40 protein-coding genes and 1 pseudogene are annotated in these 45534 nt (G+C 68.1%); 22 read left to right on the top strand and 19 right to left on the bottom strand.

The genetic code is table 11. The annotated features are described in order from the left end of the window. Positions 1 to 107 precede the first annotated feature (107 nt). Complete coding sequence (locus tag ACZ6DT_RS09555; protein WP_465591239.1) at positions 108 to 1094, bottom strand: PQQ-dependent sugar dehydrogenase; 987 nt, start codon at positions 1092 to 1094, stop codon at positions 108 to 110. Positions 1095 to 1409: 315 nt separating this feature from the next. Here ACZ6DT_RS09555 and pqqA point away from each other — a divergent pair, with 315 nt between their 5' ends. The 7 genes from pqqA (at position 1410) to ACZ6DT_RS09520 (ending at position 6483) form a co-directional block, all read left to right on the top strand. Then, positions 1410 to 1505 (top strand): pyrroloquinoline quinone precursor peptide PqqA, encoded by a 96-nt coding sequence (gene pqqA, locus ACZ6DT_RS09550; protein WP_007033797.1) that lies wholly within the window; start codon positions 1410 to 1412, stop codon positions 1503 to 1505. 85 nt (positions 1506 to 1590) lie between these two features. Next, positions 1591 to 2271, top strand: coding sequence for a pyrroloquinoline-quinone synthase PqqC (pqqC, locus tag ACZ6DT_RS09545; RefSeq protein ID WP_465591237.1), 681 nt, complete (start codon positions 1591 to 1593; stop codon positions 2269 to 2271). Between the two features lie 2 nt (positions 2272 to 2273). Beyond that, entirely contained in the window at positions 2274 to 2546 is a 273-nt protein-coding gene (gene pqqD / locus ACZ6DT_RS09540) for a pyrroloquinoline quinone biosynthesis peptide chaperone PqqD (protein WP_465591235.1), read from the top strand. Next, on the top strand, positions 2537 to 3619 hold the full coding sequence (gene pqqE, locus ACZ6DT_RS09535; RefSeq protein WP_465591233.1) for a pyrroloquinoline quinone biosynthesis protein PqqE: 1083 nt from the start codon (positions 2537 to 2539) through the stop codon (positions 3617 to 3619). Before pqqD ends, pqqE begins: the two co-directional genes overlap by 10 nt. Then, on the top strand, positions 3616 to 4479 hold the full coding sequence (pqqB, locus tag ACZ6DT_RS09530) for a pyrroloquinoline quinone biosynthesis protein PqqB (protein ID WP_465591231.1): 864 nt from the start codon (positions 3616 to 3618) through the stop codon (positions 4477 to 4479). Before pqqE ends, pqqB begins: the two co-directional genes overlap by 4 nt. A gap of 268 nt (positions 4480 to 4747) precedes the next feature. Next, positions 4748 to 5266 (top strand): helix-turn-helix domain-containing protein, encoded by a 519-nt coding sequence (locus ACZ6DT_RS09525; protein ID WP_465591229.1) that lies wholly within the window; start codon positions 4748 to 4750, stop codon positions 5264 to 5266. Then, complete coding sequence (locus ACZ6DT_RS09520; RefSeq protein ID WP_465591227.1) at positions 5263 to 6483, top strand: MFS transporter; 1221 nt, start codon at positions 5263 to 5265, stop codon at positions 6481 to 6483. Before ACZ6DT_RS09525 ends, ACZ6DT_RS09520 begins: the two co-directional genes overlap by 4 nt. Positions 6484 to 6536: 53 nt before the next feature. Here ACZ6DT_RS09520 and ACZ6DT_RS09515 read toward each other — a convergent pair whose 3' ends face one another. Then, a complete protein-coding gene (locus tag ACZ6DT_RS09515) occupies positions 6537 to 7913 on the bottom strand; it encodes an amidase (RefSeq protein ID WP_465591224.1) in 1377 nt (458 codons plus the stop codon). 7 nt (positions 7914 to 7920) lie between these two features. Beyond that, entirely contained in the window at positions 7921 to 8910 is a 990-nt protein-coding gene (locus tag ACZ6DT_RS09510; protein WP_465591221.1) for a D-2-hydroxyacid dehydrogenase, read from the bottom strand. A gap of 98 nt (positions 8911 to 9008) precedes the next feature. Here ACZ6DT_RS09510 and ACZ6DT_RS09505 point away from each other — a divergent pair, with 98 nt between their 5' ends. The 3 genes from ACZ6DT_RS09505 to ACZ6DT_RS09495 are packed head-to-tail and all read left to right on the top strand — an operon-like array spanning position 9009 to position 11260. Beyond that, on the top strand, positions 9009 to 9749 hold the full coding sequence (locus tag ACZ6DT_RS09505) for a maleate cis-trans isomerase family protein (RefSeq protein WP_465591218.1): 741 nt from the start codon (positions 9009 to 9011) through the stop codon (positions 9747 to 9749). Between the two features lie 44 nt (positions 9750 to 9793). Next, the gene (locus ACZ6DT_RS09500) at positions 9794 to 10564 is read left to right on the top strand and encodes a maleate cis-trans isomerase family protein (protein WP_465591215.1); all 771 of its coding nucleotides are present in this window, start codon (positions 9794 to 9796) and stop codon (positions 10562 to 10564) included. Positions 10565 to 10567: 3 nt separating this feature from the next. After that, a complete protein-coding gene (locus ACZ6DT_RS09495) occupies positions 10568 to 11260 on the top strand; it encodes a GntR family transcriptional regulator (protein ID WP_465591212.1) in 693 nt (230 codons plus the stop codon). A gap of 4 nt (positions 11261 to 11264) precedes the next feature. Here ACZ6DT_RS09495 and ACZ6DT_RS09490 read toward each other — a convergent pair whose 3' ends face one another. From ACZ6DT_RS09490 to ACZ6DT_RS09480, 3 genes are all read right to left on the bottom strand, one after another. Continuing rightward, entirely contained in the window at positions 11265 to 11741 is a 477-nt protein-coding gene (locus ACZ6DT_RS09490) for a DUF4262 domain-containing protein (RefSeq protein WP_465591209.1), read from the bottom strand. A 635-nt stretch (positions 11742 to 12376) separates the two neighbouring features. Next, positions 12377 to 13438, bottom strand: a complete 1062-nt coding sequence (locus ACZ6DT_RS09485; RefSeq protein ID WP_465591206.1) for a tartrate dehydrogenase — start codon at positions 13436 to 13438, stop codon at positions 12377 to 12379. Then, positions 13435 to 14898 (bottom strand): NAD-dependent succinate-semialdehyde dehydrogenase, encoded by a 1464-nt coding sequence (locus ACZ6DT_RS09480; protein ID WP_465591203.1) that lies wholly within the window; start codon positions 14896 to 14898, stop codon positions 13435 to 13437. The genes ACZ6DT_RS09485 and ACZ6DT_RS09480 overlap by 4 nt, the downstream gene beginning before the upstream one ends. Positions 14899 to 14986: 88 nt before the next feature. Between ACZ6DT_RS09480 and ACZ6DT_RS09475 the strand changes: the two genes are divergently transcribed. Together ACZ6DT_RS09475 and ACZ6DT_RS09470 are read left to right on the top strand one after the other, a co-directional pair. After that, the gene (locus tag ACZ6DT_RS09475) at positions 14987 to 16237 is read left to right on the top strand and encodes an aspartate aminotransferase family protein (RefSeq protein ID WP_465591200.1); all 1251 of its coding nucleotides are present in this window, start codon (positions 14987 to 14989) and stop codon (positions 16235 to 16237) included. Continuing rightward, positions 16237 to 16734, top strand: coding sequence for a DUF3830 family protein (locus tag ACZ6DT_RS09470; RefSeq protein ID WP_465591197.1), 498 nt, complete (start codon positions 16237 to 16239; stop codon positions 16732 to 16734). The genes ACZ6DT_RS09475 and ACZ6DT_RS09470 overlap by 1 nt, the downstream gene beginning before the upstream one ends. A gap of 60 nt (positions 16735 to 16794) precedes the next feature. Here the strand turns inward: ACZ6DT_RS09470 and ACZ6DT_RS09465 are convergent, their stop codons facing one another. After that, positions 16795 to 17781 carry a hypothetical protein gene (locus ACZ6DT_RS09465; RefSeq protein WP_465591194.1) on the bottom strand — a complete coding sequence of 329 codons (987 nt, stop codon included), beginning with the start codon at positions 17779 to 17781 and terminating at the stop codon, positions 16795 to 16797. A 149-nt stretch (positions 17782 to 17930) separates the two neighbouring features. On the opposite strand from ACZ6DT_RS09465, the gene ACZ6DT_RS09460 reads away from it, so the two are divergent. After that, entirely contained in the window at positions 17931 to 20918 is a 2988-nt protein-coding gene (locus ACZ6DT_RS09460) for an AfsR/SARP family transcriptional regulator (RefSeq protein WP_465591191.1), read from the top strand. Here ACZ6DT_RS09460 and ACZ6DT_RS09455 read toward each other — a convergent pair. After that, the gene (locus ACZ6DT_RS09455) at positions 20902 to 21693 is read right to left on the bottom strand and encodes a Calx-beta domain-containing protein (protein WP_465591188.1); all 792 of its coding nucleotides are present in this window, start codon (positions 21691 to 21693) and stop codon (positions 20902 to 20904) included. The two genes, ACZ6DT_RS09460 and ACZ6DT_RS09455, sit on opposite strands and share 17 nt — an antisense overlap. Positions 21694 to 21882: 189 nt before the next feature. Between ACZ6DT_RS09455 and ACZ6DT_RS09450 the strand changes: the two genes are divergently transcribed. Together ACZ6DT_RS09450 and ACZ6DT_RS09445 are read left to right on the top strand one after the other, a co-directional pair. Further along, entirely contained in the window at positions 21883 to 23265 is a 1383-nt protein-coding gene (locus tag ACZ6DT_RS09450; RefSeq protein WP_465591185.1) for an FAD-binding oxidoreductase, read from the top strand. Positions 23266 to 23276: 11 nt separating this feature from the next. Then, the gene (locus ACZ6DT_RS09445; RefSeq protein ID WP_465591841.1) at positions 23277 to 24830 is read left to right on the top strand and encodes an acetolactate synthase large subunit; all 1554 of its coding nucleotides are present in this window, start codon (positions 23277 to 23279) and stop codon (positions 24828 to 24830) included. Positions 24831 to 24876: 46 nt separating this feature from the next. Here the strand turns inward: ACZ6DT_RS09445 and ACZ6DT_RS09440 are convergent, their stop codons facing one another. After that, complete coding sequence (locus tag ACZ6DT_RS09440) at positions 24877 to 26304, bottom strand: MFS transporter (protein WP_465591182.1); 1428 nt, start codon at positions 26302 to 26304, stop codon at positions 24877 to 24879. A gap of 57 nt (positions 26305 to 26361) precedes the next feature. After that, the gene (locus tag ACZ6DT_RS09435) at positions 26362 to 26445 is read right to left on the bottom strand and encodes a DUF3761 domain-containing protein (protein WP_465591839.1); all 84 of its coding nucleotides are present in this window, start codon (positions 26443 to 26445) and stop codon (positions 26362 to 26364) included. Between the two features lie 16 nt (positions 26446 to 26461). Between ACZ6DT_RS09435 and ACZ6DT_RS09430 the strand changes: the two are divergent. Continuing rightward, positions 26462 to 26875: pseudogene (locus ACZ6DT_RS09430) on the top strand (MMPL family transporter); the annotation flags it as partial. Positions 26876 to 26965: 90 nt separating this feature from the next. On the opposite strand, the gene ACZ6DT_RS09425 reads toward ACZ6DT_RS09430, so the two are convergent. Together ACZ6DT_RS09425 and ACZ6DT_RS09420 are read right to left on the bottom strand one after the other, a co-directional pair. Then, the gene (locus ACZ6DT_RS09425; RefSeq protein ID WP_465591179.1) at positions 26966 to 29137 is read right to left on the bottom strand and encodes a 3-hydroxyacyl-CoA dehydrogenase NAD-binding domain-containing protein; all 2172 of its coding nucleotides are present in this window, start codon (positions 29135 to 29137) and stop codon (positions 26966 to 26968) included. Positions 29138 to 29147: 10 nt separating this feature from the next. Further along, a complete protein-coding gene (locus ACZ6DT_RS09420; protein WP_465591176.1) occupies positions 29148 to 30359 on the bottom strand; it encodes an acetyl-CoA C-acetyltransferase in 1212 nt (403 codons plus the stop codon). Between the two features lie 156 nt (positions 30360 to 30515). On the opposite strand from ACZ6DT_RS09420, the gene ACZ6DT_RS09415 reads away from it, so the two are divergent. From ACZ6DT_RS09415 to ACZ6DT_RS09400, 4 genes are all read left to right on the top strand, one after another. Next, the gene (locus ACZ6DT_RS09415) at positions 30516 to 31700 is read left to right on the top strand and encodes a TetR/AcrR family transcriptional regulator (protein WP_465591173.1); all 1185 of its coding nucleotides are present in this window, start codon (positions 30516 to 30518) and stop codon (positions 31698 to 31700) included. A gap of 393 nt (positions 31701 to 32093) precedes the next feature. Next, positions 32094 to 33389: an acyl-CoA dehydrogenase family protein gene (locus ACZ6DT_RS09410; RefSeq protein ID WP_465591171.1), complete on the top strand. Its 1296-nt coding sequence runs from the start codon at positions 32094 to 32096 to the stop codon at positions 33387 to 33389. A gap of 18 nt (positions 33390 to 33407) precedes the next feature. Next, a complete protein-coding gene (locus tag ACZ6DT_RS09405) occupies positions 33408 to 34616 on the top strand; it encodes an acyl-CoA dehydrogenase family protein (RefSeq protein ID WP_465591168.1) in 1209 nt (402 codons plus the stop codon). Between the two features lie 150 nt (positions 34617 to 34766). Next, positions 34767 to 35747: an MASE1 domain-containing protein gene (locus ACZ6DT_RS09400; protein WP_465591165.1), complete on the top strand. Its 981-nt coding sequence runs from the start codon at positions 34767 to 34769 to the stop codon at positions 35745 to 35747. Between the two features lie 3 nt (positions 35748 to 35750). Here ACZ6DT_RS09400 and ACZ6DT_RS09395 read toward each other — a convergent pair whose 3' ends face one another. The 7 genes from ACZ6DT_RS09395 to ACZ6DT_RS09365 all read right to left on the bottom strand — a co-directional run bounded on the left by ACZ6DT_RS09395 (position 35751) and on the right by ACZ6DT_RS09365 (position 44152). Beyond that, positions 35751 to 36806, bottom strand: coding sequence for an alpha/beta fold hydrolase (locus ACZ6DT_RS09395; protein WP_465591162.1), 1056 nt, complete (start codon positions 36804 to 36806; stop codon positions 35751 to 35753). A gap of 117 nt (positions 36807 to 36923) precedes the next feature. Next, a complete protein-coding gene (locus ACZ6DT_RS09390; protein ID WP_465591159.1) occupies positions 36924 to 37787 on the bottom strand; it encodes an SDR family oxidoreductase in 864 nt (287 codons plus the stop codon). A 101-nt stretch (positions 37788 to 37888) separates the two neighbouring features. After that, a complete protein-coding gene (locus ACZ6DT_RS09385; RefSeq protein WP_465591157.1) occupies positions 37889 to 38395 on the bottom strand; it encodes a GNAT family N-acetyltransferase in 507 nt (168 codons plus the stop codon). 45 nt (positions 38396 to 38440) lie between these two features. Continuing rightward, positions 38441 to 39595 (bottom strand): acyl-CoA dehydrogenase family protein, encoded by a 1155-nt coding sequence (locus tag ACZ6DT_RS09380; RefSeq protein WP_465591154.1) that lies wholly within the window; start codon positions 39593 to 39595, stop codon positions 38441 to 38443. Beyond that, complete coding sequence (locus ACZ6DT_RS09375; protein WP_465591151.1) at positions 39592 to 41577, bottom strand: acetyl/propionyl/methylcrotonyl-CoA carboxylase subunit alpha; 1986 nt, start codon at positions 41575 to 41577, stop codon at positions 39592 to 39594. The genes ACZ6DT_RS09380 and ACZ6DT_RS09375 overlap by 4 nt, the downstream gene beginning before the upstream one ends. 2 nt (positions 41578 to 41579) lie before the next feature. Continuing rightward, complete coding sequence (locus ACZ6DT_RS09370) at positions 41580 to 43193, bottom strand: carboxyl transferase domain-containing protein (protein WP_465591148.1); 1614 nt, start codon at positions 43191 to 43193, stop codon at positions 41580 to 41582. Positions 43194 to 43342: 149 nt separating this feature from the next. After that, on the bottom strand, positions 43343 to 44152 hold the full coding sequence (locus ACZ6DT_RS09365) for an SGNH/GDSL hydrolase family protein (protein WP_465591145.1): 810 nt from the start codon (positions 44150 to 44152) through the stop codon (positions 43343 to 43345). Between the two features lie 151 nt (positions 44153 to 44303). Here ACZ6DT_RS09365 and ACZ6DT_RS09360 point away from each other — a divergent pair, with 151 nt between their 5' ends. Further along, positions 44304 to 44894, top strand: coding sequence for an SACE_7040 family transcriptional regulator (locus ACZ6DT_RS09360; protein ID WP_465591142.1), 591 nt, complete (start codon positions 44304 to 44306; stop codon positions 44892 to 44894). 57 nt (positions 44895 to 44951) lie between these two features. Then, complete coding sequence (locus ACZ6DT_RS09355) at positions 44952 to 45449, top strand: hypothetical protein (protein ID WP_340687231.1); 498 nt, start codon at positions 44952 to 44954, stop codon at positions 45447 to 45449. The last annotated feature ends 85 nt before the right edge of the window (positions 45450 to 45534 follow it).

Below are 45534 nucleotides of genomic sequence, written 5' to 3'. Positions count from 1 at the left end.
GGCCCCCCTCCCCTTTTTTTCTCCCCCCCCCCCCTCTTTTTTCCTCTGGGGGGGGGGTGTGTCAACACCAAACCCACAGCGGCAGGAGAAAAAACCGCGTCAAGGGGTCAGCTGCCGTCGGAGACGTAGAGAGCACCCGGGGTGATCGTGTACAGCTGGCCGTCCGGACCGGCGACCGCGTCACGCGTACGGCCGAGGTTGGTCCAGAGCTTGCCGCCGTTGCCGTTCAGGTCGAGCTTGTACGTGCCGCCCTTGAGCGAAGCCATGTACAGCGAGCCCTTGTAGGCCGCGAGCCCGCTCGGCGTCGCCGAAGACGTCGGCCAGGCCTTCACCGGGTTGGTCATCCCCGCCGTGTTGCAGGGGCCTTCGCAGGTCGGCCAGCCGTAGTTCTTGCCGGACTCGATCTTGTTCAGCTCGTCGAGCCTGTTGGCGCCGATGTCGGAGACGTACAGCTGACCGTTCGCCCAGGTCAGCCCCTGGACATTGCGGTGGCCGTAGGAGTAGACGCGGGTGTTGAACGGATTGCCGGGCGCGGCCGCGCCGTCGGTGGTGACGCGCAGGACCTTGCCGCCGAGGGAGTTCTTGTTCTGCGCGTTGGCGCCGTTCTGGCCGTCACCGGTGCCCGCGTAGAGGTAGCCGTCCGGACCGAACCTGATCCGCCCGCCGTGGTGGTACTGCGAACCACGCGGGATGCCGGTGACGATCGGCGTCGGCGCCTGGCCCAGCTTCAGTTTGGCGATCCGGTTGTCGGAACTGGTCGTGTAGTAGACGAAGACCGTCTGATCGGTGGTGTAGTTCGGCGAGACGGCGATGCCGAGCAGGCCCGCCTCCGCGGTGACGCTCACCCCGGGGATGGTCTGGACCGTGGTGACCTTGCCCGCCTTGTCGATCTTGCTGATCGTCCTGGCGTCCTTCTGGGTGAAGAGCCCGGTGCCGTCGGGCAGGAAGTCGATCGACCAGGCCTGGTTGAGGCCGCTCGCGAGTTGTCTGATCGCCTGGACGGACGGCGCTTCGGCGGCGGCCGCCGGAACGGCCGCGATCGACACGGCCGTCGCGGCGGCGAACGTGGCGGCGAGAGTACGACGTAAGGACATGGGACGCCTCCTTCAGCTACACCCCTGGAGCTCGGATGGCGGCGGTAGGCGGGTGGTCGGGGTGCACCCGTCAAGTTGGATACAAACACACCATAGGATGAAACGGACACCACTGGACGGGCTATCGGAGGCACCCGCCGTTAACCGTTGTGTGCGCCGAGCGTGACGATCGGGGTGGCTCGATCGGCCATAGGTAGGAAACTTTACAAAACAGCTCCGGTAGTCGGTTCTTACGTCTGGTCAGAATCGGCGGCCCGCTTCTAGGGTGACGGTGGCTCGGCCCTGTTCGATCCCATGTGGACGTTAGGAGCGGATATGATCGAAACCATCGAGGTATGGACCACCCCCGACTTCGTCGAGTACGAAACCCCCATGGAGGTCACGGCTTACGCGGCCCGCATGGAGGACTGAATCCGCGTCCGGTGGTGGGGGCCGTCCCCCACCACCGGGCCGCCGTTTCGATCAGCGAGCCGTTGGAGGCAGCACGGTGTCCCTCATGTCGTCGTCGGACTTCATCGCGGCCTTGCACGGGCTTTCGCACCGCTACTGGGGCACCCACCCGTTCCACGAGCGGATGCACCGCGGCGACCTGTCCGAGTATGAACTGAAGATCTGGGCCGCCAACCGCTGGTACTACCAATGCGTGCTTCCGCAGAAGGACGCGGCGATCATCAGCAACTGCCCGTTGCCGGAAATCCGCCGGGAATGGCTCGACCGCATCGTCTACCACGACGGGACCAAGGCCGGAGACGGCGGAATCGAGCGGTGGCTCCGTTTGTGCACCGCGGTCGGGCTCGACCGCGAAGAGGTTCTCGATCAGCGGCACGTCGTCCCCGGCGTACGGTTCGCCGTCGACGCCTACGTGACTTTCGCCCGCACGAAACCTTGGCTCGAAGCGGTCGCTTCGGGGCTGACCGAAATGTTCGCCGGCCATCTCATGCAGCGGCGGGTCGCCGACATGCTGGCGAACTATTCGTGGATCGCGCCGGAGGACCTCGCCTATTTCACCGATCGCATCGACAAGGTCTCCGGTGAGGGGAAGGGGACGCTGGACATCGTCGTGCGGTACGCCGTCACCCGTGAGCAGCAGGAGAAGGCGATCGCGGCGCTGTCGTTCAAGACCGACGTGCTCTGGTTCGTGCTCGACGCCATCGAGCGCGCCGCGGCCAAGGAGTAGCGATGAGCACCCTCGAGATGGGCTCGGTGCCGCGGCTGCGGCGCGGGGTCCGGCTGAGTTATGACCAGACCAGGGAAACGCACGTACTCCTGTTCCCCGAAGGCGTACTCGTCCCGAATCCGACCGCCGCCGCCGTGCTCAAGCTCTGCGACGGCGTCGAAGACGTCGCGGGGATCGCTTCGGCGTTGCGGAAGCGCTACACCGGTGTGCGTGCGGAAGAAATCCTGGACGTCCTGGCCCGGCTGGGAGAACGGCGGATCGTCGAATGGACCTGAAAACCGCGGCACCGCCACTGGGCATGCTGGCCGAACTGACCCACCGCTGCCCGTTGCACTGTCCGTACTGTTCGAATCCGGTCGAGCTGATCGCCCGTGACGGTGAACTGTCCACAGAGGAATGGCTTTCCGTGCTCTCACAGGCACGCGAACTCGGCGTGCTCCAGGTGCACATGTCCGGCGGCGAACCACTCGCCAGGCCGGATCTGCCCATCCTGGTCGAACACGCCACGAAACTGGGTTGCTACGTGAACCTGGTGACGTCCGGGCTCGGTCTGACGGAGTCCAGATTGGACGATCTCGTCGAACGCGGCATCGCGCACATCCAGCTGTCCGTCCAGGGCGCGACCCCCGGACGCGCGGACCGGCTCGCCGGCGCACGGGCGCACGACCGGAAGCTGGTCGCCGCCGAACTGATCAAGAAGGCCGGGCTGCCGCTTTCGGTGAACGTCGTCCTGCACCGGCAGAATCACGATCAACTCGCCGGGATCATCGAGCTCGCCGAGGAAATGGGCGCGGACCGGCTCGAACTGGCCAACACGCAGTACTACGGCTGGGCTCTGCGCAACCGCGACGCCCTGATGCCGACCCGGCGGCAACTCGACGAGGCCGAGCCGATCGTGCGCGCCGCCACCGAACGGCTGCGCGATCGCATGGAGGTCATCTACGTCGTCGCGGACTACTACGAGCAGTACCCGAAGCCCTGCATGTACGGCTGGGGCGCGCGGCAATTGACCGTGGCCCCCGATGGGAACGTGTTGCCCTGTCCCGCGTCGACGGCGATCGAGACGCTGGAATTCGACAACGTGCGGGACAAGCCGCTGGCGTGGATCTGGTACGAATCCGGTTCCTTCAACGCCTACCGCGGTGAGGACTGGATGCCGGACACCTGCGGCACCTGCGAACGGCGCGCGATCGACTTCGGCGGCTGCCGATGCCAGGCGTTCCAGCTCACCGGTGACGCCGCGGCCACCGATCCGGTGTGCTCACGTTCACCGCGGCGTGACGTCGTCGATCTCATCCTCGCCACGCCCCCGGAAACGGACGAACTCGTGATGAGGGCGCCACGATGAGGGTGATTCTGCTCGGCACCGCGGCGGGCGGTGGCTTCCCGCAATGGAACTGCGCCTGCGCGCTGTGCGTTTCGGACGCGCCGCCGCGGACGCAAGACTGTGTCGCGGTGAGCGCGGACGGCGAGGGCTGGTACCTGCTCAACGCGTCACCGGACATCCGCGCGCAGATCCTCGCCACACCGCCACTGCGTGCCGGGCCAGGGCCGAGGGAGATCCCGTTGCGCGGGGTGCTGCTCACCGACGCCGAGCTCGATCATTCCCTCGGGCTGCTTCTGCTGCGCGAAGCGGGCGGACTTCCGGTGTGGGCGCCGGACGCCGTCCTGCACGCCCTGTCCGAACGATTCCCCGCGCGGTCGATCATCGACGGCTACGGCGGCTGGGACTGGCTGCCGTCGTCGGAGGCCACCATCGACGGTCTGCGGGTGAGCGTGCTTCCCGTGAGCGACAAACGGCCGAAGTACGCGCGTTCGTCCACCGAGGATGGTCCGTGGGTGGTGGCGTACCGGATCGAAGACGTCCAGACCGGTGGCGTCCTCGTGTACGCGCCTTGCCTGAAGAGCTGGCCGGACGGCTTCGACGAGTTCACTCGCGACGCCGGTCTGGTGTTGCTGGACGGAACCTTCTTCGCGCCGGACGAGATGTCGGGCGCCACCGCGGCCGAGGTCGGCGACGGCGCCCAGCTGGCGATGGGGCATCTGCCGATCACCGGAAGCCTCACGAAGCTCCGGCCCGGCCCTCGCTGGGCGTACACGCATCTGAACAACACGAACCCGGTGATCGATCCGGCCTCACCGGAGCACGCCGCCGTACTGGACGGTGGCGCCTCGCTTCCGTTGGACGGGACCGAGTTCAAGCTCTAGGCCACACCTTCCGGGCTCGCGCCCGAGACGGGAACGGCGTCGGCGCGACCACGGCGATGGCCGCGTCCTCGTCGAACGAACCCAGTCTCCGCCGAGCTGCCAGGTGCCGAAAGCGATCCTCGACACCTCGAGACCGCTCCTGCCCAATGTCGTCGTACGCATACCTCCAGCAGAGCACAGACGGCGGATCACCACACCGGATCTCCCGGCCGACGAGACCCCCAAATAACTGTTTGACGGTCAAGGCCCGGCAGCCGATACTCGTTTCATGTCCGAGTCCCCCAGCCTCGACGGGCTGCGCGTCCTCGCCCATCCCGTACGGCTGCGCATTCTGTCGCTTTTGACCGGTGTCGCGATGAGTGCGGCCGAGGCCGCGCGCGAACTCGGTGAGACACAAGCGAATGTCAGCTACCACCTGCGACGGTTGCACGACGCAGGCCTGCTCGACGTCGCCGAGGAGGTCCGGATCCGAGGCGGGCTGGCGAAGCGCTATCGGCACGATCCGGAGTCCGGAGCGCGGTTCACGTCGACGAATCCGCGGGAGGAACAGCTCCTCCTCGCGACGATGGCCCAAGAGCTCAAGCGCCGCAGCGAGTTCCGCGTCCTCGACAAACGCGCGTCGATGACCGACGCGGAGATGTGGGTCGACCGCAAGACCTGGGAGAAGGCACTCGAACACGCTCACGAACTGAGCAGGCTGCTGCACTCGGCCGCGCGGCCACCCCGCACGCGGGGCACGATCCCGGTCAGCGCGACGGTGTCGCTGTTCGAGATGAGGCGATCGTGACGTCGCTGCGCGAACCCCTGCGCCACCGCAACTTCCGCTGGCTGATCGGCGGCCGCACGTTCGGGGAATTCGGCAACGCCGTCGCCCCGCTCGCGCTGGCGTTCGCGGTGATCGACCTGACCGGTTCGGCCATCGACATCGGCATCGTGGTGGGCGCGCGTTCGGTGGCGAGTGTGATCCTGCTGCTGTTCGGCGGGGTGCTGGCCGACCGGCTGCCGCGATCGGTGATCCTGCAGGGCACCGAACTCGCCGCCACGCTGACCCAGGCGGTCATCGCGGCGAGTGTCCTTTGTGGATTCACGTCGATCCCGCTGCTGGTCGGCCTCAGCGTGGCCAACGGCGCGGTGGCCGCGATCTCCGCGCCCGCCTCGGCGTCGCTCACCCCGTTGACGGTGCCCGCCGAACTGCTGGCGCCGGCCAACGCCCTTGGCAGGCTGCTCTCGAACTCCGGCCGGATCGCCGGCGCCGGACTCGGCGGCATCATGGTCACCGCGGTCGGCCCCGGCTGGGCCCTCGGCGGGAACGCGCTGCTGTTCCTGGGCTCCGCCCTGTCCTACCGGCGTATCCGCCTCAGCCGCCGGGAACGGATCCCCGGCAGCCGCCCGCTGGCGGAACTCGTCGAAGGCTGGCACGAGTTCCGGTCACGGACCTGGGTGTGGGTCGTGGTCGTGCAGTTCATGGTGGTGAACGCGGTCATCGCCGGTGGGATCGCGGTCCTCGGTCCCATGGTCGCCGACAGCAGTTTCGGCCGCTCCGGCTGGGGATTCGCCCTCGCCGCGCAGACGATCGGCTCACTCGTCGGCGGGATCCTCGTGGCTCGATGGCAGCCGCGGCGCGCGCTGTTCGTCGGCGTCGCGGTGATCCTTTTCGAAGCGCCGCCGTTGATCCTCCTCGGCCAGGCGCCGTGGCTGCCGCTGCTGCTGGCGGCCATGTTCGTGTCCGGCCTGGCGATCGAGCAGTTCGTGGTCGCGTGGGACGTCTCGCTGCAGGAGAACGTGCCCGAAGAGAAGCTCGCGCGCGTCTACTCCTACGACATGCTCGGTTCCTTCATCGCCCTGCCCCTCGGTCAGATGGCGGCCGGACCGGCCGCGCAGCACTTCGGGGTCAGCACGACACTGCTCGCGTGCGCCGCCCTGGTCGTGACGGCCACCTGCCTCGCACTGTGCAGCGGCCAGGTGCGCGGGCTCGTCCGGAAGACCCACGCCGTCCGGCCCTGACCCCCGCGCCCCTGGAAAGCGACAGCAAAGGTCCCTTGCTCCCTTTCCGCAGGTCACGGCCAGGGGCGGACCTCCTCGAGAAGCTTCGCGACCGCGAGGACCAGGTCGTCGGAGTGCCGCGGGCCCACGATCTGCAGGCCGACCGGCAGGCCGCGCGAGGTGCGGCCTGCCGGGATGCTGACGGCGGGCTGCTGGGTCATGTTGAACGGGTAGGTGAACGGCGTCCAGTCCGGCCAGCCGCTCAGGCCGCTGCCCGGCGGCACCTCGTGCCCGGCTTCGAAAGCGGGAATCGGGAGGGTCGGCGTGATCAGCACGTCGTAGCGCGTGTGGAACTCGCCCATCAGGATGCCCAGCGCGGCCCGCTCGGCGTTGGCACCGAGGTAGTCGCTCGCCGAGAAGGTCTTGCCGAGTTCCCACACCTTCCGCAGCCCGGGATCGACCTTCGTCTCCGAACCGGCGGGGAAGGTGTCCAGCCACTTGGCCGCCCCGGTCGACCACAGGATGTCGAAAGCGGGCTTGGGATCGGTGAAGCCGGGATCGGTCTCCTCGATGTGCAGGCCGGCGTCACCCAGCGACTGGACCGCCGATTTGACGATGGCCGCGACCTCCGGGTCGACGTCGACGAAGCCGAGCGTCGGCGAGTAGGCGGCGATCAGCCCGCGCACGTCCCGCCGGACGGCTTCCCGGAAAGTCGAGACGGGCGGGGCGAGCGCGGCCGGGTCGCGGTGGTCGGGCATCGCGAGGACGTCGAGGAGCAGCGCCGTGTCGTCGACCGAACGCGCCATCGGGCCGGCGTGCGAGAGCGGCCCGAACGGGCTCGCCGGGAACAGCGGGATCCGGCCGTGCGTCGGTTTGAGGCCGACGATTCCGCAGAACGAGGCCGGAATCCGGATCGAGCCACCGCCGTCGGTGCCGACGGAGAGCTCACCCATCCCCGCCGCGACGGCCGCGGCGCTTCCCCCGCTGGACCCGCCCGCCGTCTTCGACGGGTCGATCGGGTTACGGGTGATCCCGGTCAGCGTGTTGTCGGTGACGCCCTTCCACGCCAGTTCCGGCGTCGTGGTTTTTCCCAGCAGCACCAAGCCGTTCTCCCGCAGTCGCGCGGTGACCGGACTGTCGACGTCCCATGGCTGGTTCGGGTCGATGCACCGCGAACCGCGCAGCGTCGGCCAGCCTTGGGTCAGGAACATGTCCTTGATCGAGGCCGGGACACCGTCGAGCCAGCCGATCGGATTACCGTCCCGCCAGCGGATTTCGGACGCTTTCGCCTGTTCGAGCGCGCCATCGGCATCGACGAAGCAGAACGCGTTCGTCTCGCCGTCATGTTCTTCGATGGCCCGCAACGCGTTCTGAGTGGCCTCGACCGGCGACAGCTCTCCGGTGGCATACGCGGCGACGAGCTCACTCGCGGTCGACTTGGTGTCGTTCATCCGGCCCCTAACCTTGGCGAAGCGTCTCCGACGGCACGTATCCGAGCTGCTTGTCCACGACGTTGCGCAGCGGCTCCCCCGCGCGCCAGCGACGGAAGTTGTCCGCGAACACCTCTACCAGAGTATTACGCCAACCGATGAAGTCTCCCGACATATGCGGCGAAATCAGCACGTTCTCCATAGTCCACAAAGGACTCTCGGGCGGCAGCGGCTCGGTGTCGAAGACGTCGAGCGCCGCACCACCGAGCGAGCCGTCCCGCAGTGCGCCGACCAGGTCCGAAGTGACGACCAGTTCGCCGCGGCCGACGTTGACGAACCGCGCGCCGGGTTTCATCGCGGCGAAGGCCTCTGCGTCGAACATGCCCTTCGTCTGCTCGGTCAGTGGCGCGACCGCGACGACGTAGTCGGCCTCGGGAAGATGGCGAGCCAAGTCGGAAGAGGCGTACACGTCTCCGAAATCGGGATCGCCCTGACGGGGACGACGCCCGACGCCCGCCACCGACATCCCGGCCGCCCGCACCATCCGCGCGATCGACCGGCCGATCGGCCCGGTGCCGACCACGAGCACCCGGCGACCGGAGATCCGCTCACTCTCCCGGTGCTTCCACTGCTTCCGCCGCTGCAGGTCCCACGAACGGACGAAATCCTTGGCGAACGCGAGGACCACCCCGAGGACGTACTCGGCTATCGCGCCGTCGAACACCCCCCGCGAGTTGGTGAGCACGACGTCGCTCTCCTGCAGCCCTGGGAAGAGCACGGGGTCGACACCCGCACTGGCGATGTGCAGCCAGCGCAACCTGTCGGCCGCGTGCCAGGCACCCGGGACGGCGGTCGACAGGAAGTCGTAGACGAAGAACGCGTCGGCACCGGACAACGCGTCGGCCAGCCCGGCCTCATCGGTGTAACGGACCACCGCTTCGGCTTCGATAGCGCGCATGTCCGGTGGGCGCGTGTCTCCGCAGAGCACCGCCAGCACTGGGGTCTCCGAGGCGATCACGTTGACACCGTAAAAGTGGCTCGTATGATTGTCAACAATCCGAGGAACGACCCCCGGAGCACCGGACTGTGGCAGCAGAAGTTTCCGGAGGCTGAGACTTGGATTTCGACTTACTGGAGTTCGAAGGCCCGTTGGCGCAACGCGGGATAGGCGTGATCGCCCCCTTCGATCTGGCCCTGGAACGCGAGCTGTGGCGCTGGGTGCCCATGGAGGTCTCCCTCCACCTGGCGCGGACGCCGTACGAGCCCGTCCCCGTCAGCATGGAGATGGCCCAGCTCGTCAGTGACAGCAGGCATCTCGCCGCCGCCACGCGAGACGTGCTCCACGTGGAACCCGAAGTCGTCGCCTATCTGTGCACCTCCGGAAGTTTCGTCAACGGTGTGGACTACGAACGTTCTCTGACCAAGGCGATCTGCGACGCCGGCGCGACGGACGCCGTCACCACGTCCGGAGCGCTGGCCGAGGTCCTGCACCGGCTCGACCTTCGCCGGGTCTCGGTGTTGACGCCCTACGACGGCGACCTGACCGCGAAGCTGCACGACTTCCTGGCCGAACTCGGCGTCCGTACCGTCTCCAGCGACCATCTCGGCCTGGGCGGTGGCATCTGGAAGGTCAGCTACCGGACCATCGCCGAGCGCATCCTCGCCGCCGACCACGCCGACGCGGAGGCCATCTTCGTCAGTTGCACCAACCTCCCCACCTACGATCTGATCGAGCCGCTCGAAAGCGCGCTCGGCAAACCCGTCCTCACCGCGAATCAGCTCACGATGTGGGCCTGCCTCCGGCGGATGAACCTGCCGATCGTCGGTCCCGGCAAGTGGCTGCGAGAGGTCGACTGACCTCTTCCCCTACGATTGTCGACAATCTGCCCTCCGGAGGTCCCGTGCCCATCACGCCGCTCACCCCACCCGAGCCGCCGTCCGAGACGACCACGATCGGCTTCATCTACCCCGATCACGCGGCCGAAGACGACTACCCGCTCGCGGAACAGCTCCTCGGCGGGGACATGGCCGGGATCAAGCTGCCGGTCGAGCACATCTACGGAACCGACCTGCACGCCGTGCCGGAACTCCTGGACCTCGGCAGCGAAGGCCGGCTCGCCGACGGCGCCGCGCTGCTGGCCAAACACGAACCGGACGCGGTGGTCTGGGCATGCACCAGCGGCAGTTTCGTCTACGGCTGGGAAGGCGCCCGCGACCAGGCAGACCGGCTGGCGGCCGTCGCCGGTGTCCCGGCGTCGAGCACCTCCTTCGCCTTCGTCCACGCCGCTCAGGCCCTCGGTGTGCGGCGGGTCGCGGTCGCCGCCAGCTACCCGGACGACATCGCCCGGCTGTTCGTCGAGTTCCTCGGCGCGGGCGGGGTCGAAGTGGTCTCGATGGGCAGCGCGGACATCGACACCGCCGCCGAGGTCGGCGAGCTCGGCCCGGAAGCCGTTATCGAGCTCGCCGTGAGCCGCGACCACCCGGCCGCCGACGCGCTGCTCGTCCCCGACACCGCCATGCGGACGCTCGGCGAGATCAACACTCTCGAGACCAGACTCGGCAAGCCGGTGCTGACCGCCAACCAGGTCACCGTCTGGGAAGGACTGCGACTCACCGGGAAGTCGCCGCTCGTCCGCACGCTGGGTGCGCTGTTCGGGAGAAGGGGCGACTGAATCATGTCCTTGCCGCAAATCGAGCCGGTCAGCCGGGAGTCCACCGCCGGGATCATCGCGCGCCAGCTGCGGGACGCGATCATGACCGGCGCTCTTCCTCCCGGCACCCAGCTCGGCGAAACGGATCTGGCCTCCCGGTTCCAGGTTTCGCGGGGACCGCTGCGAGAGGCGATGCAGCACCTCGTTTCCGAAGGGCTCCTGCGCAGCGAACGGCACCGCGGCCTGTTCGTGATCGACCTCGAACCCGGCGACGTCTACGACATCTACTCGGCGCGCTCGGCCATCGAGCGTGCCGCGATGCTGCGGGCGCTGCGCGGTGACCGGGAACGGGTCGCCACCGAACTCGAACAGGCCGTGAGCGCCATGGCCGCCGCCGCGGACGACGACGATCCGACCGCGCTCTCCTGGGCCGACCTCCGGTTCCACGAGGCACTGATCGCCGCCTCCGGCAGCAAGCGACTCGTTCGGATGGCCCGGACCCTGCTGATCGAGACCCGGATGTGCCTCACCGCGCTGCAGGCGACCTACCAGCAGGTCGAAGAACGGGTCACCGAGCACACCAGGATCATCGAGGCCCTGCGGGCGGGCGACGAAGAGACCGCGCTGTCGCTGCTGGAAGCCCATATGGAGGACGCCGTCCAGCGACTGGCCCCGGGAACCAGCCTGCGAGTGGGCGAAGCACCCGCGGTGCCTTAGAGATTCAGCCACGGCCCCGCGCCCCCAGCACCGGCTGTCCGCCCGTTCCACCGCGGAACTCCCTGTCCCACGGCCAATTGCCATGCTCATCCTCGTAGACCAATTGCAGGGCACGGAAATCCTCGCCGTACATGAGCACGGCGGTGACCAGATGCGCCGACGGCGAACTGAGCGGAACGACCTCGAACGCGGGCCATCCCACCGCGGCGGGCAGCACCTCACCCGGTTCCGGCGGCCCCGACCGGATCACCTGCTGCGCGAAATAGTTCAGCAGCTGCCCGGATCTTCGCTCTCTCAGTCCGGTGACGACGAGTTCCGGCAGCCCGGCGTCGGTGAGCCCGACCGTGTACGCGAACCGGGGTTGCGCGCTTCCGCGTTCGACCGTCTGCACCATCCAGCCGTACTTCCGGATCAGCGGACGGACCTCCTCGATGAGGTAGTCGCTGCGGCTCTTCCCGGGGTTGTCGCAATGCCAGCACATCGGCACTCCTCCAGTCGTCGAATCCAATGATCGACACTGTGCACCGGGGCACCGACAAAAACTCACGGCCCGGGGTGGCGCACACGCGATGGACGATCCTTTCGCGGCGAGTTTCCCTTTCAGCGCACCATTTTCGCGTTGTTCGAGAAATTCTGCCGGTTACCGAGAGCGGGCGCACAGCCTGCGCGATGGCTTGCCGAGGCTTTACCTCCGCGACCCTTATCGGCATGTGCTCGCCGGGGCTACTTACAGGGAGCCGACGCTCCCAAACGGCTGGCTTTGCCTTGCTCCTCGACTGCCGTCACCACTCCTCCCAACCACCTTTTTGTGAAGAGGCAAGGAAAAGTCGTGCGATGAAGCGACGTGGGGGCGCCCTGAAGGACCTGCGGAGTTTCGACGGCTGAAGCACTAAGGGGTCCGACGCCACATCAAGAGCACCGAACGAGCCGCCCGGACCGTGGCGACGTCGAGTCTGCCGCACCCGAAACGCCACGACCGCCTTGAGTACAGGTAGGCCCCTTTCCTTGCGCCTAACGCAAGGAAAGGGGCCTACCTGTACATAAAAGCCCTATCCGAAAGTAATGAATGGACCGTTCAGGACTTGCTGGGACTTGACACACCCCTATGCGGATGGTTCAAGATAGAGCGGCGACCACCGCGGACCCGAGTTCGGCGGTGGTGGACTTCCCGCCGAGGTCAGGGGTTCGCACGGTCCCCTCCTCGAGAACCTTCTCCACCGCGGCGCGAACATCCTGTGCCGCCAGGGTTTCCCCGAGATGGTCGAGCAGCATCGCCCCCGCCAGGATCTGCGCCACCGGATTCGCGATGCCCTGGCCGGCGATGTCGGGAGCGCTGCCGTGGACCGCCTCGAACATGGAAGGAAGCTCACCGGTTGGATTGATGTTGCCCGAAGGCGCCATTCCGAGCCCGCCCGTCACGGCCGCCGCCAGGTCGCTCAGGATGTCGCCGAAGAGATTGGAAGCGACCACGACGTCAAGCCGGTCCGGCGCCTGCACCATCCGCGCGGCGAGCGCGTCGACATGGCACTGTTCGGCGTGCACGTCCGGATACTCCGAAGAGATTGCGGCGAAGATCTCGTCCCAGAACGGCATCGAGTGGATGAGTCCGTTGGACTTGGTCGCGGAGCACACCCGGCCCTTCCGCGTCTTCGCCAACTCGAAGGCGTAGCGGATGATCCGCTCCACCCCGATCCGCGTGAACACGGATTCCTGTAAGACGAACTCGTTCCCCAGACCACGATTGTGCCTGCCACCGATCTCCGAGTACTCGCCCTCGGAGTTCTCCCGGACGATCACCATCTCCAGTTCTTCGGCGCCGCGGCCCGCCAGTGCCGAAGTCGTCCCCGGCAGCAGGCGGACCGGCCGGAGGTTGACGTACTGGCTGAACGCCCGCCGCACCGGGATGAGGAGACCCCACAACGACACATGGTCCGGAACGCCGGGAAAGCCGACGGCGCCGAGAAGGATCCCATCGAAAGAGGAAAGCTGCGCGATACCGTCGTCGGGCATCATCGAGCCGGTCTTGGTGTACCGCTCACAACTCCAGTCAAACTCCTTCCAGGACAAGGAGAAGCCATGCGAGGCCGCCGCGCGGTCGAGGACCTGGCGGGTCTCGACCGTCACATCGACACCGATCCCGTCGCCGGGAATGCTCGCGATCCGATAAGAAGAAGTCACAGAGCCACCGCGATGTACTTGGTCTCGAGGAACTCCTCGATGCCGACAGTGCCACCTTCACGACCGAGCCCGGACTGCTTGATCCCGCCGAACGGCGCCGCCGGGTTCGAGACCAGCCCTTGGTTGAGGCCGATCATGCCGGCTTCCAACCGTTCCGAAACTCTAAGCGCCCGCTTGAGATCGGAGGTGTACACATAGGACACGAGACCGAATTCGGTGTCGTTCGCCGCCGCGATGGCCTCGTCTTCGCTGTCGAACGGAGTGATCGGGGCGACTGGCCCGAAGATCTCCTCCGAAGCGAGCCTGGCGTCCTTGGGCACGTCGGTGAGCACCGTCGCTTGATAGAAGTTGCCCGGACCATCCACAGTAGACCCACCGGTCAGGATGCGTGCTCCTCGATCGACGGCGTCGGCGACGAGTCCGCCCACCTTCTCGACCGCGGCTTGGTCGATGAGCGGACCGACGACCACACCTTCCTCGGTGCCGCGACCCATCGGCAAGGCCTCCATGCGCTCCGTGAGGCGCCGGGAGAACTCGCCGACGATGCTTCGCTGGACATAGAAGCGGTTCGCGGCCGTGCAGGCCTCGCCGATGTTGCGCATCTTGGCGGTCATCGCGCCTTCGATCGCCGCGTCGAGGTCGGCGTCTTCGAAGACGAGGAAGGGGGCGTTGCCACCGAGTTCCATCGAGGTGCGGAGCACCTTGTCCGCACACTGTTCCAGCAGCTTCCGCCCGACGCCGGTCGAGCCGGTGAAGGACAGCTTCCGGGCACGGCCGTCCCGGATCAGCGGCTCCATCACGCCGCCGGAGTCCGACGTCGTGAGCACGTTCAGCACGCCTTCCGGCAATCCCGCTTCGGCGAGGATCGCCGCGAGGGCCAACATCGAAAGGGGGGTCTGCGCAGCGGGTTTGATGATCATCGTGCAGCCGGCCGCGACCGCGGGACCGATCTTGCGGGTGCCCATCGCCATGGGGAAGTTCCACGGAGTGATCAGCAGGCACGGCCCGACGGGCTGCTTCGTCACCAGGAACCGGCCTGACCCGTTGGGCGCGACGGCGTAGCCGCCGTCGATCCGGACGGCTTCTTCCGCGAACCAACGGAAGAACTCGGCCGCGTAGGTGACCTCGCCCTTCGATTCCGCGAGCGGCTTGCCCATCTCGAGCGTCATCAACAGCGCGAGTTCATCGGCACGCTTGATCAGCAGTTCGTAGGCGCGGCGCAGGATCTCGCCGCGTTCACGCGGGGCGACGTTCGCCCAGCCGGCCTGTGCGGCGGCGGCCGCGTCGAGCGCGCTGGCACCGTCCGCCGGTGACGCGTCGGCCACCTCGCACAGCGCTTCGCCTGTCGAGGGGTCGAGAACGGGGAAGGTCTTCCCGTCCGTGGCGGGCACCCATTTGCCGCCGATGAACAGTTCCTTGCCGACCGCCTTGACTACGCCGGCCTCACTGATCGAGCTCATCCCAACGCTCCTCCATGTTGTCCCGAAAGCCATGCTATGGATATTGTCAACAATCGACAACAGCTCAGCCGACCTAGGAGTGCAGCCCATGGCCCAGCTATCACCGCTGCTCAAGCAGGCAACGCCGGTCGTGGTCGACCACGGTGAAGGGGTGTACCTCTATGGCATCGATGGCAAACGTCACCTGGATTTCACCGCCGGTATCGGCGTGACCAGCACCGGCCACTGCCACCCGCACGTGGTGAGCGCGGCGCGGGAGCAGATCGGCAAGCTCATCCACGGGCAGTACACGACGGTCATGCACAGGCCGATGCTCGAGCTGACCGAGAAGCTGGGCGGTGTCCTTCCGGAGGGTCTGAACTCCCTCTTCTACGCGAATTCCGGCAGTGAGGCGGTCGAGGCGGCGCTCCGGCTATCGCGGCAGGCGGCCAAGCGGCCCAACGTCATCGTCTTCCAGGGCGGGTTCCACGGCCGGACCGTCGCGGCGGCGACGATGACGACGTCGGGCACCCGGTTCAGCGCCGGTATCTCGCCGCTCATGTCCGGGGTGCACGTCGCGCCGTTCCCCTACGCCTTCCACTACGGCTGGGACGAGGAGACCGCGACGAAGTTCGCCTTGCGCGAGCTCGACTACCTGTTCGCGACGGTCTGCTCGCCGAACGAGACGGCCGCGTTCTTCATCGAGCCGGTACTCGGCGAGGGCGGGTACGTGCCGGCGAACCGCGAGTTCCTCGCCGGGCTGCGGGAACGCGCCGACAAGCACGGGATCCTCCTGGTGATGGACGAGATCCAGACCGGCTTCGGCCGGACGGGCAGGTTCTGGGGGCACGAGCATTTCGGGGTGAGCCCGGACATCGTGCTCATCGCGAAGGGTCTCGCGAGCGGCTTCCCGATTTCGGGCATCGCCGCGTCGGAGGAGCTGATGGCGAAGGCGCTTCCCGGTTCGCAGGGCGGGACCTACGGCGGTAACGCGGTGGCCTGCGCGGCGGCGATCGCCACGCTCGAAGTGATCCAGCAGGAGGGTCTCGTCGAGAACGCCGCCGAACGGGGGCGGCAGCTCTTGGAGGGCGTCCGGGCGATCGCGGAGAAGTCACCGTCGATCGGCGACGTCCGCGGGCTAGGGCTGCTGGTCGGTTCCGAGTTCACCACGCCGGACGGCGAGCCGGACACCGCGAAGGCCCAGGAGGCCCAGAAGTCCGCGTCCGCCAACGGGTTGCTGCTGCTGACGTGCGGGGCGTACATGAACGTCGTGCGGATGGTGCCGCCGCTGATCGTCGACTCCGAGCAGGTCGACGAGGCACTGCGGATCTGGGGCGACGTCGTGGCGGAGGTCGAGTGATGGCCCGCTACATCACGATCACGCTCGACAAGCGCGGAGTGTCCTGCCGGGCCCGGCTGCTCGACGCCGAAGCCCCGCGGACCTGCCGAGCGGTATGGGAAGCGTTGCCGCAGAGCGGTTCGGCCTACCACGCGAAGTACGCGCGCAACGAGGTCTACACCCTCGTTCCGCCCTTCGCCGAGCCGAAACCGGGCCGCGAAAATCCCACGGTGACCCCGATTCCGGGTGATGTCGTGTACTTCGGGTTCGAGTCGTGGGAGATCGGCAACCCGGCATACGGCTACGACGAAGGCAGTGAGGCCCACAGCGACCAGGGCGCGACGGATCTCGCGATCTTCTACGGCCGCAACAACCTGTTGATCAACGGCGACGCGGGCTGGGTACCCGGCAACGTGTTCGCGACGATCGAAGAGGGATTGGCCGAAATGGCGGAAGCCGCCAAGGACCTCTGGCTGCGAGGTGTGGAGGGCGAGACGCTTTCGTTCGCACGCGCGTGAAACCCGTGGGCGGTGCGGGTTCCCACCCCTCACCGCCCACGGGCCGGCACCCCTCCCTGGCTACTGTCGCGCTTCGGTGAGCCGGTATTCGACGCCACCGACCTCTTCACCACGCTGGTCGACCTGGGTCACGTGGACGGTGTACTGCCCACCGGCCGCCTCGGCTCCGGCGGTGAAGCTCAACTTGGCGTCCACCTGTTCGCCCGACTTGAACGTCAGACCGCTGATCCGGGCCTGCTGTGGGTTCACGATGGCCAGCTCGGTTTCACCGACCCGTTCGACGCCCTCACCCTTCGCGCCGCCCGCCCGCCAGCGTGCGGCGAGGTCGGGTCCGAGGTCGATGGTGATCCGTCCCGGGCCGGTGAACGGCCTGCCCGGCTGCGTGAAGACGATGTCACCGACCGCCGTGGGCTCGCGACCGTCCCAGCCGAACACGATCGGCCGGAGCACCGGGACCTTGATCTTGAACGGTACGGCGTTCACGTTGTGCCAGCCGATGTTGTTGTTGTTCCGCGCGTTCGTCGACGTGCTCAGCCCTTCGGTCGGCAGGTCCGTCGGCGAAAGCCACCGCGCCAGCAGGCAGAAGTGCGAGCCGATCGGGACCTTCCACGGGATGACGACCCGTTTGGTGCCGTAGGGCACGCTCACGTTGGTGGCCGAACCGATGTAGTTCCACTGGCTCGACCACTGGGCCACGGTGCCTTGCTTCGTGTAGTAGACCTGCAGCGTCCCCTTCTCGAGGCCGTCCCCGTACGGGCCGGGGTTGTTCAGCGTGACATGGATGTAGGCGGTGCTCCCCTGGACGATCGGGTCGTCGGTCGCGCAGAGGATCGTCGCCGAGAAACACACCCGGATGTCGGGGCTGGAGTAGAGCGAACCGGCCGAGGGTTCGAACCCGACATCGGATCCGTTGTCCCGGATGAAGACGTCGCTGCGGGCTTCCGGCGCGGCTTGCACCGCCGGTGCGACACCCGCGAACAGCGTCGCGGCGGCCAAGACGGCCGAGGCGAGCAGCGTTCGGCGGCGCCGCGGATTTCTGCTGATCATGTACCCCTCCTTGAGCGAAACGGTCGATCCGTTGACCGTCGGCCAGACCGGTTGTGGCGGGGTTGTCGAGATCGTGTGCCCTAATTGGCCGATTTCGGTGGGTCTTCGCCCGGATACGCTCACCGAGGTCACATGCCGGAGGGAGCAGGGTGCCCGGGCCAGGGGAATTACGGGTGCTGGGCCCGGTCGAAGCGATCGGCCCCACCGGGCGGGCGGAGTTGCACGGCGCCCGCCAGAGAGCCGTGCTCGGCGTTCTCGCCCTGCACGCGGGCTCGGTCGTCCCGATCCCCCGGCTGGTCGACGTGCTCTGGGGTGAGGATCCGCCCCGCACCGCGGTGAAGACCCTGCACAGCCATGTCGCCCGGATCCGGCAGGCACTGGAGGACTGCGGATTCCCGCCGGTCCTGCTGACACGCAAGCCCGGGTACGTCGTGGCGATCGCACCGTCCTCAGTCGACGCTCTTCGCTTCGAAGAGGAACTTCGTGCCGCCAAGCGGAGCAATCCCGGCCAAGCGGTGGCGGCATTGCGTGAGGCATTGCGGCTCTGGCGCGGCGAAGCCTTCGCGGACGCCGAACTCGACGGCTGGGGCCAACGCGAAGTCGAACGCCTTCAGGAATTGCGGCTGTCGGCCTGGGAAGAACTCTGGGACGCCGAACTCAGGCTCGGCGAACACGAGGAGGTCCTCCGGGAGCTTCCGCGGCTTCGGGCCGAGCAGCCGTACCGCGAACGGCTCGCCGCGCTGCACATGCTCGCCCTGCACCGCTGCGGAAGACATGCCGAGGCGTTGGAGACGTTCCGGGTCGTGCGCCGGGGGCTGGCCGACGAGTTCGGCGTCGATCCCGGCCCGGAACTGGTCGAACTGCACACGTCGATCCTGCGGCGCGCGCCGGAACTCGACGCACCCGCGCGGGGCACCGCGCCCGCGCAACTCCCGGCCCGTGTCGGGCATTTCACCGGACGGCAACAGGAACTAGCTTCGCTCGACACGCTCCTCGACGAACCCGAGCCACCGGTCGTGGTCATTTCCGGCGCGGCCGGGATGGGCAAATCCGCGCTGGCCGTGCAATGGGCGCACCGCATCGCGGACCGCTTCCCCGACGGTCAGCTCTTCCTCGACCTCGCCGGGCATGATCCGCACGAAGCACTCTCACCTGGCGACGCGCTCGCGCATTTGTCGCGTGGACTCGGCCTCCCCGACGATCGGCTGCCCGACGCGACGGCCGAACGCGCGGCGCTCTACCGTTCTTTGCTGCACGGCAGGCGTTGCGTGATCGTCGCCGACAACGCGGGTGGCGTCGACCAGATCCTCCCCCTCGTCCCCGGCACGGCGAAGGCGATGCTGATCGTCACGAGCAGGCAAACCCTGGCCGCGCTCGGCAGCAGGCACGCCGTCCGCGTGTTCGCCCTCGACGCGCTGGCCGACCCGGAGTCGATGACCCTGCTCACCCGGGTGCTGGGCGCCGAACGGGTCGCTCGCGAACCCGCGCAGGCCGCGCGGCTGGCCAGACTGTGCGACGGGATGCCGCTGGCGCTGCGGATCGCCGCCGCGCGCCTGACCGGTGAACCGGGCCGGCCGATCGCGGAACTCACCGACGAACTGACCGGCGTCGGTCGACTGGAAACCCTTGCGGTACAGGGAGATTCCCGGACAGTCAAAACCGTCCTCGCGAGCGCTTACCTGCCGTTGGACCGTGCGCCCGCTCGGCTGTTCCGCCTGTCCGGGCTGATCCCGGGGGCCTCGTTCAGCTCCGCTCTCGGCAGCGCGTTGTGCGGGGTGCCCGTCGAAGCGGGGCGAACCGCGGCCGCCGCACTGTCCGCCGCGCATCTGATCACCCCGGCGGGTCCGGATCGCTTTCGCCTTCACGATCTGATCCGCGAGTTCGCCGTCGCGTGCGCCCGCGCCGACGAAACGACGTCGAGCCGCGCCGAGGCCGCGGACCGGCTGATCGATTGGTACCTGCACGTGGCCGCCGAGGCGAACCGGGTCATCGACCCGAACCGCGATCTGGTCACCCCGGCGCTGTGCCACCCGCCACCCGGGCGGCCGTTCCCGGCGGAAAGGCGTTCGGCGCTGGCGTTCCTGAGTGCCGAACGCGCGAATCTGCTACCCGTGGTGCGGTTCGCGCGCGAACACGGCCGCAACACCGCCGCCTGGCAGCTCACCTACCTGCTCACCAGTTTCTACGACACCACGGGTGGCTGGAACGAGCGGATCGGGCTCTGCCGCGAAGGGGCCGCGGCGGCGGCCGAGCTCGAAGATCCCTTGGCCGAGGCGGAAATGCTGCGCGCGCTGGGCGCGGCTTACTTCATGACCCGCAGGCTGACGGACGCACTCGAAACGAACGCCCGCGCGTTGAAGGCCGCCCGAGCGGCCGGTGATCTCGAAGGCGAAGGGCACATCTACAACAACACCGCGAACGCCTACGCCGCGCTGCGCCGGTTCGACGAGGCGATCACCGCGTACCGGCTCGCGGTCCAGCGGTGCACCTCGGCGGGCAACCGGCTCGGGCGCGCGCTGTCCCAGCGCAACCTCGGCCACGCCTACATCCGCCGTGGCCAGCCGATGGACGGTCTCAACCCGTTGACGGACGCCTTGGAGACGTTCCGCGCGCTCGGCAACGCGCGGCTGGAAGCCGCCACCCTCGACACGCTCGGCGAGGCCTACGAGGAACTCGGCGATCACGACGTCGCGCTGGACCATCTCGGCAAGGCGCTGGCCGCGTCCCGGGCGATCGGCGACCGGTGGCAGGAGTGGGAATCGCTGCTGCACGCCGGCCAGGTCCACCTCGCCCGCCGGGATTTCGGGGCCGCGCGGGACGATTTCGACCAGGCGCTGCTGATCAGCCGGGACGTCGGGAACCGGCACAGTGAGGCGGCCGCGCTCGACCGGCTCGGCCGCGCCCACCTGGGGCTCGGTGATCTGGCGGCGGCGCGGGAACACCTCGAGCGCGGTGTCGCCGTCCGGGCGGGCGTCCCGGATCCGTACGAGGAGGCGCACCTGCACCGCGACCTCGGTGACCTGGAGGCACGGTGTGGTGACACGGCCGCCGCGGCCGCCCACTGGGCTCGAGCGATCGAGCTGTACCGGCGGGCGAACGCGACGGCCGACGCCGACCTCGTCACCGGCCGGAGCTGATCACCACGGTCGAGGTCCCGTACACGAGCTTGCCCTGCGACGGCTCGAAGAACTCGACCCGCGCCTTCCCCGTTTGACCGGACAAGACCGTGAACTCCGCGTATCCCCTGGTCTCACCGGGCCGGAAGGTGACGACACCGTCCTCCACCGGCACGTGAGCGGAACCTTCGGTGCGGTAGCGGATCGTGAGCGGACCCGCGAGCCACGGCCGGGACAGCACGACCGGCACCCTGCAACCGGTGCCCGGCGCGAAGTTGGGCGGGATCGACCAGCAGATCTCGCCTTCCTGAGTGGTGGCGAGCGGCGGGTTCCCGGTGGCGTCGTCGTCGGCCACCCAGGCGACGCCGACGCTGTGCCCGATCCGCAGGCCTTTCTCGCCGTACAGGCGCAGGGAGAACATCTCGTCGTTCTCCACGAGGGAGTCGGCGCGGACCCTGACCGCGACGGTTCGCGTGTCCGCCGTCCCGGACCAGGTCAGCGTGCCCGCGCTCGGCAGGTAATCGACGCTTTCCTTCGCGATGAACGCCGGGTCGACCGGCGAGCCGTTGCCCTCGATCGTCCGGTATTCGACCGAGCCCCGCGGCGCGCAGCCGCCATCGGCGAGCGAAACGGTGAAAAGAAGGGTGGTGTATCCGGCGCTGGTTCCCTCGGCCTGGCTGACCCCGCCGACGTTGACCACGGGAGCGGTGCAACCCGTTTCTCCGCCTTCGGCCGCTGGTACCGCGAACCCGAACGCGACCGCGAGCGCCGCCCCCAGCGTCGCGATCCGTCTCATCTTCGTTCTCATCGAGCGTCCACCCCTTCCGGCGGGCCGCCGCGGCCCGCTGCGACATGGGTAACCGAGTGAGGTTGTCGTGAGGTTGTGACCACCGGCAAGCAAACATGAAAATGATTCATGGCCATCCTCGCCCACGACGTACTACGCTTCGGTAACCAGGCAAAGAAGCGTGAGGAAGGGCAGTCGATGGGCGATGTTGCGGCACGGTTCGCCGAGATCGTCGGGGACGCGAACTTGCTGTCAGGCGAGGCGATCCCCGAGGACTACGCACACGACGAGGCTTTGACCACCTCCGCACAGAGGCCCGCCCACCTGGCGAAACCGGGAAGCGCCGAAGAGGTCGCGGAGCTGCTCAAGGCGGCGAGCGAACACGGCGTGCCCGTCACCGCGCGAGGGTCGGGCACCGGGCTTTCGGGTGGGGCGCGGCCACGTGAGGACAGCCTGGTGATCTCCTTCGAGCGAATGAACGCGGTACTGGAGATCGACACCGAAAACCACGTCGCCGTCGTCCAGCCGGGCGTCACCTTGTCCGAATTGGACGAAAAGACCACAGAAGCCGGACTCGGCTACACCGTCTACCCCGGGGAGCTGAGCGCGAGCGTCGGCGGCAACGTCGGGACGAACGCGGGTGGTATGCGCGCGGTCAAGTACGGCGTCACGCGGCACAACGTCGTGGGCCTGCAGGCCGTGCTGCCCACCGGTGAGATCATCCGGACCGGCGGCAAGACCTCGAAGGTGTCGACGGGGTACGACCTGACCCAGCTGATCATCGGCTCCGAAGGCACCCTCGCGATCGCGACCGAGGTCATCGTGAAGCTGTATCCGCGCCTGCCCCACGGCGCCACGGTGTTCGCCCCGTTCGAGACCTTCGACGAGGTGATGACCGTCGTCCCGAAGATCCTCGCCAGCGGACTCGCGCCGCACATCCTCGAATACATCGACAACCTCACGCTCGCGGCGATCAGCTACAACGAGAAGCTCAGCCTCGGTGTCCCGGACGCCATCCGGGACAAGGCGCAGGCGTATCTGGTGGTGGCGCTGGAAAACCGCGACAACGACCGGCTGCACGCCGACGTCGAAGAGCTCGGCGGGCTGCTGGGCGATGTCGGCGCGATGGACGTGTACGTGCTGGAAGGCGCTTCGGCGCGCAAGCTCATCGAGGCGCGCGAGAAGGCGTTCTGGACGGCCAAGGCGGCCGGCGCCGACGACGTCATCGACGTGGTGGTCCCGCGGTCCGCCATGCCCGAGTTCCTGCGCAAGGCCAGGGAAATGGCATTGTCGCGTGAGGCGGGCGCGCTCGGTTGCGGGCACGCCGGCGACGGCAACGTCCACCTCGCCATCTTCTGCAAGGACCCGGAGAAGCGGAAGCAATTGCTGACCGACATCTTCGCGCTCGGTATGGAACTCGGCGGCGCGATCTCCGGCGAGCACGGTCTCGGACGCGCCAAATCCGGCTACTTCCTCGAGCTCGAGGACCCGGCGAAGATCGCGCTGATGCGCCGGATCAAGGAAAGCTTCGACCCGGCCGGGATCCTCAACCCCGGCGTTCTTTTCGCTGAGAGGGTTTGAAAGTGAGTGAGATGAACGGCGCCCAGTCCCTGGTTCGCACGCTCGTCGACGCCGGCGTCGATGTGTGCTTCTCGAATCCGGGCACCTCGGAAATGCACTTCGTGGCCGCGCTCGACACCGTGCCCGAGATGCGCGGCGTGCTCGGCCTGTTCGAAGGCGTCGTCACCGGTGCCGCGGACGGGTACGCGCGGATCGCCGGCAAACCGGCGGCCACGCTGCTGCACCTCGGCCCCGGTCTCGGCAACGGGTTGGCGAACCTGCACAACGCGCGCCGCGCGCACACCCCGATCGTCAACGTGATCGGTGATCACGCGGCCTACCACAAGCAGTACGACGCCCCGCTCGAATCGGATATCGAAGCCGTCGCCGGTTCGCTCGAAGGCTGGGTCCGCCGTTCCGAGCACACGAAGGACGTCGGTGCCGACGCCGCCGCGGCGGTCGCGGCCTCCCAGGACGCCCCCGGGCAGATCGCGACGCTGATCCTCCCCGCCGACGTGTCCTGGGGTGAGGGCGGCGAGACCTGCGCGCCCGTCCCACCGCGGAGCCCGCAGGCGGTCGACGCGACGACGGTGAAGAACATCGCCGAAGTGCTGGCCAGTGGTGAACCGGTCGCGCTGCTCGTCGGTGGCGGCGGCTGCCGTGCGTCCGGCTTGCTCGCGACCAGCCGGATCGCCGGCGCGACCGGGGTGAAGGCGTTCGTCGAGACCTTCCCCGCCCGGCTCGAGCGTGGCGAAGGACTGCCGACGATCGAGCGGCTGGGCTACCTCGCCGAGCAGGTCGCGTACCAGCTCGACGGGATCAAGCACGTGATCGTCGCCGGGACGAAGGCGCCCGTGTCGTTCTTCGCCTACCCCGGCAAGGCGAGCAACCTGGTTCCCGAAGGCGCGCAGGTCCACGTGCTGGCCGAAGTCGGTCAGGACGTGCCGCGCGCCCTGAACGACGTCGCGGCCCTTGTCGCGGCAGAGACGGAGCCCGTGCTGCAGGAGGCCGCCCGGCCCGCGCTGCCGTCCGGGCCGTTGACGCCGCAGAACTGGGTCGACGTGATCGGCGCCCTGCTGCCGGAACGCGCGATCATCGCGGACGAGGCGAACACCTCCGGCCTGCTGCTGCCCGCCGCGACCGCGGGCGCGCCCCGGCACGACGTGCTGACCCTGACCGGCGGCGCGATCGGCTACGGCATGCCGGTCGCGACCGGGGCGGCCGTCGCCGCGCCGGACCGGCCGGTGATCAACCTGCAGTCCGATGGCAGCGCGCTGTACACGATTTCGGCGTTGTGGACGCAGGCGCGGGAGAACCTCAACGTCACCACGGTCCTGCTGAACAACCGCGCGTACGCGATCCTCCGGCTGGAGTTGCAGCGGGTCGGCGCGGACGCCAACGGGCCCAAGGCGAACGAATTGCTCGACCTTTCCCGGCCCGACATGGACTTCGTCAAGATCGCCGAAGGCATGGGCGTCCCGGCGACCCGGGCGACGACCGCGGAAGAGCTGGCCGAGCAGTTCCAGCGCGCGCTCGCCGAGCCGGGACCGCATCTGATCGACGCGATCGTCCCGACGCTGTTCTGAGCGCGGCACCCTCCGTGCGACGTGTCTCTTCGTCGCACGGAGGGAGCTAGCGGACCGAGGCGACCAGAGGTTCCGGCTGGCGTTGCTTCGGGACGAACGCGGTCAAGACGAGGCCCAGGAGCGCCGCACCGGCGGCGACCGCGAAGCTCAGCCGGAAACCCGCCGCGGACGGAACGGACACCCCGCCGACGGTGATGGCCAGCGACGCGAGCATGGACGCCATCACCGCACTGGACGTCGACGTGCCGACCGAGCGCATCAGCGAATTCACTCCGTTCGCGGACGCGGTTTCGGTGACCGGAACCGAGCCCATGATCAGCGCGGGCATGGCCGCGTACGCGATGCCGACGCCGCCACCGATGATGATCGACGCCGTGATCAACTCGAAAGCGTTGTCCATCAGCACGGTCGCGAAAACGTATCCGGCCGCGATGGTGGTGGCTCCGGCCATCAGCGTCGTACGCGGGCCGCAGCGTTCGATGAGCCGGGCCGAAACCGGCGACAGCATGAACATGACCAGTCCGTTCGGCGCGAGGCAGAGGCCGGCCTGCACCATCGTCAAGCCGAGACCGTAGCCGGTCGACGCGGGCGCCTGGAGCAGCTGCGGGAACGACAACGCCATCGAGTACAGCGCGAACCCGATCATGATCGACGCGAGGTTGGTGAACAGGACCGGCCGCCGCGCGGAGACCCGCAGGTCCACGAGCGGGTCACGGCGCCGCAACTGGTAGGCACCCCAGACCAGCAGGATCACCACCGCCGTCCCGGCGAAGCCGAGGGTCCGGCCGCTGCCCCAGCCCCATTCGCCGCCCTTGACGATCGGCAGCAGCAGGCAGACCAGCCCCGCCGTCAGCCCCAGGGCGCCGAGGTAGTCGAACGGCGCAGGTGTCTTCACCGGTGACTCCGGCACCACGAACAGGATCAGCAGACCGCAGACCAGCCCGAGCCCCGCCGACGCCCAGAAGAGGACGTGCCAGTCGGCGTTCTGCGCGACCAGCGCCGATACGGGGAGCCCGATGGCGCCGCCGACGCCGAGCGTCGAACTCATCACCGAGATCGCGGCACCGACCCGTTCCGGCGCGAGTTCGTCGCGCATGATGCTGATCCCCAGCGGAATCGCGCCCATCGCGCAGCCCTGGAGCCCACGGCCGACGACCATCAGCGCGAGGGAGCTGGTCAGCGCGGACACGACCGAACCCGCGACCAGGAAACCCAGGCTGATCAGCAGCAACTTGCGCTTCCCGTAGAGGTCGCCGAGCCTGCCGCTCACCGGCATCACCACGGCTCCGGCGATCAGGGTCGCCGTCACCACCCACGACGCGTCGGACGCGGTCGTGTCGAGCAGCCGGGGAAACGCCGGGATGAGCGGGACGACCAGCGTTTGCATGAACGACGCCACCAGACCGCAGGTGGCGAGCACGACGACGAAGACCCGGGGCGAAGGTGCCCGTCCGACCGGTTTCACCGTGCGCATCCCATGATCCGACCTTACCCAGCACCACCCTTCTCAGTGAACGGTTCACCGACGGGATCACAACCAGGTGCGGACCCCGCCGTGCCCGGAACAGGTACCACGACGATTCTGGCTGTAGCTATGGGAACCGTCCTTGCAGATGACCGTCGCACCATCGGCCGCGCCCGGTCCGGCGGTGGTGGTCGCTTCCGCACTCCGCCGGATTCGGCACCTCGTGCCGGTGCTGATCTTCGCGATCGTGTTCGGGCTCTCCATGGACTACGAGGGGTTCCTAATGTCCCGGATGCACGAGGAATGGCGGCGTACCGGCGACGTCCGCCAGGGGCTCGCCTCCACCGGAAGGGTGATCACGGCGGCGGCGGTGATCATGATCCTGGTGTTCGGGGCGTTCTTGCCCGATCCCGACCGGATGCCGGCGCAGTTCGGTCTCGGGCTGGCGGTGCTGGTGGACGCGTTCGTGATCCGCTGTCTCGTGGTGCCCGCAATGTTGCGGCTGCTCGGGGAACGCGCGTGGTGGCTGCCGCGGTGGCTGGACCGGCGGTTGCCGCCCGTGGCGCTGGAACCGTCTGCCCGCCGGCCCCCGGATGCAATGAACGGTCCTTTCCTTGCAAATTTCGCAAGGAAAGGACCGTTCCTAGCACGTTAAAGCAGGTGAAGCGGCTTACTCGTAGATCTCGCCCTTCGCGGCCTTCGCGACCAGCGACTCGGGCGGGGTGAAGTGGTCGCCGTAGCGCTCCGCCAGCTCACGGGCGCGGTCGACGAAGCCCTGCAGGCCGCCCTCGTACTGGTTGATGTACTGGATGACACCACCGGTCCACGCCGGGAAGCCGATGCCGAAGATCGAGCCGATGTTGGCGTCGGCGACGGTGGTGAGCACGCCCTCGTCGAAGCACTTCACCGTCTCGAGCGCCTCGGCGAACAGCATGCGCTCCTTGAGGTCCTCGAACGGGACCTCGGCGCCGCCCGACTTGAACGCGTCGCGCAGGCCCGGCCAGAGACCGGCCCGCTTGCCGTCTCCGTCGTAGTCGTAGAAGCCCGAGCCGGTGGAACGGCCCTTGCGGTCGAATTCCTCCACCATCCGGTCGATGACACCCTCGGACGCGTGCGCGTTCCAGGTGCCGCCGGCGGCCTCGATCGCTTCGCGGGTCTCCTTGCGGATCTTGCGCGGCAGCGTCAGGGTCAGCTCGTCCATCAGCTGCAGCGGCGGGGCCGGGTAGCCTGCCTGGGCACCGGCCTGCTCGATCGACGCCGGCTCGACACCCTCGCCCAGCGCGGCGACGGCCTCGTTCAGGAACGTGCCGATGACGCGCGAGGTGAAGAAGCCGCGGCTGTCGTTGACGACGATCGGGGTCTTCTTGATCTGCAGCGTGTAGTCGAAGACCTTCGCCAGCGTGGCGGGCGAGGTCTTCTCACCGCAGATGATCTCGACCAGCGGCATCTTGTCCACCGGCGAGAAGAAGTGGATCCCGATGAAGTCCTCGCTCCGCCGCACGCCCTCGGCGAGCGCGGTGATCGGCAGGGTCGAGGTGTTGGAGCCGAGCACGGCGTCGGGGTCGACGAAGCCCTCGATCTCCTGGAACACCTTGTGCTTCAGCTCGACGCTCTCGAAGACGGCCTCGATCACGAAGTCGACGCCGGCGAAGTCCTCCGCCTTGTCGGTCGGCTTGATCTTGGCGAGCAGCGCGTCGGAGCGCTCCTGCGTGGTCTTGCCGCGGGAGAGAGCCTTCTCCTCCAGCTTGACCGCGTAGCCCTTGCCCTTCTCGGCGCCTTCGAGCGTGACGTCCTTGAGCACGACGTCGATGCCGGCCTTCGCCGAGACGTACGCGATCGCGGCGCCCATCATGCCCGCGCCGACGACGCCGACCTTCTTGGCGGTGTACTTCTCGAAGCCGTCCGGACGCGAGCCGCCGGAGTTGATGCTCTGCAGGTCGAAGAAGAACGCCTTCGTCATGTTCTTCGACACCTGGCCGGTGGCGAGGCTGACGAAGTAGCGGGTCTCGACGGTGATCGCGGTGTCGAAGTCGACCTGCGAACCCTCGATGGCCGCGGCCAGGATCGCCCGCGGGGCCGGCATGTTCGCGCCCTTGATCTGCTTGCGCAGGTTGGCGGGGAACGCGGGCAGGTTCGCCGCGAAGCTCGGGTTCGACGGGGTGCCGCCCGGGATCTTGTAGCCCTTGACGTCCCACGGCTGCACGCCACCCTCGGGGTTGGCCTTGATCCACGCCTTCGCGGCCGGGACCAGTTCCTCGACCGTGCCGACGAGCTCGTGCACGAGGCCGAGTTCCTTCGCCTTGGCCGGGCGGTGCCGCTGGCCCTGCAGCAGTACGTTCAGCAGCGCGCTCTGGATGCCCAGCAGCCGTACGGTGCGGACCACGCCACCGCCGCCGGGGAGCAGGCCGAGGGTGACCTCGGGGAGGCCGATCTGGCTGCCCTTGACGTCGGCCGCGACGCGGTGATGCGTCGCGAGGGCGAGTTCGAGGCCGCCGCCGAGCGCGGCGCCGTTGATGGCGGCCACGACCGGCTTGCCCAGCTGCTCGAGCCGTCGCATCTGGCCCTTCATCAGGGCACTGCTCTCGGTGATCTCGGCCGCGTTCTCCGGCTTGGCCTGGATCAGGTCGTTGAGGTCCCCGCCGGCGAAGAAGGTCTTCTTGGCCGAGGTGAGGACGACACCGGTGATGCTGTCCTTCTCCGCCTCCAGACGGTCCACGACGACGCCGAGCGACTCGCGGAAGTCGGCGTTCATCGTGTTGGCGGACTGCTTCGGGTCGTCCAGGGTGAGCACGACGATGCCGTCGGCGTCCTGCTCCCAGCGGATGGTCTTCGCTTCAGTCATTGTCTCTTCCTCAGACCCGCTCGATGATGGTCGCGACGCCCATGCCGCCGCCGATGCACAGGGTGACCAGGGCGCGGCGCGCCTGACGGCGCTCCAGCTCGTCGACGACGGTGCCGACCAGCATCGCGCCGGTGGCGCCCAGCGGGTGCCCCATCGCGATGGCGCCGCCGTTGACGTTGACCTTCTCCTCGTCGAGGCGCAGGTCCTTGATCCACTTGAGGACGACCGAGGCGAAGGCCTCGTTCAGCTCCCACAGGTCGATGTCGTCCGGGGTGAGGCCGGCGATCTTGAGGACCTTCTCGGTGGCCGGGGTCGGGCCGGTGAGCATGATCGTGGGCTCGGAGCCGACGGTCGCGGTGGCCACGATGCGGGCCCGCGGGGTCAGGCCGAAGTCCTTGCCGATCTGCTCATTGCCGACCAGCACCACCGCGGCGCCGTCGACGATGCCGGAAGAGTTGCCACCGGTGTGGACGTGGTTGATCTTCTCGACCGAGTGGTACTTCTGGAGCGCGACGGCGTCGAAGCCGCCCAGCTCACCGATGCCGGCGAAGGCGGGCTTCAGCTTGCCGAGACCCTCGACGGTGCTGCCGGGGCGACGGTGCTCGTCGTGGTCGAGGATCGTGACGCCGTTGATGTCCTTCACCGGGACGACGGACTTCGCGAAGTAGCCGCCGGACCAGGCCGCTTCGGCCCTTTCCTGCGAGCGGACGGCCCACGCGTCGACGTCCTCGCGGGAGAAACCCTCGATGGTCGCGATCAGGTCGGCGCCGGTGCCCTGCGGGACGATGTAATTGTCGTACGCGGTGGCCGGGTCCATGAACAGCGCGCCGCCGTCGGAGCCCATCGGCACGCGCGACATCGACTCGACACCGCCGGCGATGATCAGCTGGTCCCAGCCGGAGCGCACCTTCTGCGCGGCCGTGTTGGTGGCTTCGAGGCCGGAGGCGCAGAAGCGGTTCAGCTGCACGCCGGCGACCGTCTCGGGAAGGCCCGCGTTCAAGGCCGCGGTGCGCGCGATCACGGCACCCTGCTCGCCGACCGGGGATACGACGCCGAGGACGATGTCGTCGATCACCGCGGGGTCGAGGTTCGGGTGCCGGACCTTCAGCTCCTCGATGAGGCCGACCACGAGATCGACCGGCTTGGTGCCGTGGAGGGCACCGCCCTTGTTCTTGCCGCGAGGCGTACGGATCGCCTCGTAGATGTAGGCCTCGCTACTCACAGAAAAACTCCTCCGCGTACGGCGCTGTATCAAGGATGGACACAGCCGGATCGTACCGGCCGGTAGCCATGCTAATGCTGATTAACATAAACCGTGATAACCCCATGGTGTCAATGGGTTGCGATGCACGCAACCGGCGCTATCGTGTGTTCACCTATGGATCACCCGACCGAGCGTTCAGCCCGACCGCGCGACCGCAAGGCCCAGCTGGCAGGCCTCGCCGCGGAGCTGTTTCGCGCCCGCGGGTTCCACGGGGTCGGCATCAACGACATCGCCGCCGCCGCCGGGATCACCGGGCCCGCGCTGTACCGGCATTTCGCGGACAAACAGGCGGTGCTGTCCTACGTCGTGCTGTCCGGTATCGACGACATGGAGAGGGCCACCACCGAGACACTCGCCGACGTCGACCTCCCCGTTCCCGCGCAGGTCAACGCCCTGTTGGGCACGCTCGCCGCGCAAGCCGTGGAACGGCGCGAGGTCGCCGCACTGTGGCGCTGGGAGGGCAGGCATCTGCCCCGCGAGGGGCGCCGGGAGATCCGCCGACGGTCTGGCGCGGTGCTCGCGGCGTGGTCCAAGGCGCTGCTCGCGTTGCGTCCGGAACTGACCGCCGACGACGCCGAATTGCTGTGCTGGGCGGGGCTGAGCGTGTTCGGCAGCGTCTCCGTACATCACACGTCCGTGGCGAAGAAACGCTTCGCGCAGATCCTGGTGCAGCTGGCGGAATCGGTGCTGCATGTCACACTCCCCGAGCCCGAAGACACGCCGGAAGAGCCGCCGTCGATGGCGCTCGGCGAGCCGTCCCGCCGCGAGCAGATCCTCGCGGCCGCGACCGAGTTGTTCGGGCGACGCGGCTTCCGCGCGGTGAGCATGGAGGAGATCGGCGCGGCGGCCGGGATCGCCGGGCCCAGCGTGTACCGGCACTTCCCCAGCAAGGCCGCGCTGATGGTGGCGATCGGACATCGAGCGGCCGACAGGCTGGCGCTCGCCGCGGAACGGGCGTTGCGGACCGACGACGAACGCGACGCGCTGCGCAGGCTCGCGGCGTCCTATGTGCACACCTTGCTGCACACGCCCGAGCTGCTGGTGTCGTTCTCCGGTAGCCCCATGGAGCTGCCGGAACGCGACAAGGCGGACCTGATCAAGGTCCAGCGGGACTACGTCGCGCGCTGGATCGCGCTGGCGTCGGAAGTCCGCCCGGAACTGAGCCTGCGCGAAGTGAAGATCACCGTGCACGCGGCGCTGACCATCGCGAACGACCTCGCGCGCACCCGCCGGGTCAACGGCCGCCCGAACATCGAAGCCGAGCTGACGACGCTGACGCACGCGGTGCTCGGCGTCTGAAGACTCGTCTCTCACCGGCGGGGTCGCGCCCACGGTGCTCACGCACCTACTGAATGTGACTCGCGGTCAAGCCCCATGTCCCGGTGAAGCCCCAATGTCCGTGAAGGACTCCTTGAGGGACCCAGGGTCCCTCAAGGAGTCCTTCACGGACACCACGGGGGCGGGCGCCAGGAGAACCCGAATCGCCACTCACGACCACCTCGAGGGGCACTCACCTCCGCAACCTCTTCCCCTGGTGAGCAATCCGCCTCATGGGAACGACCCGAATCACTCACCAGCGTGACGTTCGCCTCCCCCGTAGTAGCGCATTCATCCAAGGGGAGTTAACCTACTCACGAGTAGGTAAGCGAGGCAGGGAGACTCACCGTGGGTGCGCCTAGGAAACGAGACGCGATGGGCCTTGGCCTGTCCGCGCTCACCCGGCTGGCCGGGAGCAAGGTCATTGAACGGGCCGGACTTCGGAAGCCCGTGCAGAACCTGGTCAGTGCCGGGACGCGCAACGGCTTCCGGGTCGCGGGCGCGGCGGGACGGACGTTCAAATCCGCCAAGAAGCTCGGCAAGCCGGCGCGGCTCGCGCCTGCCGAGGACACGGGGCTGTTCGATCTCACCCCGAGTGAGGATCAGCAGCTCATCGCCGAGACCGTGACGGAGTTCGCGGCCGAGCAGCTGCGGCCCGCCGCGGCCGACGCCGACGCGAAGCTTCAGGCGCCCGAGGGCCTGCTGAGCCGTGCCGCCGAACTCGGCATCACGCTCGTCGGCATTCCCGAGGAGCTGGGCGGCGTCGGCACCGAACGGTCGGTCGTCACGAACGCGCTGGTCGCCGAGGCCCTCGCGCACGGCGACCTCGGCCTCGCGGTCGCGGTGCTCGCGCCGTCCGCGGTCAGCACCGCGCTGGTGTCCTACGGCGACGAGCAGCAGCAGGCGGACTACCTGCCCGCGTTCGTCGGCGAGAACGTCCCGGCCGCGGCGCTCGCGTTGCAGGAGCGCACCGCGCTGTTCGACCCGTTCAAGCCGGCCACCAAGGCCCGCCGCACGCCGAAGGGCTACCAGCTCGACGGCGTGAAGTCGCTGGTCCCGAGGGCCGCGGACGCCGAGGTGTTCATCGTGTCGGCCGACCTCGAAGGTCGTGGCCCGGCGCTGTTCCTCGTGGAGTCGTCCAACTCGGGCGTCACCATCGAGTCCGAACCGGCGATGGGCCTGCGGGGCGCGGCGACCGGGAAACTGCACCTGGAAAAGGTCGCGTTGCCCGCCGGAGCACTGCTCGGCGGCGGCAAGGCCGAGGTCTTCACCGAGGTCGTCCGGCTCTCACGGCTCGGCTGGGCCGCGCTGGCCGCCGGTACCGCGAAGGCCGTCCTCGACTACGTGGTGCCGTACGTCAACGAGCGCAAGGCGTTCGGGGAACCGGTGAGCCACCGGCAGGCCGTCGCGTTCTCGGTGGCCGACATCGCCATCGAGCTGGAAGGACTGCGGCTGGTCACGCTCCGCGCCGCTTCCCGCGCCGAACAGGGCAAGCCCTACGCCCGCGAGGTGGCGCTGGCCCGGAAACTGGCCGCAGACAAGGGAATGCAGATCGGCAGCGCCGGGGTGCAGCTGCTCGGCGGGCACGGCTTCGTCAAGGAACACCCCGTCGAACGCTGGTACCGCGACCTCCGCGCGATCGGTGTGATGGAAGGCGCCGTCCTGCTCTAGGACTTTCGAAAGGCAATCATGATCAACCTTGAGGTTCCGAAGAAGGCCGGCACCCTGATCAACCAGGCGTACCAGGCCGCGGCCGAGGTGTTCCGGCCGATTTCGCGCAAGTACGACCGCGCCGAGCACACCTATCCCGCCGAACTCGACATGTTCGCCGCGCTGCTGGACGGGCTGAACTCCTCCGGCGAGGGCGGCGCGGGCGCGGCGGGCGTCCGCCGCTCCGAAAAGAACGAGAAACCGGGCAACCGCAACGGTTCCAACCTCAACATCGTGCTAGGCACGATCGAGATGTGCTGGGGTGACGTCGGTCTGCTGCTGTCGATGCCGCGTCAGGGGCTCGGCAACGCCGCCATCGGCTCGGTCGCCACCGACGAACAGCTCAAGAAGTTCTCCGGGCTGTGGGCCGCGATGGCGATCACCGAACCGGACTGCGGTTCGGACTCCGCCGCGATCAATGCGACCGCGCGGCTGGACGGCGACGAGTACGTGATCAACGGCGAGAAGATCTTCGTGACCGCCGGCGAGCGCGCCGACGCCGTCGTCGTCTGGGCCACTCTGGACAAGACGAAGGGCCGCGCGGCGATCAAGTCGTTCGTCGTCGAGAAGGGCACACCGGGCTTCGAGGTGGTGCGCGTCGAGCACAAACTCGGCATCCGCGCCTCCGACACCGCCGTGCTGCGCTTCGAAAACGTCCGCGTGCCGAAGGAGAACCTCCTCGGCACGCCGGAGATCGACACCGCCAAGGGTTTCGCCGGGGTCATGCAGACCTTCGACAACACCCGCCCGCTGGTCGCCGCCATGGCCATCGGTGTCGCCCGCGCGGCGCTGGAGGAGACCCGGAAGATCCTCACCGACGCGGGCGTGGTCATCGACTACGACAAGGCCGTCCACAGCCAGCACGCCGCGGCCGCGACGTTCCTTCAGCTGGAGGCGGATTACGAATCGGCGTACCTGCTGACGATGGAATCGGCGTGGATGGCCGACAACCGCAAGCCGAACTCGCTACAGGCCTCGATGGCCAAGGCGAAAGCGGGCCGGTCGGTCGTCGAGATCACGCTGAAATGCGTCGAGCTGACCGGAACCTTCGGCTACACCGAGGAATCGCTGCTGGAGAAGTGGAGCCGGGACGCGAAAATTCTGGACATCTTCGAAGGCACGCAACAGATCCAGCAGCTCATCGTGGCGCGCCGGATCCTCGGCAAGACGAGTGCCGAGCTCAAGTAGCATCCGAAATGCCGTGAAGGGGCCCGTGCAGCTGCACGGGCCCCTTTTCGTTTATTGCCAACAGAACGACAACACCATCAAGTGAACGGCTCCAGCGGCCGGACAGCGGTACTCTCAAACCTTCCCTCGCCCGCCAAGGCCGGAGTCGCGATGAGACCGCTCTCCTCTGCCGCACGCTGGTGTCTCATCGTCCTCGGCGTGACGATCTGCTACTTCGCGACCGCCCGGATCGGGATCCAGTGGGCGATCGTGCGCGAGCGGATCTCGCCGCTGTGGCCCGCCGCGGGTGTCGCGCTGGCGGTGCCGATGCTGCTGGGGCCGCGGTTCTGGCCGGGAATCTTCCTCGGCGCTCTCCTGACGAACATCGCCCTCGGCCCTTCGCCGGTCGCGGTCTTGGTGATTTCGTCGGGGAACACGATCGGCCCGATGCTGGCCTACGCGGTGATGCGTCGGCTGGGTGGCCGCGACCGGCTCGACCGGCTTCCCGACGCCGTCCTCCTGGTGGTGGTCGGGGCGATCGGCGGCACCGCCGTCAGCGCCGTACTGGGCACCGGCGTGCTGGTCCTCGACGGCGCGCTGGGCTCCAAGAACTTCTGGGCGACGGCGCTCGTGTGGTGGACCGGCGACGCGATGGGCGTCCTGACGATCACGCCGTTGTTGCTCCTGGCGCCGAGATTCCGCCTGCCGAGGCGGGTTTCACTCGCTCGCTGGGGTGAGGCGGCGGCGCTCGCGCTGCTCGGGCTCGGCACGGCGATCCTCGCGTCCACCACCATGTCCAAGCTGTTCCTGGTCTTCCCGGTGCTCGTCTGGGCGGCGCTGCGGTTCCGGCAGGCAGGAGCGCTGCTTTGTTCCTTGTGTGTCTGCACTTTCACGATCTTCGGCGCCATGCACGGGCTCGGCCCCTACGGCTCCTACGAGCTGGCCGCACGCATGCTGCACGTACAGGCCTTCGACGCCACTGTCGGGCTGACGGCACTGGTGTTGTCCACAGTCGTCCTGCAACGCGATCGCGCGACCTCCGAGATCACCGACGCCTGGCGCCAGATCACCGAAATGGTCGACCTGATCGAGCCGCGCCAGTCGTTGCGCAGCGCCATGACCCAGCGCAAGGACGATGACCTCGCCGACTGAGGCTCAGGCGACCTGTTCGTCGAGGAAGCGGTCGAGGTAACGCCACGTGGTCCCGCGCGCCTTCCGGCCGGTCAGCACGCCCAGGTGCCCGCCGGGCGCGGTCTCGAAGGTCACCGACGGCGAGTTGTCCAGCAGTTCGGTGAGCCGTTCGACGGCCGCGCGCGGGGCGATCGTGTCGTTCTGCCCGGCGATGACCAGGGTCGGCACCTTGATCCCGGACAGCGCGATGATGCGCCCGTTGAGGTCGACCGTGCCCTCGGCGAGGTCGTTGGCGCGGAAGAACCGGTGGTAGATCTGGCCGAACGTCCGCCCCGGATAGGCGATCATGTTGTCCATGAAATGGTCGACGGCTTCGATCTGCGCCAGGTAGTCCCGGTCGTCGAGGTTCTTCAGGATCGCCAGCGGTTTGGTGATCTCCTTGCTGATCCCGGTCGCCCGGAAGACCCGGCTGACCAAATAGGACGGTGCGCCGCCGAGCACGCGGTAGATCGGGGTCAGCAGGTGGCCGCCGGTGAGGTCCACCAGCGGGCGGAACGGGGCGATCAGCGGAATCGCGGTGAAGTCGAACGGCGAGGCGATGGTCGCGATCGACTCGATCGGCAGATCGGGCTGGTCCGCGGCGGTCAGCAGGGAGAAGATCCCGCCGAGGCACCAGGCGACGACGTGCACGCCCTGGCCGCCGGAGTCCTCGCTGACCTTGCGGATCGCACGCGGGAGCACTTCCTCGATCCAGTGCTCGATGCCGAGGCGCCGGTCGGAGAAGGCGACGTTCCCGTAGTCGACCAGGTAAGTGTTGCGCCCACCGTCGACCAGGTGCTCGGCGAGGCTGCACCCGCGGCGCAGGTCGAAGCACAGCGCGGGCGCGGCCAGCGGCGGCACCAGCAGCACCGGCGGACCCGACACCGGGGCGTTGCCATTCGTCAGCCGGTACAGCGAACGGTTGGGGCCCTGGTCGATCAGGACGCGCGGCACCGGGCGAAGATCGGCGACACCACCGTGCAGCACCTTCCCGACGACGTTCGACGCGGCGGCGGCGAGCCGTGCCGGGGGTGTGGCCATGGTGTGCCTCCTGGGGAATCGACGCGGCAAGACGTAATCTTGCCGCGTGCGGGCGCACGACTCAACACCGTGGCCGCCACAGGCCGTCCATTTCGGACAGTTGCTAGGCCGTACGAGTCAAGAATCGGCGCCCTTTTCCGCCGCCGGAGCACTGCGCGCGGCACGCGACTCGTACTCCGCGCGAGCACTGGAATGCGTTGCGGAGGACAGAATCTTGTCGCCGCCGAGCGCGCGGAGCAATCCTTCACCGAGACGGCGTGGAAGCAGCCGTGTGATCCTGCCCATGGCGTCCAGCGACGTGGGAACGAAGACGTCGAACTTGGGACGGCGTAACGCGCCGACAATGGCCTGCGCCACATCTTCCGGCTGCACCGACTTGAAGAACTTCGCCTCGCCGAGCCCGCTGGCCAGTTCCGTGCGGACCACCGCGGGCATCACGCAGGACACCAGCACTCCCGTTCCGTGCAATTCCAGGTGCACCGATTCCGACAACCCGACGACGGCGTGTTTCGTCGCGCAGTAGGTGGCGGCGCCGGGGAATCCGGCCTTGCCCGCCATCGAGGCGATGTTGACGATGTGGCCGGTACCACGCGGGCGCATCCGCTTCACGGCTTCCCTGGTGCCGTGGATGACCGCGTGCAGGTTGATCTCGAGCAGCCTGCGGGTCGCCGCGTCGTCCTCTTCTTCGAGTGGCGCGAGCGGCATGATGCCGGCGTTGTTGATCAGCACGTCGATCGGTCCGACGCGTCGCTCGACCTCGTCGAGGAACTCGGTGAAGCCCTTCGTGTCGGTGACGTCGAGCGGCAGCGCCTCCGCGCCCAGTTCGGCTGCGGTCTTCTCGGCGAGGACCTGGTCGAGGTCGCCGATGACCACCTTGGCGCCGAGCCGGGACAGCGCCGCCGCGGTACTGGCACCGATGCCCTGCGCCGCCCCGGTGATCACGACGACCTTGCCTGCCAGGGACCGTTCACGCTTGGCCATGCTGGGCTCCTCTGTGACATCACTGTCTGGGACTTCATCTATCCGAGCACTGTTGGCGATCTGTCAACTATGGTGCACCGGAAGCCGCGCGAACGCCAGTCTTACGGGCGCTGCTCGAACACCTGCCCGATCCAGCCCTTGACGTCGAAACGTTCCGTCGGCTTGAAGCCCTGGCTCTCGTAGTACCGCTGAAGGTCGCCGTCGCCACCGGCCCAGCAGTCGACCCGCACCAGCCCGATGCCGCGTTCCCGCGCCTCGGCCAGCGCGAACTCGATCAGCCGTGAGCCGACCCGGTGGCCGGCGAACCGGCGCGAGGTCAGCAGCAGGCCGAGGTAGATCTCCGGCTCGTCGACCGGCGAAACATGCGGAAAACGGTCACCGAGGATGGTCGCCCCGGCGGCCCGGCCGTCCACCTCGGCGATGTACAGCCCGGGACCGTCGGCCATTCCGCGGACCCGCTCGACCCGCTTCGGGATGGTGGACCATGGTTCGGTGCCCCACTGCCCCTCGCTACCCCGTTCGGCAAGCCACGCGACGGCCTCGTCGAACATGTCCAGCAACGTCTGGAAGTCCCCAGAACCACCCTGACGGATGAGGAAATCGCTCATGCTTCCGTTCTACAACATCGTGAGGATGCACGGGTGTTCTGTCGGTCAGACGACGCCGAGGTGCCGCGCGATCAGCATCCGCTGCACCTCCGAGGTTCCCTCGCCGATCTCCAGGATTTTCGCGTCCCGGTAGAAACGGCTCACCGGGAACTCGTTCATGAAGCCGTATCCGCCGAAGATCTGCGTCGCCTCGCGCGAGTTGTCCATGGCGGCGTTCGAAGCGACGAGCTTCGCGATCGACGCCTCCTTCTTGAACGGCTCACCGCGCAGCATCTTCGACGCCGCCGCGTAGTACGCCAGCCGCGCGGTGTGCGTGCGTACCTCCATGTCGGCGATCTTGAACTGGATCGCCTGGTATTCGCCGATCTTGTGCCCGAACGCCTCGCGCTCCTTGACATACCGCAGGCATTCGTCGATACAGCCCTGCGCGAGCCCGACGCTCAGCGCGGCGATCGCCACCCGGCCTTCGTCCAAAATGGACAGGAACTGGGCGTAGCCGCGGCCGCGTTCCCCGACCAGGTTCTCGGCCGGGACGCGGACGTCGTCGAACGACAGTTCATGCGTGTCCGAGCAGTTCCAGCCGACCTTGGAGTACTTCGGCGCGACGGCGAAGCCCGGCGTGCCGGATGGGACGATGATCGCCGAGATCTCCTTGCGGCCGTTCTCCTTCACGTCGGTGACGGCGGTGACCGTGACCAGTTTCGTGATGTCGGTGCCGGAGTTGGTGATGAACGACTTGCTGCCGTTGATCACCCAGGTGTCGCCGTCGAGTTTCGCGCGCGTGCGGGTGGCCCCGGCGTCCGAGCCGCCGCCGGGTTCGGTGAGCCCGAAGGCGCCGAGCGCGGTGCCGGCGCACAACTCCGGAAGCCACTTCCGCTTCTGCTCCTCGGTGCCGAACCGGTAGATCGGCATGGCGCCCAGGGAAACACCGGCCTCGACGGTGATCGCGACCGAGGAATCGACGCGCGCCAGTTCCTCCAGGGTCAGGCAGAGCGCGAAGTAGTCGCCGCCCATGCCGCCGTACTCCTCGGGGAAGGGCAGGCCGAACAGGCCCATCTCGGCCATCTTCGCGACGATCGCGTACGGGAACTCCTCCCGTTCGTAGAGGCCGCCGATGACCGGGGCGACCTCGGAGCGCGCGAATTCCTCGACCGTCTTGCGCAGCGCCTCGTACTCGTCATCCAGCCGAAAGTCGATCATTGGCCATCCTTTTGGGGTGTCACAACGGCTACCGTCTCGTCCAGCGCGACCTGTTGGCCCACCCGGACGGGGAGTTCGCTGACCACGCCGTCGATCGGCGCGGTGATCGTGTGCTCCATCTTCATCGCCTCGACGACCACGAGCGGCGTCCCGGCGCTCACCACGTCACCGGCGGCGGCCTTGACCACCAGCACGGTTCCCGGCATCGGGCTGGTGACCGGTCCGGCACCCCCCGCGGCGCCGGCGGCCGAACGCAGCCTTTCGCGCTCGCCGATCGTGAAGCTGTGACCGTCACGCGCGAGCCACACGGTCCTTCCGGTCCCGGCGGCGTGCCGGTACCGGTGGAAACCGGTGGGGTGCCGGACTTCCAGCAGGTCTCCCTCGCGCCGCGCGGAAACCCGGACCGGCCCGGCGCCGTCCACGCTTACGAGCGCGTTCGCCGGAGTGCCTTGCACCCGCACGACGACTTCGGAGCTTCCCGACTTCAGCGCGAAGTCGATACCGCCGGAAGCGCCGAGTCGCCAGCCGTCGGGGACATCCCACGGGTCGACGACGGATCCCTGCGGCTGCAAGGAAAGCAACCTGTCGAGCGCGGCGGCCACGAAGAACTCCGGCGGCACCTCTTGAGAGACCAAAGTGGACAATCGCCGATCGACGAGCCCGGTGTCGAGCTTGCCGTCGCGGACGTCGTCGTCGGCGAGAAGCCCGCGCAGGAAGGCGATGTTCGTGCCGAGGCCGAGCAACGCGGTGTCCGCGAGCGCCAGATCGAGCCGGTGCAACGCGGCCGCGCGATCCGGGCCCCAGGCGATGACCTTGGCCAGCATCGGATCGTAGTTCGACCCGATGACCGCGCCCTCGCTCATCCACGAGTCGACGCGTACGCCCTCGCCGGACGGCTCGTGGACCGCGAGCACGGTTCCCCCCGTCGGGATGAAGCCGCGAGCGGGGTCTTCGGCGTAGACGCGGGCTTCGACGGCGTGGCCGTCCAGCCGGACGTCGTCCTGCGACACGGTGAGCACGTCGCCGTCGGCGATCTTGACCTGCCATTCGACGAGATCGAGCCCGGTCACCAGTTCGGTCACCGGATGCTCGACCTGCAGGCGGGTGTTCATCTCCATGAAGAAGAACTCGTCGGGCGCGGTGGCCGACACGATGAACTCGACCGTCCCCGCGCCGACATAGCCCACCGAGCGCGCGGCCTCGACCGCGGACGCGCCCATCTTCGCGCGCGTGGCTTCGTCGAGGAGCACGGACGGCGCTTCCTCGATGATCTTCTGGTGCCGCCGTTGCAGGCTGCACTCACGCTCACCGAGGTGGATCACGTTGCCGTGGGTGTCGGCGAGCACCTGGATCTCGATGTGGCGCGGCGTGGTGACGAACCGCTCCATGAGCAGCGTGTCGTCGCCGAAGGAACCCTTGGCCTCACGGCGGGCGGATTCCACGGCAGCGTCCACTTCGGACAGTTCGTTGACCAGCCGCATCCCCTTGCCGCCACCACCGGCGGACGGCTTGATCAACAGCGGGAACCCGACCTTCTCCGCGGCGGCGGCGAAACCGCCTTCGGGAATGTCCACATCGGACGCGCCGGGCACCACCGGGACACCGGCCTTGGACACCGTCGCCTTGGCGCGGATCTTGTCGCCCATGGCGTCGATCGCCTCGACCGGCGGGCCGATGAAGACCAACCCCGCGTCGGCGCAGGCGCGGGCGAATTCCGCGTTCTCCGCGAGGAATCCGTAGCCGGGGTGGACCGCCTGCGCGCCCGTGTCGAGCGCCGCCCGGACGATCGCCGGGATGGACAGATAGCTTTTCGCCGCTTCGGCCGGACCGATGCGGACGGCGGTGTGCGCCTCCCGGACATGCCGGGCGTCGGCGTCCGCGTCGCTGTACACCGCGACCGAACGGATACCGAGCCCCTGCAGCGAGCGGATCACGCGGACGGCGATCTCCCCGCGGTTGGCGACCAGAACCGTGTCGAACATGCTCACATCCTGAAGACGCCGTAGTTGACATCGGACAAAGGCGCGTTGGCCGCCGCGGACAGCGCGAGGCCGAGCACCGTGCGGGTGTCCGCCGGGTCGATCACGCCGTCGTCCCACAGCCGCGCCGTCGAGTAGTACGGGCTGCCCTGCGCCTCGTACTGCTCGCGGATCGGGTCTTTGAACGCCTCTTCTTCCTGAGTGGACCAGTCGCCGCCGCGAGCCTCGATGGCGTCCCGGCGGACGGTGGACAGCACCGACGCCGCCTGCTCGCCGCCCATCACCGAGATCCGCGCGTTCGGCCACATCCACAGGAAGCGTGGCGAGTACGCGCGACCGCACATCGAATAGTTGCCCGCGCCGAAGGAGCCGCCGATGACGACGGTCAGCTTCGGCACACGCGCGCAGGCCACCGCGGTGACCATCTTCGCGCCGTGTTTGGCGATGCCGCCGGCCTCGTAGGCCCTGCCGACCATGAAGCCGGTGATGTTCTGCAGGAACAGCAGCGGGATCGAGCGTTTGTCGCACAGCTCGATGAAGTGCGCGCCCTTCATCGCGGACTCGGCGAACAGCACGCCGTTGTTCGCGATGATGCCGACGGGGTGGCCGTGGATCCGGGCGAACCCGGTGACCAGCGTCGAGCCGTACTCCTTCTTGAACTCGCCGAACCGGCTGCCGTCGACGATCCTCGTGATGACCTCGCGGACGTCGTAGGGCACGCGCGGGTCGGTCGGGACGACGCCGTACAACTCGTTCGGGTCGGCGGCGGGCGCCTCCGTCGGGAGGACGTCCCACGGGCGAGGTGTCCTCGGGCCCAAAGTCGACACGATCGAGCGAACGATGCGCAGGGCATCGGCGTCGTCCTCGGCCAAATGATCGGTGACGCCGGACTGGCGCGAGTGGACGTCGCCGCCGCCGAGCTCCTCGGCCGTGACGACCTCGCCCGTCGCGGCCTTCACCAGCGGCGGGCCGCCGAGGAAGATCGTGCCCTGGTTCCGCACGATGACCGCTTCGTCGCTCATCGCCGGGACGTACGCGCCGCCCGCCGTGCAGGAGCCGAGCACCGCGGCGATCTGCGGGATGCCGCGCGCGGACATCGTGGCCTGGTTGTAGAAGATCCGGCCGAAGTGCTCACGATCCGGGAAGACCTCGTCCTGCCTCGGCAGGAACGCGCCGCCGGAGTCCACCAGGTAGACGCACGGCAGATTGTTGTGCAGCGCGACCTCTTGCGCGCGCAGGTGCTTCTTGACGGTCATCGGGTAGTAGGTGCCGCCCTTGACCGTGGCGTCGTTGGCGACGATCACGCATTCGCGGCCCGAGACCCGCCCGATACCGGCGATGATCCCGGCCGACGGCGCTTCGTCGTCGTACAGTCCGGTGGCGGCCAGCGGGGACAGCTCCAGGAACGGCGATCCCGGGTCGAGGAGGGTGTCGACCCGGTCGCGTGGCAGGAGTTTGCCCCGCTCGACGTGGCGGGTGCGGGATTTCTCCGGGCCCCCGAGCCGGGCGGCGGCGAGCCGCTTGCGCAGGTCCTCGACCAGCTCGGCGTGGGAGGTGACGCTGCGGGCGTACTCGTCGCTGCCCGGATCGGCCGAAGTGCTCAGTACGGGTGTGTCCATGGCTCCTCGTCGCCAAGTTAGCCGTCGTTAACTTGCCGTCGTAGGTTAACGCCCACTAACCCACTCTGTCCACCGCACCCGGAAGTACATGAAGGCCCCCTTCCTGTACCTGGGCGCAAGGAAGGGGGCCTTCATGTACTTCGAGCGGATCAGCCGATCGCGGAGACCAGCGGGGCGTAGTAGCCGCCCCGCTGACCGGCGACCGTCGGGTGGTACGAGTTCACGATCGGCCAGGTGAGGCTGTGCAGGTAGTCGTTGGCCGACGAGCAGATGTTGTGCCCGGTGAAGGCGGGCCGCACGTCGACGAACTTCGCGCCGTTCGCGGAAGCGCGGGCCGAGAGCACCGACGCGAGCGCGTCGGAACCCGAGTTGATCGCCGTGCGCTTGGTGTCGCTCAGCCCGACCGAGCACGAACCCGGCACCGTGTAGAAGCGCGGATACCCGAGCACGACCAGCTTCGCGCTGGGCGCCTTCGCCTTGATCTTGCCGTAGACGTTGTTCAGCAGCCCGGGAAGCGTGTTGTTCACGTAGGTCTTCGCGGTGTTGACCCGGTTGACACAGGTCTGGTCGCTGCCGGTGGTGCAGGTGGTCATGACGTCGGCGAACCCGGCGTCGTTGCCGCCGACCGAGACCGTTACCAGCGTGGTGCTGGAGGTGACGTTCGCGATCTGATTGAGGACGTCGCCGGTGCGCGCCCCCGAGCACGCGGCGAACTTGAACGTGGTCCCGGCGTGGGCGTTGGCCCACAGCTGGGGATAGGCGTTGGCACTGCGCATGCAGTCGCCCGAGTTCCCGTAGCTGCCGGCACCGACGCCGGACGAGTACGAGTCACCGAGCGCCACGTAGTCGGTCGCCGCTTGGGCGGTGCCCGCGAGACCGAAGGTGGCAAGGACGGCGACCCCCAGGGCCGCACCTAAACGAGTGAAGGAAAGAGCTTTGATCCGAGCAGGGACGGCCATGGTCACTCCTTCGTGACAAGTTAACGAGACACAGCATTACCAGGTGGTAGCACTACGCAAAAGGGTCATTTCCCCAGGTAACCCGCTTGGCCCAGGCTGGAAGTACGGCCGCGTGTTAGCGCTCGCTAACACGCGGCCTTAATATGGCCAGATGCCGGCGAACCCCACCCCACTCGTGAACGGCGAGAAAGCGAACAGGCGTGAACAGATCATGTCCGCCGCCGCCGAACTCTTCGCCCACCACGGTTTCCACGGCGTCGGCATCGACGACATCGGCGCGGCCGTCGGCATTTCCGGGCCGGCGTTGTACCGGCATTTCCGCAGCAAGGACGCCATTCTCGGCGAAATGCTGAACTCGATCAGCCGCTATCTGCTCGAAGGCGGGACGGCGAGGGCGAGCCAGCGGGACGAGCCGGACGAGGTTCTCGATGCATTGGTGCATTTTCACGTCGACTTCGCGCTCGCGCATCCCGCGCTGATCACCGTCCAGGAACGCAACCTCGCCAATCTCACCGACAGTGACCGCAAACAGGTCCGCGCCCTGCAGCGTCAGTACGTCGAGGTATGGGTGCGCGCGATCAGTGACGCCGTCCCCGGGATCGGCGAGCGTCAGGCGCGCTCGGCGGCGCACGCGGTCTTTGGGTTGATCAACTCGACGCCGTACAACCGCCATCTCGGTGACAGCGAACTGGCCGAGATGCTCTGCCGTCTCGCGCTGGGTGCACTGCACGCCGCGAAGTGACCACGTCCGGGTTTCGGTCTATCCCCACTTTTCCGTCCTCTGGTGTTTGATAGGCACGTGGAGCCGGACAGGAGCGAGTACGAGCGGAGGCTCGTCGAAAAGGCGCAGCGTGCGCTCGTGGCGATCAGCCTCGGGGAGGACGCCGAGGCGCTCGACGAGCTCATGCCGACCGCCGTCGAGCCCCAAGCCCGCTCCGAGGAGACCAAAGAGCTCGTGATGATGCTGTTCGGCGAATGCAGCGCCATGGTGTCCACTCTCGGCGACGGCGGGAGCGCGCCGGTCAAGGTGCAGGTGTTCGACGAGGACGGTGAAGAGGTCTCGATCGACCAGGCGGACCCGCCCGTGCGGACGGCCGTGCGCACGCTGCTGGCCGAGGTCCACGGCAACAGCGAGGCCGCGCAGGAGCAGGTCGAGATCGCGCTCGCCAACGCCGCGCCCGACGAGGTCGACAGTCTGGTGCTGCAGGCGCTGCGCTGGACGATCCGGCTGTCGGCGGAATGCCTGGACCGGGACCTGCCGGTGGCGCCCTGGATCTCGGACGCCGTCGCGGACTAGGCGCGCTCGCTCTGTGCGGCCGCAGGTGTGGGGGGGGGGGGGGGGGGGGGGGGGGGGGGGTGGTGGGAAAGGAGGGGGCGTGGCA

It is taken from the genome of Amycolatopsis sp. NPDC041971, from assembly GCF_055588925.1.
Note: the sequence above shows the minus strand (reverse complement) of the source record. Positions and strands in the feature narration are given on the sequence as shown.

What these genes read in the sequence shown, in the direction of transcription:
- ACZ6DT_RS09385 (WP_465591157.1), bottom strand. Translation starts at nt 38,395, where the DNA reads ATGAGCGATTTCCTCATCCGTCAGGGTGGTTCTGGGGACTTCCAGACG.
- ACZ6DT_RS09475 (WP_465591200.1), top strand. Translation starts at nt 14,987, where the DNA reads ATGGCCCAGCTATCACCGCTGCTCAAGCAGGCAACGCCGGTCGTGGTC.
- ACZ6DT_RS09360 (WP_465591142.1), top strand. Translation starts at nt 44,304, where the DNA reads ATGCCGGCGAACCCCACCCCACTCGTGAACGGCGAGAAAGCGAACAGG.
- ACZ6DT_RS09415 (WP_465591173.1), top strand. Translation starts at nt 30,516, where the DNA reads ATGGATCACCCGACCGAGCGTTCAGCCCGACCGCGCGACCGCAAGGCC.
- ACZ6DT_RS09410 (WP_465591171.1), top strand. Translation starts at nt 32,094, where the DNA reads ATGGGCCTTGGCCTGTCCGCGCTCACCCGGCTGGCCGGGAGCAAGGTC.
- ACZ6DT_RS09515 (WP_465591224.1), bottom strand. Translation starts at nt 7,913, where the DNA reads ATGAACGACACCAAGTCGACCGCGAGTGAGCTCGTCGCCGCGTATGCC.
- ACZ6DT_RS09470 (WP_465591197.1), top strand. Translation starts at nt 16,237, where the DNA reads ATGGCCCGCTACATCACGATCACGCTCGACAAGCGCGGAGTGTCCTGC.
- ACZ6DT_RS09480 (WP_465591203.1), bottom strand. Translation starts at nt 14,898, where the DNA reads ATGAGCTCGATCAGTGAGGCCGGCGTAGTCAAGGCGGTCGGCAAGGAA.
- ACZ6DT_RS09525 (WP_465591229.1), top strand. Translation starts at nt 4,748, where the DNA reads ATGTCCGAGTCCCCCAGCCTCGACGGGCTGCGCGTCCTCGCCCATCCC.
- ACZ6DT_RS09445 (WP_465591841.1), top strand. Translation starts at nt 23,277, where the DNA reads ATGAACGGCGCCCAGTCCCTGGTTCGCACGCTCGTCGACGCCGGCGTC.
- ACZ6DT_RS09455 (WP_465591188.1), bottom strand. Translation starts at nt 21,693, where the DNA reads ATGAGACGGATCGCGACGCTGGGGGCGGCGCTCGCGGTCGCGTTCGGG.
- ACZ6DT_RS09400 (WP_465591165.1), top strand. Translation starts at nt 34,767, where the DNA reads ATGAGACCGCTCTCCTCTGCCGCACGCTGGTGTCTCATCGTCCTCGGC.
- ACZ6DT_RS09380 (WP_465591154.1), bottom strand. Translation starts at nt 39,595, where the DNA reads ATGATCGACTTTCGGCTGGATGACGAGTACGAGGCGCTGCGCAAGACG.
- ACZ6DT_RS09405 (WP_465591168.1), top strand. Translation starts at nt 33,408, where the DNA reads ATGATCAACCTTGAGGTTCCGAAGAAGGCCGGCACCCTGATCAACCAG.
- ACZ6DT_RS09365 (WP_465591145.1), bottom strand. Translation starts at nt 44,152, where the DNA reads ATGGCCGTCCCTGCTCGGATCAAAGCTCTTTCCTTCACTCGTTTAGGT.
- ACZ6DT_RS09390 (WP_465591159.1), bottom strand. Translation starts at nt 37,787, where the DNA reads ATGGCCAAGCGTGAACGGTCCCTGGCAGGCAAGGTCGTCGTGATCACC.
- ACZ6DT_RS09450 (WP_465591185.1), top strand. Translation starts at nt 21,883, where the DNA reads ATGGGCGATGTTGCGGCACGGTTCGCCGAGATCGTCGGGGACGCGAAC.
- ACZ6DT_RS09425 (WP_465591179.1), bottom strand. Translation starts at nt 29,137, where the DNA reads ATGACTGAAGCGAAGACCATCCGCTGGGAGCAGGACGCCGACGGCATC.
- pqqC (WP_465591237.1), top strand. Translation starts at nt 1,591, where the DNA reads ATGTCGTCGTCGGACTTCATCGCGGCCTTGCACGGGCTTTCGCACCGC.
- ACZ6DT_RS09395 (WP_465591162.1), bottom strand. Translation starts at nt 36,806, where the DNA reads ATGGCCACACCCCCGGCACGGCTCGCCGCCGCCGCGTCGAACGTCGTC.
- pqqE (WP_465591233.1), top strand. Translation starts at nt 2,537, where the DNA reads ATGGACCTGAAAACCGCGGCACCGCCACTGGGCATGCTGGCCGAACTG.
- pqqA (WP_007033797.1), top strand. Translation starts at nt 1,410, where the DNA reads ATGATCGAAACCATCGAGGTATGGACCACCCCCGACTTCGTCGAGTAC.
- ACZ6DT_RS09440 (WP_465591182.1), bottom strand. Translation starts at nt 26,304, where the DNA reads ATGCGCACGGTGAAACCGGTCGGACGGGCACCTTCGCCCCGGGTCTTC.
- ACZ6DT_RS09370 (WP_465591148.1), bottom strand. Translation starts at nt 43,193, where the DNA reads ATGGACACACCCGTACTGAGCACTTCGGCCGATCCGGGCAGCGACGAG.
- ACZ6DT_RS09495 (WP_465591212.1), top strand. Translation starts at nt 10,568, where the DNA reads ATGTCCTTGCCGCAAATCGAGCCGGTCAGCCGGGAGTCCACCGCCGGG.
- pqqD (WP_465591235.1), top strand. Translation starts at nt 2,274, where the DNA reads ATGAGCACCCTCGAGATGGGCTCGGTGCCGCGGCTGCGGCGCGGGGTC.
- ACZ6DT_RS09465 (WP_465591194.1), bottom strand. Translation starts at nt 17,781, where the DNA reads ATGATCAGCAGAAATCCGCGGCGCCGCCGAACGCTGCTCGCCTCGGCC.
- pqqB (WP_465591231.1), top strand. Translation starts at nt 3,616, where the DNA reads ATGAGGGTGATTCTGCTCGGCACCGCGGCGGGCGGTGGCTTCCCGCAA.
- ACZ6DT_RS09555 (WP_465591239.1), bottom strand. Translation starts at nt 1,094, where the DNA reads ATGTCCTTACGTCGTACTCTCGCCGCCACGTTCGCCGCCGCGACGGCC.
- ACZ6DT_RS09375 (WP_465591151.1), bottom strand. Translation starts at nt 41,577, where the DNA reads ATGTTCGACACGGTTCTGGTCGCCAACCGCGGGGAGATCGCCGTCCGC.
- ACZ6DT_RS09490 (WP_465591209.1), bottom strand. Translation starts at nt 11,741, where the DNA reads ATGTGCTGGCATTGCGACAACCCCGGGAAGAGCCGCAGCGACTACCTC.